The sequence below is a fragment of the Planococcus versutus genome (assembly GCF_001186155.3).
Classification (GTDB): Bacteria; Bacillota; Bacilli; order Bacillales_A; family Planococcaceae; genus Planococcus; species Planococcus versutus.
Genome location: NZ_CP016540.2, coordinates 1,889,782 through 1,947,452 on the forward strand (window position 1 = coordinate 1,889,782; position 57,671 = coordinate 1,947,452).

A 57,671-nucleotide genomic window follows, 5' to 3' on the forward strand; every position below is an offset into this window, starting at 1 on the left:
CCTTCTAACGGCTTACTCCCCGGATAAGATGCATAGGCACTGGCAGTCCATTCCCATACATCCCCGAACATTTTGGACAGCGATTCACTTTCTGAATCACTATTACTTGCTACAGGATGGTAAACTCCCTCATCCATCGTATTCCCATGAATAGCAACGCTTTGAGAAGCATATTCCCATTCAGCTTCAGTAGCCAACCTTTTGCCTTTCCATCTACTAAATGCATCTGCTTCGTAAAAACTAACATGGCTTACCGGTTCGTCTAGTTCTAAGTCTTGTATGCCCGCTAAGGTAAAGATTTCCCAGTTTTCTTCTTGACCTTTCAACCAATAAAGTGGCGCTTTCCAATTTTGTTCTTTAACAACACTCCAACCATCAGAAAGCCAATACTCAGGCTGCTCGTACCCATCCGCTTTAATAAATTCAAGATACTCTCTATTTGTCACAGGGCTTGTTGCTAATTTAAACGGTTCTATCCAAACTTTATGACGCGGACTTTCGTTATCAAACGCAAAGCCGTTCCCATCATGGCCGATTTCGACTAATCCTCCTTTAAATTCAACAAATTGCGTTTCGTCTCGTTTGCTTACTGAATGTTTTTCCATTTGTGCATACGTAGGAAAAAGAGGATTGACAAAAAAGTTATACTTTATATCCATTAAGATCAATTCTTGATGCTGTTGTTCGTGTTGAATGCCCATTCCTATCAAGTCTTTTACTTTTTTCTTCATATTGGAATCCGTTGTTTCAGAGAGCAATTCAAGTATTTGCTCATCTATATACTTACGGTACTCGATAACTTGACCCACAGTCGGTCTTGACAACACGCCTCGTTGGTGCCGCGGTTGATAAGGCCCTATCGTGTTGTAATACGAATTAAATAAAAAATCAAAAGCTGGATTGAATTCTTGATAGTCCGATTTGAATTCCTTTAAAATCATCCGCTCGAAAAACCATGTGGTATGAGCAATATGCCATTTAGCTGGACTCACATCTTCGTGGGATTGAATGATAAAATCTTCTATTTCTAGAGGTTCAATTAGCTTCATCGTAGCGTCTCTTACTTCTGCAAAGCGCTCTGCTAGAGATGTGTCTTTTGTTGCTTTCATCGAAAAACTCCTTTCACTTACTAAATTTTTTCTACTTACTATAATGCTAAAAGACATCTTTATTCTTCTATCAACTCTTTTTCGATAAGAAATTCTCGTGCCACGTCTTGCGGTTGTTCTTGATCGACATCTACTTTAGAGTTCATCGCCAACATGTCTTCTTCACTGATTTGTCCAGCAAGCTCGTTTAAGACATCCTTTAGCTCTGGATACGCTTCAAGTGTTTCTAATCTGACAACTGGAGCTGCATCGTATTTTGGAAAGAAGTTTAAATCATCTTTTGTCGTTGCTAGGTCGAACAACTCAATTCTGCTATCTGTTGTAAATGCCGGAATAACGTCTACATCTCCATTTTTAACCGCTTCGTACATAATAGAGGGATCAAAACTTTCTGTAGCCGAAAATTTAAAATCATAAGTAGCTTTTAAATCTTCGTAGCCATCACCTTGTCGTTCATAAATGGAATGTGGTCCGCCAAAAGTAACATCTTCAGAAGCAGAAATCGCAGCTAAATCAGAGTAAGTTTGAGCATCAAAACCGCTATCTTTAGAGTAAGCTAACGTATAGCCATTTTCAAAACCCAGCGGCTCTAACCATGTCGCTCCTAGTTCTTCTTCATACCCTTTTCTAACTGCCTCGAGCACTTCTTCAGATGACTGACCTGGTTCTGAATCACGTTTCAACACATCTTTTAATCCTGTACCGGTATACTCCACATACATATCAATATCACCTTTTTCCAAAGCAGGTGTTAAAATTGACACTTCTCCTAGGCCATCTTCATACTCAACCGTATACTCTGAGTTGGCCTCTATGTACTCACCTAAAATATATGGCAAAATATACTGCTCAGTCCAAGGCTTTCCTCCAATAATGATTGGCTCTTTTGCATCTTCTCCCGAACTGCACCCAACCAAAGCGATTGAAGCAATGATCGACATCCCGACTACTTTTTTATACATAATTATTCCCCCTATTTTTTAATAAAACTCAGCCACTTTTAAACAATCAAGCAAGTCAAATATCTATCTTTTTCTAACTTGCATTTATACCGTCTCTTTTCGAATACCCTTTTTCTAAATTTTCAATCTTACTTTTCCGCCCGTTTCTATTTATTGATACTGTGCATTGTAATTTGGAAAAATAAAAAAATTAGTGTAATCCAGCCGCCATCATATGATTTTCAGTTTGTACTGTATAATAAAAAATAAAGTTCTCTTACATTCAAGTTAGCATAGACGATTGCTAGTTGATTACATGTGACTTTCAACAAGGGATTACGGCATTAGAAAAACAGCAGCGGATACGCAATGAAACTTACCGAATTGAAAGGACGGATTCACATGATTACAAACCTCTCAGATATCCCTATCTTCTCAGGTATCTCAGAAAACGATTTGCAGCAGATTCTTCTACTGCTCAAAGAGCGTCAATTCAAGAAAAATCATATGCTCATGTTTGAAAATGATGAAAGTGAAGATATTTATATCATTCGTTCTGGAAAACTGAAAATTTTTCGTTTACATGAAGACAAAGAAATTGTGCTCAGCTTTGCATTACCTGGAGAAATTTTAGGTGAAGTTGAAGCTTTATCTCTTGTCAATTATCGAATTTCTTCTATTGAAGCACTTGAAAATGTTGCAGCTTGGCAAATTAAGAAGACAGATTTCCTGGAACTTGTGGAACAATACCCAGCGATTTTAAGAAATGCCTACAGGATCCTTGTAGAACGCACGCGTATTTTAAATCGCTTGATTCGTTATTTGAGTTTGTATGACGTTCGGACAAAAGTCGCGAATTTACTCGTCGATTTCTATTTCAATTTTGGCGATCAAAGTAATGATGGCTACAAAGTGGACTTAAAAATCAATCAATCCTTCCTCGCAACGATGCTTGGGATTACACGAGAATCCATGTCTAAAACTTTGAACGAATTTCAAGACGAAAAGATAATTGAGATTCGTGAAAAGAATATTTATATAGTAGATATGAAAAAACTTGAGTCCATTTGCAATCAAGCAGAAGAAATACAAATGCTTCGCAAGTGGAATAGTATGTAATCAAAAAAACAGCTACCTTATTATTGTGAACAAGTTCACAATAATAAGGTAGCTGTCTTCACAGCTCACTTCTTTCTGTCATGTTATGATGCTTTGTAAAGATGCAATTACATGCAAACGTACAACAACGACAATGGAGGTTTTTCTAATGAGTTTTCATATTGAAGCAAAAGCAGGAGAAATAGCAGAGTCAGTGTTACTTCCCGGAGATCCGTTACGCGCAACCTATATTGCAGAAACTTTTCTTGAAGATGTAAGTTGCTACAATAATGTGCGTGGCATGTTAGGGTATACGGGCACTTATAAAGGAAACCGCGTTTCTGTTCAAGGAACCGGAATGGGTATGCCCTCAGCATCCATTTACATTCATGAGTTAATCAATGACTATCAAGTGAAAAATCTTGTGAGAATCGGAACATGTGGTGCAATTCAGCAAGACGTGAACATTCGCGATGTGATTATTGCACAAGCTGCTGCAACGGATTCTGCGATGATCCGCAAAGATTTCCCAGGAATTGATCTTCCTCAAATTGGAAACTTTAATTTAATCAAAAATGCTTATGATATTGCTACAGATAAAGGACTTACGCTTCATGTAGGAAATGTATTTTCTTCTGATAGTTTCTACTCTGATGACCAAGCAACAACTAACAAACTCGGCCAGCACGGTGTATTAGCTGTTGAAATGGAAGCAGCTGCACTTTATTACTTGTCTGCTAAATTTGGTGTAAGAGGATTAACGTTGTTAACAGTTAGCGATCATATTCTTACTGGAGAACACACGACTTCACAAGAAAGACAAACGACGTTTAATGACATGATTGAAGTGGCGCTGGAAACGGTAGCAAAATAAAATTCTTATTTCAAAAAAGAGTGTTGACCCTTATCGGTCACACTCTTTTGTCATTCTGTCTTGTTTTAAAATTATTAAAAGTAATCAACAAACGAAATCACGCTAGTCGGATGCTGTGCGTTTATTATAAAGAAGTAAATTAAGATGGATGATAATTCCTATACAAAACAATTATGGAGGCATGAACTGTTATGAATAAAGTTATTAAAGGAACAGGATTTTCGAGTATTAACCGACAGGAAATCGAACTATTGGAAGATTATCTTTTCTGTATTAATGATGATGGCTTTATTGCTAAACGTCTTTCACCAAATGATCAAGATTATAACACAGTGTTGAAACAAGCTCGCAGTGAAGAAACGCTGTTGGAACTAACAGAAGGACAGTATTTACTTCCTGGATTTATCGATTTGCATATTCATGCTCCTCAATGGGCTCAAACTGGCACAGCACTTGATTTGCCACTTTATGAATGGCTTAATACATATACATTCCCACTAGAAGCTAAGTTTTCAGATATAGCATTTGCCGAAGAAACTTATAGCCATTTAGTCGAAACGCTTCTTGGAAACGGAACAACAACCGCTCTTTACTTTGCGACTATCCATGAAGAAGCAAGTTTTTTGCTAGCAAAAATCTGTGCCGAAAAAGGGCAACGCGGACTCATCGGAAAAGTCGTAATGGATGACCTTGCTGAAAATCCGGATTTCTACCGAGATGCTAGTCTAGAAGAAGCATTAATAGGCACAGAACGCTTTATTCAACGAGTAAAAGAGTTGAATAAAATAACAAAGCAAGGTGTCTATCCAGTGGTAACGCCTCGTTTTGTACCAAGTTGTACATCTGAAGCTTTAGAAGGGTTAGGGGAAATTGCGGCTAAACACGATGTTCATATCACTTCGCATTGTAGCGAGAGTGACTGGGCACACAGCCACGTGAAAGAACGTTTCGGCAAAAATGACGCTCAAGTATTAAATGATTTCGGCTTATTGACTGAAAAAGCGATTATGGCACATGCTAATTTTTGAGCGATGAAGATGCAAAAACGTATATCGAACAAGGAACCGCAATCGCTCATTATCCAATTTCCAATGCGTATTTCGCCAATAGCGTAATTCCAATCAAGCATTTTGCTGATATGGGTGTTGAAATTGGACTCGGTACGGATTTGTCAGCAGGCTCTGACCCTGGAATTTATTCCGCTATTCGCCAAGCCGTTATTTCTTCTCGCATGCTTGAAGATGGTGTAGATCCTTCTAAAAATGCTTCTTCTCGCGGTCGTGATCATTCGCGTATCACCGCCAACGAAGCGTTTTATTTCGCTACAGCGGGCGGCGGTGAAAGCATTAGTTTACCAGTTGGTCGACTTACGGAAAACTATGCTTTTGATGCACAAATTATTGACACACGAATTGAAGATGCATCGATGCCCATTTTCGAACGCATGAACTCTCTTGAAGATATTTTCCAGAAGCTCTTGTACATGACACAACGACGTAATATTATCTCCGTATTCGTCCAAGTCGAACGAGTAAAATAATCCGATAAAAAACCTTCAGGCATTTAGTTGCCTAAAGGTTTTTTGTCATTATATCTAGCTTATGAAATAAAATAATCACATGCATGTCTGTTATTAATTACTTAGAATTTAACGCAAGAATTTTATTAACTGCTTGTTCAGCTGACTGAAGCGCGCCTTCTAAATGGCCACTATACTGTGAATTTGTCTCAGTTCCTGCAAAAAACACTTTTTCTTCCCAGTCACCAGCTGATGGCGGTTGACCATAACTCGCATAATTTTTGAATGGGCTAGAGTCTTCTTCAACTGCAGTATTCAAATCACTGGACCAATCTTTGTAAAGAATTGCTCGAGGATTTTCAGCATCCTTGCCAAACAGTTTAACTAATTGATTTGCGACCAATTCTTTTACTTTTTCTGGTCCCATATGTTGACGTGCTTCTGACGGAATTCCAAAAAATCCAAATAACGCACCCGAACCATTAGTAGGTGAAGCATCGTAAATTTCTTGCAAGGGACCAGCCGAACTCAACACCAAACCTGACAATCCAGATTCTCTCCAGAATGGGCGGTCAAAAATCGCAACCGCTTTGGCTTGTGAGCCCATCCATGTTGGCTTTTCTTTAATATCAGTCAAAAGTTCTGTTGGAAGTGCTGGAGAAAATTTTATATGCCGTGCTACAAGACGTGGTGGCAGTGCGAGAATAACCGAAGCTGTTCTCATATTTTCTACCTTTCCACCTGCTCTTTCTACTGTAACCGTAATTTCTCCAGCCTTGTCCATGCAGATTTCTTTAACACGCGTTTCCAACTGGATCATTTCTGCAGGAATTTTCTCTGCTAATGCATCAATTAGCGACTGCATTCCCCCAGTCAACCGAACTCCTCTAGCGTCAATATGCTCTTCTATGACACAGCGCTCTGGAGGCTTTGTTTGAAACCGCTCCATCAACATGTCGCCTTGGTTTTGTTGGACAAAAGTTTCTAGTTTCAAACTTTTTACAAGCTCATCAATTACGGATTCATTCTGTGGCCAAAACCATGTTGGACCTAGATCAAATCTTCCTAAGTTTTTTTGATTTGGAACAGAAGCACTTAATACCCGACCACCGATTCTATCTCGAGCCTCGAGTACTTTGCAGCTTAATCCTTGTTCTGTGAAAAGTGAAGCGGCACGTAGACCGCTTAAACCTGCGCCTACAATAATCACTGGTTCATTCATGTTTTTCCTCCTATATTTTAACATTAACTATTTTGATTTTCACAAAATCTTTGTGCGTTTGCTATACCTTACATTTTATAATAATTTTTTCACTACGCTTACCATATCTTATTTGACTAAGTCATTGAAACTTATTTAACTTGAAGAAAAAGAAAGAGCTTTTTAAATGAGTAAGTTTATAAATTCAACATATTTTCTACTTAATACATAGTTAGCTAGTCGCCCATTAAAGGAATATATATAGTATAGTGGGAGTATCTAGATAATTTTTTAAGAAGGTGAATCCACATGACTCAAAAAAATTATAGCGCATTACTTTTAGAGCGAATGGAACAAGACTTTTCCAAATGGAATAAACAAAAAGAAGTTCAAGAACAAGAAGTTTACCGCTTTTTACATACGATGAAAGGCACTGCTGGAACAATTGGTTTAAAAGAACTAGCTGATTTCTGTGAAATACAATTATCCTTTTATACAGAAAACAAAGTTAACTTGATTGCTATCGACTCTCTTCAAAATTTTATGGAAAAAGCTCGTACTTTTTTTGCAGACAATAAATGCAATGCAGACCAAGAAATGTTAGTGGATAATATTAAAGATCCTCTTCCTTCTGAATCTTTTGTTTTGGTAATAGATTCTGATGTCGAAACAGCAGCTCACCTGAAAGAAACATTGATAAAAAACGGCATTCAAGTAGTAATTGCTTTAACAGGTAAAAAAGGCTTGGAGTTCTTTTATACACTTCAACCTCATATGGTTATTGTTGATTTAAACTTATCCGATATAGATGGCTTTGAATTAGTTGCTAGAATTCATGAAACAGCTAGAAGTAAATGCCTTCCTCTTGCTATAGTAAGCTCAGACAATCGAATTGAAAACCAAATTCGAGCAATGGAAATCGGAGCAACTGATTTTCTCTCTAAACCATTAAACATGTCTTATGTTGTTCCTTACGTATTAAATCGGTTGCAAAACCAAAAAATGTTTTCACAAGAAACACTTTATGACGACTTAACAGGAGCAGGTAATAGAAAATATTTCAGTGACGTGCTTACACAAATGAAAAATTCATCAGTCAATTCGAAAAAAAACTTTACATTAGTTTTATTTGATTTAGATTATTTCAAAAAAGTAAATGATACATACGGACATACTATTGGAGATGAAGTCTTAAGAAATTTCAGCCAACTTGTATTGAAAATGAAAAGAGATTCTGATATTTTTTTCCGTTATGGAGGAGAAGAATTTGCATTGATTCTTCCAAATACAAAAGCTCAAACAGCAAAACCGTTAATTGAAGAAATTCGTTTAGCATTTGCAAATACAGCATTTACAGACCATTCATTTACATCGTTTTATGTAAGTTTTTCTGCAGGAATAAGTGACTATCAACATCAGCAAGAACATTTAGTAAGTAACGCGGATCAAGCCTTATACAAGGCGAAGAAAAATGGACGAAATCAAACAATGTTGTATAAAACAGATGCAAAAGATTTAAGAAGACATCTCACAATTATTATTATTGATGATGATTCTCTAGTACGTAAGTTAGTTTCAAAACAATTTTCTACATGGCATCCTGATGATTTTGATATCTATATTGAAGAGTATACTGATGGAGTTACTTTTACCAAGTCTCAATGGTATAAAGAAGATGAAAATTACATGATTTTACTTGATGGCGTAATGCCAAAAATGGATGGATTAGAAGTCTTGCATCATATTCGGAGTCAATATCCTCATGAAAACATCATTATTTCTATGTTAACTTCTCGCACAAATGAATCCGATATTGTTTTAGCTTTGAAGAGCGGTGCAGATGATTATATCGTTAAACCTTTTTATGCGCAGGAAGTAGTAGCACGTGTACAGCGTTTAACAATGAGGATGTTCAATTGACTATTTCAAATTTCTCAATACTTATCATGGTTCTTTTTTTTAGCCAATTACTTCTTTTGTTCATTTTAGCTTGGCGAAAGCAAAAATTAAGTAAAAAAGAGCAAGAAATAAATCAGCAATATGACGCTTTAACCGATATCTTCAGTTCTTATATGACAGATCCTTCCGATGAGCATTTTCTCAAAGAAATACGTAATAGTTCCCATCAAGTAGTGATTCTTGAACGCTTATTAAATGGCTACGTATCTGTAACAAAAAACAGCACCATGTCGCCTCTTGTTGCAAAACTTTCTGAAGATTTTTTAACAGAGCACTATGCAAAGCAAATCAACCAAAGAAATTGGGCCATTCGAATGAATACCTTATATTTTATCGAAGATTTCCACATGAAGTCTTTTGCGCCACTAGTAAAAGAAAAGTTATGTAAGACACATAAACTAGATCAAGAAACACAGCAACTTATCAGGACTTTAACATCTTTAAACGATCCTATGACAATTTCTGTACTGGCACAGTATCCCGAAGCATCCGTTCGATTATATATTGATGTCTTAAAAAGGCTTTCGCCTATTACTCGTTTGCAAGAATTAAATACTGCTCTCTTAAATCAAGAAAATAATAAACCTTTAAAATATGCTTCTATTTCTTTTATTGGTACGTCAGGATTAACTAATTTTCTTCCTCAAATCGAAGAAGAATTTCAAAATCAAGATGAAGAAATACGAATTCAAGCATTAAAAACTGTTTGGCATTTGCAACATTTGTCAGATCCAAGCTTATTAATTCCTTTTCTGCATTCTACTTCTTGGCAAGAACGAATGTTTGCTACACGAATTGTCGGGAAACTTCAATTATCGCGTTACAAAGAAGTGCTTAGTGAACTTCTTGGGGATTCTGTTTGGTGGGTTCGTTATTCATCTGCCGAAGCTTTAACACAGTTTTCAGATGGCGATGTTTTACTTCACCATTTAGCAGTTCATCATCCAGATCGTTATGCACGAGATATGGCCAGTCAATGGGAAATATCTCTAATAGGAAGTGAAAAGCAATGAACAACTTTTTCTCACTTATGTCTTATGTCATTATTATGTATATGCTCTTTTCGAGTTTTAGTTATTTAGGTCTTTTTGCGCTCGCATTTCAAAAAGTAAAAAGAGAACACAAACTCGATCGTAGAGAATCTACAGAAGATCTCTTAAGAAATCAAAACACTTATCCTGTCTCTATTTTAGTACCTGCATATAATGAAGAAGTTGGGGTTGTTAGTACCGTTCGATCTTTACTTGCATTAGAATATCCTGAAAAAGAAATTATCGTTATTGATGACGGTTCAAAAGATACAACATCAGAACGCATGATCAACGAGTTCAAGATGATGAAAATCCCTTTTGTGGTTCGAATGCACTTACAAACTGCTGAAATTATAGCGATTTATCAGTCTTCCATATTCCCTTATATTCGTTTGATTCAAAAAACTAATGGGGGAAAAGCAGATGCATTAAACTCGGGTATTAACTTATCCACTTATCCATATTTTTGTGCAATTGATGGCGATTCTATTTTGGAAAATGACGGACTTCTTAAAACGATGAAACCTATTATTGAATCTGATGGTCAAGTTATTGTTACAGGCGGCTCTGTACGGATTGCTAATGGTTCAACCATTTCTAGAAGCAAAGTAGAAGCTATCAATCTTCCTAAGCATCCTGTTGTACTTATGCAAATCATCGAGTATTTCCGTGCATTTTTGATTGGTCGATTGGCTTTAAGTCATTTGAATATTTTACTTATTGTGTCAGGTGCATTTGGTGTATTTAACAAACAACGTGTCATACAAGCTGGAGGCTACAATAAAAATACAGTTGGGGAAGACATGGAATTGGTTGTCCGATTACACCGTTTGCTTAAAGAAGAAAAATCTAAGCAACGAATTGAATACGTCCCTGATCCTGTTTGCTGGACAGAAGCGCCTGAATCATTAGAAGTATTAAAGTCTCAGCGGATCCGCTGGCAGCGCGGATTATTTGAAACGTTGTGGACCCATAAAAAAATGATGTTAAATCCAAAATACGGAGCTGTTGGTTTAGTTTCGATGCCTTACTTTCTTTTTGTCGAACTGCTTGGTGCAGTATTTGAGTTTTTTGGCTATTTCATTATTTTTGGTGGACTTTTCTTTTCGCTAGTAGATCCACAAATTGCAGGCGTGCTCTTTTTAGTAACAGTGTTATACGGTTCACTCATTTCATCACTTGCTGTGTTGTTAGAAGAGTTGACACTTCACAAATATCCAAAAGTATCTCATTTAATGCGCCTTTACTTCTGGGCATTAACAGAAGCTTTTTGGTATCGCCCGCTAATGGTTGTTTGGAGAATTCAAGGAATTTTTTCTGCTTTTTTCAAAAAAGCACAATGGGGCGATATGAAACGTAAAGGAATTTCATCTTAGCTTTTTAATTTCAGGAGGTTAGTACGTGTGAAAAAAATACTTATAGCAGATGACGAAGATATTTTGAGAATGCTAATTGTTGATACACTTGAAGATGATTTTGAAGTGGAAGAAGCTGAAGATGGCAAAGAAGCACTTAAAAAAATTAGAAACACAGACTACGATCTTATCGTTCTTGATTACATGATGCCTTACTACACGGGTCTTGAAGTATTAGAAAAAATAAGAAAAGATCAAAACTCAACAAAAGTTTTAATGCTAACTGCCAAAGCCCAAGATTCGGATCGGCAAATAGCCATTCAAAAAGGTGCAGACTATTTTATGCCTAAACCTTTTAGTCCAATGGAGCTTTTAACACTTGTCGAAAATATATTGATTTCATAAGAAAAAGCGAACACGTTTTTAAAGACGTGTTCGCTTTTTTGATATTCACTTTTTTTACTCATCTTCATTTTCATCATAATTATTAGATGCGTAAAATATAACACCGTTATGGTTTTGCTTATCCAATAATTTTTTCATTACTTTTGACAAATTTATTGGAGCATAAGGCTTGGTTAAATAATGGCTAATTTTATTTATTTTTTGAGCATCTGATGTAGGATCTAAAGCAGATGAAATTACGATGGGAATATTTTTTGTCAAAGAATTTTCTTTCATCATATCAACCAAATCCCACCCACTCAACTCTTCTCCAAGCATAATATCAATAACTGCCCCGACAAGTGGAGTACGCTTTGCTTCTTTAAACGCTTCACTCGGATTTGTATGGTAAATCACTTTAAAGCCATTTACTTTCAATTCTTCAGAAAGTAAAAGCGCGAGACTCAAATCATCTTCGACAATCATGACAGGTGGATTTTCTTCTATATCTTCGTGACTAGTAAATGGTTGTGGCTCTGTTATGAGTGGTAACTCAAAATGTATTTGAGTACCTTGCTCTTCTTGTGACTCTATCCAAATTTTTCCGTCGTGTTGAAGAATAATTTCTTGGCTTATTGCAAGTCCTAAACCAGTTCCACCGATTTTACGACGTGAGCTATTATCAATACGTTGAAATTTAGAAAATAACTTTGGAATATCTTCAACAGGAATTCCAATCCCCTCATCTTGTATAGTTACTCGAAGACTGCCCAAATCATTTTTTAATGAAATGGTAATATTCCCTCCTAATGGTGAAAATTTAATTGCATTTCCGATTAAGTTCATTAGCACTTGTGCGATACGATCATGATCTCCTAGTACTACTACATCAGAAGCATCATCTACTAAAATAATTGGATGCGTGCTTTGAGTTCGAAATTTTTCAACCGTTTCTATAATAATTTCATTTAATGATAATTTTTCCATTCGATAAACTTGATCTCCGGATTCCATGCGCTGCAAATCTAAAAAGTCATTAATTAAATTTGTTAAACGCATAGCTTCTTTATAAATTGTTTTTAAATAGCGTTCTTGTTTCTCAGGCTTGAGTTGCTTGTTTAATAATAGTTCAGTAAATCCAAGAACGCTTGATAACGGCGTTCGAAGCTCATGACTAACAGTGCTAACAAGTTCAGATTTCATTTTATCCACTTCATGTTCTCTTGTGATGTCTCGGTGCACAAAAATTGTTCCGGTTTTTTCTTTATCTACAACGACTGCTGCACTATAAACGTCGATCACGCGCTCATAAGGTGCTTTAACAGTATATTGAAATGAGTTTGCTTCGATGTTCTTTTCGTTAATACAACTATTCAAAAACTTAAACATTGATTCAGGATCTGTTGTTTGATCAGCCATTTTGTCGAGCCATGTTTTTTTGTCAATAGAAGCATCTAACGGAAAGTCTCCACAATCTAACATAGAACACATCGTATCGTTCCGTTGAACCATGTCTCCATCTTTTGATATAAATTGAATGCCTTCGTTGATATTATTTATAATCCGTTCATTTAATGTTCGCTCATGTATTGCTGCATCGTACAATTCGATTCGATCAATTGCTAAGTGAATTCGCTTTAGCAATCCACTGATATCCAATTCTTCTTCTTTTAAAAAAATTCTACCTACGCGAGATAAACCAATTAACGCAATATTGACTCCTTGCTCATTTTTCACTGCAGCATACAAATCGTGAATACATACACTGTTTATCGCAAATCCTTTTTCCAATTGTGCTTCTCTTTTTACCGTAAATGATTCACTTTTTTCCAATCTTGTTAAAAGATATTGAACTCTTTCTTCTTGAAACTGCTTAAACATTGAGGCTGTAATGCCTATTAATGCATATTCATCTGATTTGGGTAACCACAGCACACCTGTATCAATTTCATACCTGTCATTAAAATACTGGAGTGTGGCGTTTATTAGTTTTTGTTTATCTAACGTGAAAGATAAAATATGATTTAATTCATTAAATCGAATTAAACGCTCTCTCGATTTTTCAGTTTCTTCTAATGACTCTTCTAACTTAATTTTCTTTTCTTGTAAGCTCTCTTTATTTGTTAGTAACTCTTGATTTTGCGAAGTTAGCTTTTCTTGATTTTTTTGAATTGTATTGACCATATTGTGAAAGGTCATCGATAAAACACCAAGTTCATCAGAGCGTTGCAACGGTTCGTAAGATACTTCTTCCTCATTTACAAAACGCTCGATTGAAGTGCGCATACCTTCTAAAGGCTTCACAATGTCATTTAAAGCTCGTAAAATAATTAACACAGTGACAATAAATAATGCAACAAACAAAATGATTAAGACTAAAGAAAAACCTTTTGCTTTCCCAACAATATCTTCGTTCATTTGTTGCAATACGCTTTCTGTTGCTGCATGATATTCTTCTGCATACACAACAAACTCATTAACCGCTGTATTGGTCCCGTTTTGAGATAGTGACTGTAAGCCTTCATAATCATTAGCGCGTACAATTGCAATTGCGGTAGGAAATATGTCTTCTTCAAAAATCGTAACAAAATTACTCAAATCGATAATTCGTTCTTTTTCTTGTCTCGTTAATGTTAAGTTGTTCATTTTTTCGATAGATTTTTTTAAATTTTCCAATTCCAAATAAGCCTGATCTAACTCTTTTTCAATTTGAAAAGCATAAAAACCTCTTGTTCGGAAAAACAGCTGATTTAACGATCGAGAAAGTTCTTGCAAAGTTTCTTGTTTTTCTAACAGCTCCGAATACTCATCTTCTTGTTTTTGCTGTTCCATATTCATGTAGAAATAAATTCCAATAATTAATAAAGTACAGATAATAACAGAAGAAAAAGTTAATCTTAAATATTTATGTCTGATTCCTTTATCTATTGACTGCCGCATGTAGTTCCTCCTGAACTTTACTCCGTTATCTTTCATATATAAAATTATCTTTAGATTATAGTATACGACATTCACATTTCAAATAATTACTTTATCATTAAATATTTTGTAACTTTTTACTAATAAGCAAGCGTGTTTTACTTATTGAAACCTATTTTAATTTTCTTATAGTCCTTGATTAAGTAATTTTATTGCTTCTTCCTTTTTCCGATAACTCCATTTTCTTTCGAAAGCATTCTTTCAGCTATCATTCTTTGCGCAGCTGGTCTAGCAAGTTTATAATCGTTTACACTACAGTGGTACGTCAACACTAAATCAAACAACTTTTTTAAGGGCTGCGTTTCGATAAGTGACAGGGCTGGTATAGCCCAGACTGCTGTGTAGACGGACATGGTTGTACCAATTCACGTAATCAAACAGTTCAAGCGCTAGCTGGTTAAGCGTGTCAAAGCACATTCCGTTGATGAGTTCCGTCTTCAAAATCTTGAACGTGGCTTCCGCCACCGCATTATCGTAAGGGGTTCCTTTTTGGCTCAGCGACCGTTCGATTTGGTGCGTCTTTAATAGCGCATCGATGCCGGTGTTCTTGAATTCAGATCCGCGGTCCGTATGGAACAGCTTCACGGCTCCCAAGTCGCCTTTGACCGATGCGAAGGCACGTTGAACCAGGGCAGCGTCTTTACGCTCGCCCAGACTGTACCCCACAATTTCACGGTTGTATAAATCGAGAAGGAAACAAATATAGTTCCAGCGGCCGCCAACCTTTACATACGTCAGGTCGCTGACCAACACGGCGTTTTTCGCTGCCGGATTGAATTGGCGGTTCAGCACATTCCGGTATGTCGCTTCATTGGGAGGCGTGACCATCGGTTTGTAGGATGGCAGCGCGTATTTCGATTGGATGCCAAGTGACGCCATGAGGCGTCCAATACGGCGTCTCGAGATCACCCATTTCTTTCTGTTCGCCAACTCTTTTTTCAGCTTGCGTGTGCCATAGACGCGGCGATTCTCGTGAAAGATCGCCCAGATTTCGTCTTTCAACTCCTGTTCTGCTTGGGCTTTTTGGTGTGCTTTTTCTACCGAAACGGAAGTCTCATAGTAAAAGGTGCTGCGGGCAATTTGGAGGACAGTGCACATTGCTGATACTGAATAGAGGTGTTGATTCTGTTGGATAATCTCTATTTTCGTCCCATGATCAGCGCCGCTTGCTTTAAAATATCCACTTCCATCTCCAACTGCTTATTTCGTTTTTTGTAGGCAAGCAATTCCGTTTCCAAAGGGCTTCGGTTATCTTTTTCCTCGAACGAGCCAGTTTGATTGGATTGGGCAATCCACCGATCGAGGGCGGAAGCCGTCAGGTCGTATTCCCGGACAATATCCGGTCGGCTTTTTCCGCCTGCGTGCAGCGCGACGACCTGTTTTTTGAATTCTGGGGAAAATGTTCGTCTTTTTTGTGGCATGGTAGATTCTCCTCACGTATAGTGGACTATTCTACGCCCCCTTATTTTTTCTGTCCAACTAAGTGTAGACTATCCACAGTACTTGTAAGACTTTAAGTTATGAACAAATAGTTTGATTTCCCAGTTAAAATCGATCATTGATTCTCTATAGGATAACTATAAAAGCTTATTAAAAATTATGATGGTTAGGTCCACACGTTTCTGTCGCTTGTCTCCGCACAACACTCCCCGATAATAAAGCATCATCATATTAAGGTAAATATTTTTTAATGAATTGTTATGCTACTGTTTCTAGTAGTGGTGTTTTCTTACTCTACTTCATTAAACTTTCTCACTCATTACAACTTAAGTTTAGATCTTTATGAAGAGCTTTAAAATCAAGTTGTTCATACAACTTAAGGCTTATTAGCTGTGCTTAATATATACCGTTCTAGATACTATGAAGATATTACTAAACGGAAATTAAAAGACCAATCGCTTGGATTGGCCTCATCTCTCACTTATTTCGACTTCTCGAAAAAATAAATAATTTTTTCTTTAGCATATATTTGCGTATTTACCATTTTTTTAAGTACCCTTCTTACAAACTCTTTATGCAAATACACTTTGATATATTCTTTCCTAAAGGCTTTCTTTAGCCGATGCTGCCTCAGTAATAGATAAAAGTGCTGCTTTTTTTTAGTCAGCTGAATCGAGCTATCATATTGGAAATTTGTATGGATATTTATTTGATCTAATAATTCTGCTGTCTTTTTATCCTGTTCTACAGCTTTCTCTGCAGTGGCTATGGTTTGTTGAGACCACGCTCCTTTTACATCCACACGGTAAATAGACATCGCTTTATCGATGTAATACACACGACCTTTGTGTGCTAAATGAATCGTAAGCGGATAATCTCCTATTCCTGCATCAAAATAAAATGACGGGACATCATCTGCTAGCTTACGTCGATAAACCATTGAATTAGTTGGAAAAAGCTCCCCACCACCTTCAATTGACTCTTCTGCAGAAAAAGCTCTATTTTTCCGACTTGGTCTTACTTTACCTATAGTTTTCCCATAAGCTTCAGAAAATTTATAAGCTCCATGAACACACAAACTATATTTCTCATTCCCCTCTAAAAAATCTATTTGCTTTTGAAGTTTATAAGGATCTAGCCAAAAATCATCACCTTCGCAAACAGCTATATACTTTCCTTTTGCACGTTGCTGATTGTTTTGTTGCATTTTCACACCTTGAGAAAACTGGTTTTCTATTTGATACAGAGGCTTTATCAACTCGGGAAACCGTTTTTCGTAGTGTTTTATGATGTTAACAGTACCATCAGTAGATGCATCATCATGAATAAGGATTTCAACACTAAAATTTGTTTTTTGCATTAAAAACCCTTCAATTGCTTGTGTGATATATGCTTCATGATTATAGGCTAAACAATCAATGCTCACCAAAATATCTTTGTTCATAACTCCTCCTCCATCATACAATACGGGCATGTGGTAACTTCGCTATCATTTTCAGAATAAGCATGAGTTTTAGTTAACATAATATTTTTATTTAACTTCGTGATTTGCAAATACTAATGCGGGGAAATCTTCAAGCACTGTAAATTCATCAAGCATAGCGTTTACTTTTTCCTTGCTATTAAACATTAAGACATCAATGATTGATAAGTTAGAGACAAAATTCTCATGATTTTTTTGCTGATACGTTATGTCAGCTGGTTTGATAAAGGTCAAATCAATATTCTGCAATTGAAAGTCTCTAAACGAATACAAAGACGTTCCACCTACAGCATTAAAATACTGATCCGCTGAAAGTAATTTACAAATTTCTAGTATTCTTTCTTGGCCTTTTAAATCTTCTCTTATTTTCAACTCGGACGATTTGATTATTTCAGTTTGAATGTTTAAATATCTAGCTATTTCAACGATTGAATTCATCAAATAGTTAGCTAGATTTATCTCTTTATAGTTGATAATTTTTTCGGTCAACGCAAAAATTTCTGAAAAATAAGGAGCTTTGCTATAGGCTTCTTTAATGGTTTTAAGCAACTTTTCATTGTGGATAATATCACTATCAAGTGTGATTTCATTTATTAGCTTATTTTGACTTACTTTAACGGTACGTAAGGTAATTGGCTTGGCTACATCATTTATTAAAATATAGTTTTTATTAATCCAACTTCTTTTTTTGTAGTTAACATCGTCATAAACCACATAGATATCTACAGCTTTAATTAATTGCCAATAACCGATATACGGAAAGAAATATGGTTGCATAATACCTAGTTTCATAACCTCATCTCCTTTTATACCTCTTGCGGAAGCGTTAATTTATTGCAATTTCAGAAAATTACTTTAGCGCGCTCCCATTCCTCCATCTATTCGGTATTGACTGCCTGTTATATATTCAGAATCATCACTTGCCAAAAAAAGCATTAACTTGGCTACTTCAGACATAGTTCCATACCTTCCCAAAGGAATGCGGGAAGAAATTCTTTTGCGAACTTCTTCTGGATTTTTACTGTTGATTCCTTCTTCATTTTTCTTCATCATAGCTGAGTCTAGTGGTGCAGGGTGTATTGAATTTACTCTGACTGAATAGCTGCCAACTTCTAAAGCTGCAGTTTTTGTTAAACCAACTACTGCATGTTTTGTAGCTGCATAAAGAGCGTTCCCTCCACTCCCCATTAGTCCTGAAATAGAAGAAGTGTTTATAACACTCCCTGCATTTTGCTGAATCATAACAGGCAGCACTTTTTTTAATCCAAGAAATACGCCTTTAACGTTAACATTCATAATTAAATCGAAATCTTCGACAGTTTGATCAATTAAAGACGCAACCGTCCCAATAATACCTGCATTGTTGATAAAAATATCAATTCTATTCCACTTACTTAATACTTCTTGGACATATGTGGATACATCTTTTTCAGAAGTCACATCAGCTACTAAACTAATGACTTCACCGTATTGAGAAAGGTTTGCTTCGCAATACATTAATGCTTGAAGATCTCGGTCGACTAGCGCAACTTTTGCGCCTTCTTTTAAAAAAACTTTAGCCACTGCTTTTCCAAGGTCACCAGCTGCTCCTGTAATAATTGCTACTTTTCCTTGTAGTCGATTCATCATTTTTCCTTGCTCCAATATCCTGATTCCTGACAAACTTTCTCATATTCGTCTTTTAAAATACTCACGATCACTTGATCATAATAACGGTTATTGCGAAAAGCAAAATCTCGTTTTCTGCCTTCTTCCATCCATCCACATTTTTTTATAAACAAATTATAAGATGGAATATTGTGTTCTAAAATATCTCCTTCTAAACGATGCAACTGAAGCTCTTCAAAAGCATACTTCATTGTCGTCATAACCGTATCGCGTCCATAGCCGTGACCTTGCATATTTTTTTTACCGATTAAAATACCATGATGAGCTGAACGGTTTCTATAGTCAATATTTAAAATATTTGAGATGCCTATAAATCCGTCTTGCTCTGTTTCAATCGCTAAACGCAAATTCCGATTATCAAATTCCAGTCGATCAAACCATCTATTTTGTTGTTCAGATGAAATTGGAATTGTCCATCCCCCGAGAAGTGGAGCAATATCTGGATTGTTATAAAAACTTCTTAGCTCCTCCATATCACTTCTCTCTAGTGCCCTCAATGTCACTTTTTTTCCTTTACTATTCATACTATCATCCCTTTCTTGGGTCTATACTTATGACTCTTTTGTTTCAAACTATGTCATTTTGCTTTTAAAAACAGGAAGTTCATGCGTAAAATTTGCGACTAGTTTCTTTATACAGTTCAATTATACCATGTTTTCTGAAAATTTAGACATATATTTCGGTTTTTTAAAAAGAGATTATTTTTTCTATTTGTAAAAAATGTATGATCTTGCATAACAAATTGTCCAATGGAAAACTCCTCTTAAAATAGAACAAGTTATTTAGTAGCATGAATATGTTGTTTACAATTTGCTAATTTTATTTATAATTAATGGCGATTTATTTATTACGGTAACCGCACAAAAAACCTATCGATTCACTTTCGAATCAATAGGTTTTTTGCTCTACCTTAGGTATCATATTAAATTTTCAGACCTTTTCATAGCTAGTTATTAGTCCAATAATTATTGGCAGCTGCAACCGTTTGAAAATTAAGTGCAACAACTTGAGAAGCCATGGTTAAGCTATCCGCGTTATTTGCATAATCTACACGCAATTTTTTTCGCACGTCTTCGTCTGGTTGTGTCATTCCTACAGCTTTTCTTGCTAATTTAACAGCTAGTTCATATCCTTCTTCAGGCGTATCTGTTTTCAATGTAGGTAACCACGATTCTCGATTCATTTCATGTCCCTCCTAAAATTATTTGATTTGTTCATAGTGAAAATCTATAATTCAATTTCTTATTCAATATAAATTGGACATGTACATATTATCACACTTTTCAGATATTTTCAAAACCGTTTTAAGTTAAAATTTTTATTCCTGATGAGTTTGACTATGTTGCTACTAGACTACATCCATATTGCTGACATTTCTAATTTTGCTTTCACAGAAGACGTCGTAATCAATTTCGCTAAAATTTTAAGACCGGTAATAATTGAGGATAATCCAATAGATTGATACATGAAACTATACCGCTTTACTGTTACGTCAGTGCAACCAATGATCAAAGTAAAAAATAACCTGTTATTCTTCTTTATATATATACACATTTAAAGGAAAATCAGTGTAAACAATTACACACTGGGTATAGAGAAAAAAAGGAGGACTATCAATGACAACAAATCGACAGGACAATACAAGCTTGTTTACAGATGAGTTTATACAGAATCCCTATCCGTCTTATCACAAATTACGCGAAACAGATCCTATTCACGCTGTTCTTTTTCCTGATGGTCAACGCGGCTGGATGGTCACGCGTTATGAAGATGCAGAAAGTGTATTAAAAGATTCACGTTTCATTAAAGATATGTCTAAAATATACGGAGGTAGCATGGATCAAATGAGCGTATTTACACAAAATATGCTGTTTTCTGATCCACCTGACCATAAACGACTGCGTGGTCTCGCTCAAAAAGCATTTACCCCAAAAATGATTGCAAGTATGCGTGACAGAATTCAAGAAATAACAGATGATTTATTAACCAAACTAGAAGGTCAAAACCAAGTTGATATCATTGATGAGTTTGCTTTTCCATTACCGATTATTGTTATTTGTGAAATTTTAGGTGTTCCTTCGACTGACCGTGACAAATTTAGAATGTGGTCGAATTCGTTAATCGAAGGAACTAGTGGAGATTCCAATACTACAGTTTATGAACATATGAACGAATTCATTCAATATTTAGGTCAGTGGTTCGCTACTGTTCGTGAGCAGCCTGGTGATGATTTAATTAGTAGCTTGATCGAAGCAGAAGAACAAGGCGAACGTTTAAGTGAATCGGAACTATATGGGGTCGTAACTCTTCTGATTATTGCAGGTCACGAAACAACTGTTAATTTAATCGGAAATACCGTTTTGACTTTGCTTGAACATCCTGAGCAACGCCAACTTTTATCTCAGCAACCTGACTTAATCAATCAAGCCATTGAAGAATCTTTACGTTTTAACGGTCCCGTAGAGTTTAGTACGACTCGTTGGGCAGGCGAAGATTTTGAGTTTCAAGAAAAGAAATTTAAAAAAGGAGAATTGGTTATTGTTGCGTTAAACTCTGCTAATCATGATCCTGAGAAATTTTCTAATTCGGAAGTATTCGATATTCAGCGCGAGAAAAGCCAACATTTGGCATTCGGCAAAGGCATTCATATGTGCTTAGGAGCACCTCTTGCACGATTAGAAGGAGAAATTGCCATCACTAGTTTGTTTAATCGTTTTCCAAAAATAGAGCTAGCAGTAGACAGTGCTGACTTAGAATGGCGACCAGGTATGATTGTTCGTGGTGTTAAAACATTGTCAATAAAACTAGATTAATTATTGAAAAAGCTGGATTTTCCCAGCTTTTTTTTTACTTAAAATACAGTAAAGATAGTCAAACAACTCGTTTTTTATAAGATTGTAATTTTATGGTCGAAACCAGTTGGCCAGAACCACACCAAACGTCACTACAATAAAAAGACTTTACTTCCACACAAGAAAGCCAGTTGGAATTTTTTGAAACCTTTAATACTTGTAAGCGTATAACTCTATCAAGAAAGAAAACTAATACTTCTTTCAACTAGTTTATACTGGAGGTATGCATAGATGAAAAATATAGCGATTATCTGTTTGACAATTTTTGTCCTCACACTCGGAAACTTGAGTGCTGCTTTTGCTTTGCAACTTGCTTTTTTTGATATCGCCATCCCATTTGCTATTTTAGCTTTGAGCATCGTTTATTTTTTCAAATCCAAAGGAGGCATGACAAGTCGGTATTTGGATATGTCGATACAAGGACAAACTGGAATTCGAATGGAACAGCAGGCCTATGTCTCAGGAAGATCCTATATACTGATAGGCTCTATTTTATACTTTGTATTTATTTTAGGTTTGACATTAGTTGTTTACCGAGAATATATTTTCACTTAAATGGCTCGGTGTAAATTCAGTCGAAAATAGAATACTATTTCTCATTTCTTATAAAAAAAGTATTTAACTTGAAGTGAATAGTAGTTGCTAGTATTGGTTTGATAAGCTTTATTGTATGGAGGAGCAGTCTCTATAAATACTAGCGATCAGCTTTAAAGAGATTATAAAATTATTTACCAAAATATGTACTCTTTTTGTAAAAAAACCGCTTTTATGGCTGTTAACCAGAAAAGCGATCATCATCTACGTTCCCTCTTTTAAATTCCTTTTCTTCATACATCGCTTTGTCTGCTTCTTTTAGAACTGAAGACGTTGTTGAATTCTCATCTGGCATCGTCATTCCGATGCTGGTTGAAACAGTAAAAGTAACGTCTCCGAATCTCCAAGTACGCACCATGGCCTGTCTGATGTTGTCGATAATTCGCAAAGCAGACTCCTCATGATTTATACCTGTTAATAAAACAACAAATTCATCGCCCCCTAAACGAGCCGCCAAATCAGTGCTTCGAATTTGTGTCTTTAAACGCTCTCCAAATTCACATATCACTGCATCACCCGTCTCATGCCCCATTGATCATTGATACTCTTGAACTTATCAATATCCAGAAGAAGAACTGCAAAGTTGGTTTCTTTTACCTGATAATCATTTAATGCTTGTTCAAGCGACTTTTGAAAAAATCGACGGTTTGGCAAAGAAGTCAATGTATCATGAAAGGCTAGGAATTCCAATTGAGTTTCATAACCTTTCTGAAGTGAAACATCACGAACGATAATCACCATATGACTATAGACGTTCTGGTCATCAAAGACCGGTGTTCCATGTAATTCAGACCAAATCCAATATTCGTCTTTATGTTTAAGGCGAATACGCATTTTAGAAATTTCTTTATTTTTTATCGAATTTTTTAGATTTTCACAAAAATTATGCTCATCCTCTGGATGTACATTATAAAAAGGCTCTTTAAGACGATAGTCTTCTGAACTAAATCCATATACGTCCTCTAATGATGGTGAAACGAACAAATACTCATTTTGACGATTGATTAAAATAATAATATCATGAGCATTTTCTGCAATAATCCGAAAATTCTTTTCACTTTCTATATACAGTTCAACCATGTGATCAAGTTCTCGCGTATCTTTTAAAATCACATAAAAGCCAGTCGTTATTTCCCGAATCTTAATAGGTATAAATTTTCCCAACACATTTAGTTGCTTGTTTTCTTTTTGTCTAATGTTAATACGAAAATTGATGTATTCTCCTTGTTTTGCTTTTTGAAAATTGGTTAATGCTATCTGTTGATCTTCAGGTGCTACAAAATCCAAAATTCGTTTCCTATACAACTCTTCCTTCGATAACTGACTGAGCTTTAAACCAACTGGATTCGCACCTTTTATTTGACCGTCCAAATCTATTGTCAAAACGGCATCTGCATTTTGCTCAAATAATGAATGATAATAAGCGCGACTTTCTTCCAGGCTTTTTAAAAACTCCATACTTTTTTGCTTTGCTTCAACTTCTCCTGTTACATCTTGCACAATACTTACTACATGTGTGCACTTATCTAAAGAATTAAACATCGGCGTGAGGCAGGTTTTTGAATAACGTTGTTTACCTTTAGGATCTTTATAACTGTCCTCGTATACTACGGGGCTACCACTTTCTAGCACTTTCATGTATTGAGAATGGATCATTGTAGCTAATTCGGAAGCTTGCGTTTCAAAAAACGTTTTGCCAACTGAATTTTGATCTAAATCAGTATTATTTAATGCAGCTTGATTTATAAATTCATAAAACAACCCATTATCATCAACACGTACGATAAAAACCATTTCTTTTATGCCATCCATTAATGCCCTCTCGATAGATAATGATGCCATTTCTTGAATCATAAATCCGCCTCCATACTTCCCCTTATGTTTCCAATTAAAGTCTATTTATACAATTTAGTTTAACAGATTATTTAAACTAATTATACCTTTAGTCCTTTTGTTTTAACTTATCAAAAATTCTTTTTCATAATTTTATGAATTTCGATACATTAATCGAAAAATCGAAGAAGCAGAGCTATTATTCTCTAAATAAATAAGTTGTTGAAAGTCATTCATTGTTGACCAGTGAAACTTACCGATTATTAAAATGTTTCAATATCAAGTACATTACCATCAACTAACGCAGCAGTTTAGTCGGAGAGAAAAGGTTTACGAGACTCTTAACACTTCTATTTGGGAGATATTTCATGGGAACAAAATTTAACCTTTGGTCTTTTATTTTAATTTTAGTAATAACAGCTCTTTCGTTCCAAGCTCTAGTTGCTTCTTACATGCATTCATGGTCACTAGCACCTCCTGCTTTAGCTTTGTGGTTGCTTACTGTTATTACTTTTTTTATGAGTGTTTTTGAATTTAGAGATAAAAGTAGCAAGAGAGCAGGATGGAGAAGTTGGTTGACTGTCTTAATTGCATTTCTACTTTCCGCAATTTTTCTATTAGGGACAGTTATGAATATATTTGCAAGAGAACCTATTGTGACAACTCAATCACCTAATTCCAAAACAACAATTGACTTCTACACATTAAATGGTGGTGCCGCTACCTCTATTAGTGTAGTGGGGATAATAAATGGTCCTCTTTGGTTTAAAAAAATATCTATTTTGAAGAACCTATGCATGAAACAAATGTAATTTGGACAAATGACCATATTATTACAATCAATAATCATATGTTGAATCTAGACAAAGAGGAAACTTTTTTCGATTAAAAACCAACTGTCACCATCAAGCAGAGTTTCACACTCGCTTAGAATTTTATAGATTAAATGGAGAAGAGATTTAAGTTAAATAAGCAAAAGAGAATACTGCATTGTATGCAGTATTCTCTTTTTTATAAGTCTTTGATATAAAGACATTTTGTAACGCTATCTATGATCTTTTCTTATCTTCATCAATCTTTAGTTTTTACAAAAGCTTCAGCAACAGCCAAAAAGCATTAATAGGCGCTTATAAGTGTGAAAAAACGCTTTATAAACGGTTCTTATTACTATTAATTTGTTTGTTCGTTCATTTCTTTGACTGATTTATTGTATTGATCGAAATCAAATTCAACACTGTTGGGTTTGTAAAAAAAGAGAATAGACTCTTTTTCACCTTGGCTTAGTAAAAAGGTAATAACAGCTTTGGGGCTAGTCATGTCAATACCTGCTCGGTTCGCGTTTGTGAGTTTGGTCAAAATGTTTTCTGGTGTCTTGCTCAACTAGATCTCTCCTTTTCTGATTACGGTAAGTTGCGAATATCCAGTATGGTAGGCAACTCGTTAAAATCTACTCGTTGTGTCATTTTTGTTAATAAATGCGCTGTTTCTTCTGGACTGCTAAGCAACCCATTTTTTTTGTAGTCCATAAATTTTTCAATGAGTGGAAAATCTGCTACATCGCTTTGACGAATAATTTCTTGCATGCCTGTGTCGATGATTCCAGGAGCTACAGAAACGACTTTAACATCTTTATTTTCAGCGTCTATACACAAACTAAAATGATCGAGTCCTGCTTTTCCAGCACAGTATGCACTCCAGCCTTCGTATGGATTACGACCCGCTCCTGAAGAGATATTAACGATTTTCTTTTTAACCGAGTTATTTTTTAATTGATTGATAAATGCGCCACATAATAACATTGGTGCTGTCAAATTGAGAACAATACTTTGACTAACTTTGTCGGCGCTATTAGTGTGGGCAAACCCAATAGGCTCGACCGTTCCTGCGTTATTCACTAATACAATTCCATCGATATCTTTGGTAACTAATGCTAATGCTTTCTCAATTACCGTTTCGATTTGGTCTAATTGCGTTAAGTCAGTAGATAGAAAATAGTTGCTTGGGAAATATTCAGGTTGCGTTCGCGCGATTCCAATAACAAGATGACCTTGTTCAGTTAGCTGTTTGCTCCATTCCAAACCAATCCCTTTAGAAGCACCAGTAATAATATATGCTTCTTTTGCCATTAGTATTGTCCACCTTTTTGATACATGATTTCGCCTGCCACTACTGTCATGATAGGTACAGCTTCTAGAAGCTGTTCTTCATTCCCTAAAAATAAATCTCGATCAAAAACAGTGAAATCTGCATCAAAGCCTTGATAAATCAAACCACGTTGTTTTTCTTTACCAATTGCTGCAGCGCTACCAATTGTATACAACTGAATCGCCTCAAAACGTGTTAGCTTTTCTTCTGATAGAAAGCCTTCATGCGTATCATAAGGTTTTCTGCGTGTAACCGCGGCGTATATACCTAAACGAGGGTCGGCTTCTTCAATCGGTGCATCCGATCCACCTGCGCAAATAAGGCCATGATTTAAAAGCTTTTGCCATGCATAAGACCATTCCAGACGATTTTCACCAAGTCGCTCTACTACCCATGGAAAGTCTGATGTGACAAAACTTGGCTGAAGATCTAGCGCAACATCGATTTGTTGCATGCGTTTCACTAAATCTTCACGGACCACCATGACATGAATTAAGCGATCTCGTTTACCTTTGGGTACGGGATGAGCTTCAATCGCATCTAAAGCCATTTCTAAACCAAGGTCACCGATAACATGAATTGCAACTGCCTCGCCATGCTTACGAGCGATAGAAACTAATCGTTTTAGTTCTTCATCTGATTGAATTGCTACTCCAATAGTAGACGGATCATCGTTATACGGCTTGCTCAGTAAAGCAGTACGTCCACCAATGGAGCCATCCGCAAAAATTTTCATCGGACCTGGATCGATGAACGGTTCCCCATAGGAGGCGTTTTCCATCATTTCTTCAAAAGCACTGTGAGCTCTTAGTAAATGAGCACGAAACTTCATCTCACCACAAATAACGTTTTTAAACGCATCAAGTGGACGTGAATAATGACCGTAATAGCCCATATCTTCTGTATGTGCTCCCGTTAAACCAAGTGATAACAAATGATCGACTGATTTTTTTAATGCACGTGTTAAATAGCTAACGCTCACTTCTGGAACTTGATTGGCCACTAAATCTTGTGCTGCATCCAACAAATAGCCAGTTGGCTCTCCTTCTGCATCTCGCACGATTACACCGCCTTCGGGATCTGGGCTATCTTTTGTTATACCTGCTAGCGCTAACGCACTCGAATTCGCTAAAATGGCGTGACGGCAAACTCGTTTCAGCAACATTGGCGATAAACTAATTTCATCTAGCTCATCGCGATGAAAAATTTTGCGATCTGCGAAATTATTTTCATTCCAGCCTTCCCCAATAAACCATTCGTCTTTTTTCAGATCTTTTGTTGATTCGATTAATTGTTCTCGCATTTCTTCTGAGCTTTCGATAATTGACAAGTCAACACGCATTAACTTTTCACCGTGACCAATCATATGCATATGACTATCAACAAACCCTGGATACATACTCGCACCTTGCAAATTTATTTCTTTATCAGCAAATTGCTTTAATTGATCGTACGTACCCGTTTTTTCTATGTGATCATCCGAAACTAACACTGCATTTACGGTCGCACCTTCAGTTTCCATTGTATAAATTGATCCTCCATGCCATAACACTTTCATTTAACCACTCCTTTTCTCTCTTATCATCATATGTTTATTCGCTTCGGCATTCAATACGTTTAAACTGAATTTTTCATTGATTCGTCGTGAAGCAAAAGCCCTTTCATTTGTGTTATACTATTTTTACTTATAGAAAGCAGAGGTGAACCCTCCTAGTCGGAGGGACGAATTGGACAGTATACTCATTCTCAATTTGTTTATGGTCGCTCTCTTGATTGGGCTGACCGCTTTATTTGTAGGATCGGAGTTTTCAATTATCCGTGTGCGAAAGTCCCGTATTGATCAACTTGTTTCCGAAGGCAATAAAAATGCCTTTTTAACGAAAAAAATCATTAGCAATTTAGATTATTATTTATCTGCTTGCCAATTAGGGATTACCGTAACGGCACTTGGCCTTGGTTGGCTTGGTGAACCGACTGTCGAACGGCTATTGCGTCCGATTTTCGAGAACTTTGGAATAGAAGAAACGACTGCGTCTATTCTTTCTTTTGTCATTGCATTTACCGTTATTACTTTTTTACATGTCGTGGTCGGTGAATTAGCGCCCAAAACGCTAGCTATTCAATATGCAGAGAAAATGGCTTTTATCTTTGCTCGCCCCCTTTACCTGTTTGGTGTAATTTTTGCTCCGTTCATTTGGTTGATGAATGGTTCGGCGCGATTACTTTTACGTGCTTTTGGTATCGAACTTTCCGATCATGAACAAGCCCATTCAGAAGAAGAACTGAAAATTATCATGACAAAAAGCTATAATAGTGGTGAAATCAATCAAACGGAATTATCGTATATGCAGAACATTTTTTCTTTCGATGAGCGGTTAGCAAAAGACATTATGCTACCGCGTACACAAATGGAGACCATTTCACTTGAGATGAGTCATAGCGATTTGATGGAGATAGTGCGTGAACATCAATATACTCGTTATCCAGTTACGGAAAAAGGTGACAAAGATGACATTCTCGGTTTTATCAACGTCAAGGAAATGCTGACTAATTATACATACCAGCAAGATTTGCATGATAGTATTGTTGTTCATGACATTCCTTTTGTTCACGATATGGCACCGATTCAAGATGTCTTGCTAAAAATGCAAAAAGAACATGTTCACATGGCCATTGTTGTAGACGAATACGGTGGAACAGCTGGTGTGATTACAATGGAAGATATTTTAGAAGAAATTGTTGGAGAAATCCGAGACGAGTTTGATGAAGACGAGCGCGATGAAATTAAGGCAGTCGATATCAACAATTATTTATTAAATGGTCGGGTCCTCTTGTCAGATTTAGAAGATCGATTTGCTATTGACTTTGATGACAGTGAAGATGTTGATACAATCGGTGGTTGGATTCAATTAAAAAATACCGATATTGGTGAAGATGAATCAGTTGAATTGCCGAACCATACCATCACTGTTCGTGAAATGGAAAATCATCAAATTATTCGTGTGTTGTTATCACGTAAAGTATAACGAAAAAATCTCCAACAGCATCTAGCTGTTGGAGGTTTTTTATTTTTCTTCTAATAATGACTTTTCGTATTCGAATTTTTTCATAAGCATTTCGCCTGAAAAGCCTTCTTCAATCAATTTTGCAAGTAGAGCTTTTGTTTGATCATCTGCTGCTTCTGGATGTTCTCCACGATCAAATTCCACAACGTTTTCAGCATCTGTAATCCAATCTGAAAAACTGCCCATATACAGTTTTAATTGGTCATATCCTTTTTCAGACATAATCGCATAAAGAGCAGCTGCCGTTACACCACTGCCGCAATAAACAACAGTGGGCTCGTGTTGTTGGACAATATGGCTAAAATCTTCACTTAGTTGAAATTCGCTACCGGAAACAAATTGGGCCCAATCAAGATTGCGTGCTCCTGGAATACGTCCAGCAACAGGATCAATCGGCTCGTTTAATCCTGCATAACGTTCAGCTGAACGTGCATCAACTAACACACCTAACTCATCGCCGTTGATGACCTTTTTTACGTATGCTTGATCTGCAAAAATTTCGTAGTTAAATTCAAGCACTGTTTCTGTTACTTGAATAGCAGGCAGTTCAGTAGAAACTAAAATGCCTTGCTGTTTTAATGCATCAAATCCTTTATTACTAATAGAAATTTGTTCGAATCCTGCATATTTTAATAGCCACCAAGCACGTGCAGCGTATGGTGCACCTCCTTGGTCGTATATCACAATGGAATCACTTTGTTTTAATCCACTTTTTTGAATCAGCTGTGTTACTTGTTCGTCTGTTGGCATGGGATGTCGTCCTTCATGTGCAGTCATATTCGACATGTCTTTTTCAAGATCCCAAAAAACAGCACCTGCTACATGCTCTTTTTCGTACATTTTTCTTCCAGCAGCTGCATCTTTTAAATCGAATCGCGCATCAATCCATTTATTGTTTTTAGTATCTGTTGTTTCTCTAAATACTGACATCTTCTACACCCTTCCATCTATTAAATTCGCGTACAATTTTTTCCATTGAACTAATTTTTCAGATTGCTGAAGTAACGTTCGTTCAGAATCAATTTGGTCTACAGCTTGACGTAAAACGTGTTGTCGTAAACCCTCCGCTTCTTGCTCAATCCAAAAAGTTGCCCAATTAATCAATTCTTTTTTCTGATGATCCAAGTAACGTAGTGCATCGGGCTCCATTAATGCTTGTAAGGCATCGCGCAACTTTTCTTTTTCATTTTTTTCAAAAAAGCTTTTGTTGTTTTTGTAATATGATTTTACCGATGAATAATTAGCTGATGTGAATGGTTTGGATATGTCTATAGAACTGGCTTCTTGTACTTCGTATGGTGTAAACGAAAAATCAGAATTTCGTTCTTTTAATTTGACTGTATCTTCTTTAAATCGTGATTCTAGTTTCTTTTCGATAAACTGGGCAAGTCGAAAATTTGTAACCCGCAATTCTTGTTGAAAATCAAATCCTGTCATTTCATTTATATCCTGCAGCGCTATATCTAATGCTTGTTGTGCTGACTTATTGGAAAAAACTGAAGGATTAAATGCTTCTTTAAAAAAGTCATTAAACCGATAAAAAACTCGTTGGTTTACATAATAGAGCAATTCATCCAACTCTTGAAGCGCTTCACGTTCTACTAATTTAGCGATAGATGTACCAAAAAGAATACGCAGTTGCTGTTCCATATGCTTCAACTCTTCTAACCGCTCATCTTTTCTCAATAAATTGGTTTCTGTATGTTCAATCAAGCTACCAAAACGATCTACTGCTTTTTGCTCTTCTTCTGCGAGTGACTGAACAGCCATTCCTTTTAGTTCTTCTTGTAAGAAATGGTGAAATGCATCTTCAAACGGCGTCATACCCGAATGTTCTGGATCGCGCAGTGCAAGTAAGCTTGATATGCCAAACAAGCGTGGGAAACGAATACCAAAACGCTGTAATTCTTCTCTTACATAAGTCACTACCTCATCTTTTTCTTTTTCATCATTCGCAAGATCGATTGCATTAACGACAAAAAACATTTTATCCATTTCAAACGCGTCTTTTACTCTTCCTAGTTGAATCAAAAATTCTCTGTCCGCTCGTGCAAATGCGTGGTTGTAATACGTGATAAACAAAATGGCATCTGCGTTGCGAATATACTCAAAAGCCACATTGGTATGACGGGCATTGATTGAATCCGCTCCCGGTGTATCAACAAGCGTAACACCATTACGTGTGAGTTCACAATCATAATAAAAATCAATTTCGTTAACAAAACAACTTTTTTCTTCTTTAGCTACGTATAAGCCAAAATCTTCACGATTGGTTCGAATTGTTTCACCTAAACGCTCTTTAAAGTTTGGGTATCCTTTATTAAAGGCTGTGATAAAGGATTTATGAACTTGCTGCTCTGTTGGTGTATTTTCTGGAAGTTTCTTTGATTTATCGAAAGCATCTTCTAGTGAAAAAACTTGAATACCTAGCGCTTGAAAAGAATTTTGTACATCTTCAGTCATTTGCGACTGCGTTTTTAAACGCACATCGGCAGTTTCGTGCGGATGCTGTTCTGAGACAGGACGGATTCGGTTAATCGTTGCAGTAGTGGGATTAGGAGATACGGGTAACACAGATTCTCCCATTAGAGCATTAGCAAATGAGGATTTCCCAGCACTAAATGCCCCGAATAATGCAATGGTGAATTCTTGTCCTTCTAGCCGACTTGCTTTTCGTTTTAAGTAAGCCGCAGTTTCCGCAAAACCTTTAATCGGATCGATCACTTTAGCCGTCCGGTTGGCTCGTTCGATTACAGCTTCCTCATCAAAAGAACCTATTTCTATTACCTCGGTTTGTTGATCTTGTTGATCTTGTGTTTGTTCATCTTTTTGAAGCATCGATGGATCGAATTCGGTCATTTCCTCAAGTGAAATTTGAAATTCTTCTAGCCATTGATCGACTCGTTTCTCTGCTGCTATTTTTTGATTTGGCAGTATGGCCGAATAAGATTTTTTTACTTTTTCAATTTTATTGTCCATTTCTTCAAGTGTTTGAATGGCCAGCATTTTTTGGGACAAGGCTTGTGCTTTCATGTCAATTTCTGTACTAGCATCATCTGTCATACTTTCAAATTTTTCTTCTTGTGCTTTTTTCCAGCCGTCTGTTTCACGAATAAACCAGCGCTGTACAGCCACTGAAATACTCGTAGCAAAATTCAATACAGCATCTCCTGTTACAGAAGCACCTGTTGGCGTTTGATCTTCAACAACTGAAAATGGCACATCAAATACTTTATCATCAATCGCCAAAGATTCATTATCCGTTAATAGTCCAGCATCTTTTAATGATGATTTCATTAATTTTTTGATGTGATTTGTTATTTGAGAAGAAACGGTTGTCGCTAAGCGTTCTTCTACTTCTAGTTTTCTAATTTGGCGCTCTTCTTCTGTTTTTTTACCACTAAATAGCATGCCAACTTTAAAATTTGATTGAACAGATTCTAAATAATTTGTTAACGCATTGCGTAATTCATAAGGCATTATATTGGCATTTTCAAGTAATTCTTTGCGACTTTTCTCAAACTTTGCTTGCCAGTTTCCAAAATCTTGAACAGATATTCTACGTGACACTAATGCATTCTCTTTTTTCAGATCTTCACGCATTTCCCATTCTTCTGGATCCAAAACAGATGCAAATGCTTGCAAACGTTCTTCTTTTTCATCTTCAAGAAATTTAATATGCTCATCTTTTAATTGACTTAACGCTAGATCTGAAGCTGCGCCAATATGTCCTTTCCAGCCTTCCATAGTAGATGCTACTAAAGTTTTCACTTGTTCATAATCGTTTCCTGGAAAATCAAAGTCCTTTAAAGATGTAAAGAAAATACCTTTTGGTATGACGCCCCATACCGCAAACGAATCATGAACAGATTGTTGGAAATCCTCAAAACTCATTTCGCTATTTTGATGCTTGTCGATTTGATTAACAATCAAGTACAACTCTGTATACTTTTGTAATTCTTTTGTAAAATTAAAATTCAGTTCTGATTGAACATGATTGTAGTCCATAACATAAAACACCATATCTGCAATATGCAATGCCGATTCTGTCGATAAACGATGGGCGTCATCTGTCGAATCAACTCCTGGTGTATCCATTACTGTTATGCCTTTTGGCAAAACTGAAGCTTGGTGACCAATGTCGATTTGAGTAACATCACCACTTTTACAAAATTCCTTTACAGCATTAAAATCGTAATTCTCTGGAAAATAAACAGGTTTTTTGTTGCGCATATTTACAATTGCAAAATCTGTATCTGCTTTTTGAACGTTGACAATGTTAGCACTTGTGGGTATTGGGCTAGATGGCAATAAAGTCTCGCCTGTCAATGCGTTGATCATAGATGACTTCCCCGATGAAAAATGTCCGGCAAAGCCAATAATAAAATTGTTTTTCAATATTTTTTTTGCGAATAAATGGGCTTTTGCTTTTCTTTCGGTATCTTCGTTTTCTTCAAAAATTTTATAAAGATGCGCTGTTTCAAGCAATTCTTGTTTATGATCAACTACTGTCATTTAGAAATCTCCTTCTCCGCATACTGTTCTCTATCATATCATTTTTATCAGAGAACGAAAAACATCCTTCCTAATTTTAAGAAGGATGTTAGTATTATTATGAAAATCCATGAATCGACATACCACCATCAACAAAAAGTGTTTGGCCGGTAATGTAACTTGCTGCATCTGAAGCTAAAAATACCACGGGTGATGCTACTTCTGGTAATTCTCCGACACGTTTCATTGGAGTTACGGCCAATATGGAATCCAAATAAGCAGGGTCGCTTAAAATTTTTTCGGTTAAAGGCGTTTTGAAATACCACGGACCAATTGCATTGACACGAATATTTTTTGGTCCCCATTCCATAGCCATAACTTTTGTCATTTGAATAATGGCTGCTTTAGAAGCTGCATAAATCACACCGGTTTTCAATGCACGATCTCCCCCGACAGAACTAATATTAATAATGGAGCTGCCACTCGTCATTTTTTTCACAGCTTCTTGTGAAAACATAAAGACACTTTGTGCATTAGTGTCCATAATTTGGTGCCACTCCGTATCAGTTGCATTTGATAACGACGAACGAATATTCATTCCTGCATTGTTGACCAAAATATCAAGTGCCCCAAAATGGTCTACTGTTTTTTTAACTGCCGCTTGGATATCGTTGCGTTTAGTGATATCAGCTTGTATGTAAATGGTTCGGTTATTATTAATTTGTTGCTGTGTTTCTTGTAAGTCTGACACTGTTCGTGACACCAACATGACATTCGCACCAGCTTCTGCGAGCGCTACCGCAATTGCTTTGCCAATTCCTTTACCTGCTCCTGTTACGATTGCTGTTTTGTTTTCCAAACTAAATGATTTTAACATGATCCATCGCCTCCGCTTTTAGTATAATCACAACATTCACTATTTGTCTTCTTCGATCCACTAAAGAAAAACCACCGTGAAGTTCACGGCGGTTGATACTTACTCTTTTAGTTGATAAATTTTAGTATATTTTTCTTCAAGATAATTTGCTAAATAGTCTGGGTTCAAGCCTTCACCGGTCACATCTTTCAAAATGTCCATCGGCTTTTTGAAAGCACCGTAGTGATGAATGTTGGTTGTTAACCAATCGCGGACCGGCTGTATATTCCGTTTTACCAACAGCTCATCGTAATTCGGCACATCTTTAAGCATCGCTTGCTTAAACTGGGCTGCATACATATAGCCAAGTGCATAAGAAGGGAAGTAGCCAAAACTTGCTCCAGCCCAGTGAACATCTTGCAACACGCCTTCTGCGTCATTTGTAGGACGTATACCTAAATATTCTTCGTACTTATCATTCCATAGCTGAGGCAAATCACTTACTTGTAGTTCTCCATTAAACAAGCCTTTTTCAAGTTCATACCGTACCATAATGTGAAGTGCATAAGACAATTCATCGGCTTCGATACGAATTAACGATGGCTTTGACTCATTGATTGCTCTTACATAGTCAAGCAATTGCACGTTTTTAAATTGATCAGGCGCATATTGCTTTAACAGATCAAAGTTTTCTTGCCAAAAATATTCACTACGCCCGATGAAATTTTCACAAAATAGAGACTGTGATTCATGCATGCCCATAGAAGCGCCTGTTTCAATCGGCAAACCGGCTAAAGCATTTCCGAGGTTTTGTTCATACATGGCATGACCACCTTCGTGGATTGTACCAAATACAGCCGTTCGAAAATCGCTTTCGTCATACTTTGTAGTCACACGAATGTCTTGTCGATTGATTGAAATCATGAAAGGATGAACAGTTTCGTCTAGTCGTCCTGCGTTAAAATCATATCCAAGTTGTGCTAACATTTCACGACTAAAATCTCGTTGTGCTTGTTTCGGAAAATGCTCGTACAAAAATGCCGTTTCTGGTTTATTCGGAGATGCTGCGATTTTTTGTACCAATGGCACAATGCGTTCGCGCAACTTGCCGAATACGCTATCAAGAATTTCTGTAGTCATACCCGGCTCGTATTGATCGAGTAGCGTATTGTATACACTACCGTTTTTCTCACCCCAATAGTCAACCATTTTTTTAGTTGCGCTAACCAAGTCTTCTAGATAAGGAAGAAACAGCGGAAAATCCGAATTCTCTTTTGCTGTTTCCCATACCGACTCCGCTTTAGATTTTAAAACAACAAACTTTTTGTATTCTTCAGGTGGAACTTTTTTACTCAAATTGTATTCTTTTCGCGCTTCTTCTACTGAACGACAAATAAACGGATCCAAATTTGCTGTTTCTGCTTCTAGAGAAGAAAGCAATTCACCAAATTCGTCCGAAGTCGACAAACTAAAAACTTCTGCAGACAATGTACCAATTGTTTCAGAGCGTAGTTCTACTCCTTTTTTTGGTGCACCTGTTCGCAAATCCCAGTACAATAATGCAATTGCTTCTTCGTAGCCTTTAATTTTGCTAAAGTGTTCGGTAAAGCGTTTTTCAAGTGACAAAAAAATCCCCCCTATACTTAATGTGCTTATTGTATCATAGCTTTACTTATAGCTTAAAAATTTTTAGCAGGAACTGGTAAAATCGTTTCCCATAAATGTTCGACACGCAGTTCATCTTCGTTTAGCAATAAATGAATTTCACCGTGATCTTTTGAAGTACGAATCAAACGACCAATTCCTTGCTGAATGCGAAGTTGCATAAAAGGTAGATCGATTTCTTCTAATGGATTGTTGCTGAATTTACGTTTTGCATCAAAGACGGGATCTTTTGGTGGAAATGGCAAATCGACGATGATGACTTTTGTTAAAGCTTCGCCTGGTAAATCCAATCCTTCCCATAAATGATACGAACACAAAATTTGGAATTTGCCTTCTTGGAACTCTTTAACAACGGTCGATAATTCACGGTCTCCTTCAAACTCAATGGTATATTGATGATCGAGTGGAAGAGATTTTTTGAAATTTTCCATGTCTACTTTAGAAGTAAATAGTGCAAGTGTCTGATCTCCTGAACTAAATAAGTCATACACCCGTGCGAATTTCTGCTGTTGTTCTAATGGATGTTTGAAAATTTTCATCACTTCTTCGTAATCAAACGGAGATGACACAGAAAATGACTGAAATTCGTCAATCCCTAAACTGTCAGATAAATACGTAAAGTCTTTTTGAATAGATAAAGTAGCCGAAGAAAATACTATTGGGATTTTTCCGTCAAATAATTTTTCATCTAAAATATCGGTTACAAGACGAGGCATAATAACCAGTGTCTCGATTTCATCTTTAATTTCTAACCATGTGACAGCATCCCCTTCTTCTACGAACAAACGCATCGAGAAGATATATTGTTCAAAATACTCTTCTGCTAAACGTAATTCATATTCAGGAATGGTGAATAGTTCACCGTCAAAAACAAATTCTTCCAACATTAAGTCAATGTGGCGCACAAGTAAATTACCCACTTTTACTAACTCTGGATCTTTTGTAATTGCTTTGCGATCTTCATCACTTTTTACTGTATAAAGGCGTAGTAAACGGAAAAAGTCATTGTGAAGATCGATTGTTTGTTCGATCATATTTAATGTTTTTTCTCGCATCCCATCTGAAAGAACACTTTCTGTAACATCTTGGAGTGTACTTTCCTGTACTTCATACGTTAAAGCACGTTGCGCTGAAAATTCTAAAAGATGGCCTTCATCTAGCACTATTTGTGAAAATTCAGGAAGCAAAGGCGTTTGTCCTTCTCTTTTCCGCGTTTCTTTCGTCCAAATATGCTCCATTAAAAAATCATGCGAACAAATCACTAAATCTGTTGCTTGACGATAGTGATTGCGGTGAATCGTTTGACCACATTTGTTCCGTAATTCACACGCGTTGCAGTTTTGAATAGGGTGATAATTGACTTGTTGCCATTCTTCATCGGTAACTTCTGGATAGCTTGAACGTTCACCGTAAGGATAAGTGTTTTGCATAGAGTAGGTTTTATTAACAAACTCGGGTAAGCTGTCTTCGATATCGTACAAAAAATCTTCATCACTACGTTTTTTTGCACCTTCAAGTCGCTGTAGGCATAAGTATTGATCGCGTGACTTTGCTAATCGTACATCCAAATTTAAATCGAGCAAATCATTCAACCGATCTACGTCTCCTCCTTTTTTGACTAATTGCTCAATTAAGGTTTCATCAGCACATGAAATAAGTGCGGGTTTGCCTGTATAACGTGCATAGGCGATGGCTGGCAATAAATAAGCCATCGTTTTTCCTGTACCAACTCCTGCTTCTGCAAACAGTACAGACTTTTCTTTTAGCGCTTGTTCGATTTGAAAAGACATAAAAATTTGTTCATCTCGTAAATCATAGCCTTTTTCAGGCAACTCATCGTAAAATATATCACCGATCCAGTCATTTAGTGATTCAAAGAATGTTTTATCTTTTGATAATGAAAATGGTAGTGGTTGTCTCATAAATTCTCCTCACAGAGAAACGGAAGAGCTGCTGCTCTTCCGTTTCGTCTCATTTATTTTTAGAACGTTCTCCCCAGAATTGGAAAAGATCCGTACGGATAAATCCGTTAAATAGTTTTCGTTTTTTAGTGGCTGGTTGGCCATATAAGTTTTCAAAACGCCCCATTGATGACAGCATATAAATAGACCACGTTGGGTGTTTAGCAAAAACACGACCCATGTCCGTAATCATTTCTTCAATTACTTCAATTTCTCCAAGACGTTCTCCGTAAGGTGGGTTACCTACCACAACACCGTTTTCTTCTGTCGCAACAAAATCTTTTACTTGTCGTTGTTCAAAGTAGATCAAATCCGCAAAACCTGCTTCACGAGCATTTTCTTCTGCAACTTTTAACATACGGTGATCAATGTCTGTTCCCATAATATTCAAAGGCTGATCATAATTTGCTAATCCTTCGGCTTCTTCGCGAACTTCATCCCAGATTTCTTGTCCCATCCACGGCCATTCTTCACTATCAAAATCGCGGTTATATCCAGGTGCTAGATTTTGTCCAATCATCGCAGCTTCAATAGCAATCGTTCCTGATCCACAGAAAGGATCGACAAACGGACGATCTGGAGTCCATCTTGACAGTTTTACAAGTGCAGCTGCAAGGGTTTCTTTTAGTGGTGCTTCCCCTTGGTCTAAGCGATAGCCACGTTTGTGCAAACCTGCACCACTCGTATCGATAGAAAGTTGAACTTTGTCTTTTAAAATCGATACTTCAATTTTAAAACGCGGTCCCGTTTCGTCTAAAAACGAGTTGCGATGATAGGCTTTTTTTAGACGTTCTACAATAGCTTTTTTTACAATAGACTGACAGTTAGGTACACTGTGCAATGTAGATTTTACTGATTTTCCTTGAACTGGAAATTCAGCATCTACCGGTAAGAATTTTTCCCACTCGATTTCCTTTGTACGTTCAAATAATTCATCGAATGTGTACGCATTAAATTCACCAGCAATGATTTTTACACGGTCTGCTGTACGAAGCCACAAGTTGGCTTTAGCAATATCTCGCTCATTTCCTTCAAAAAATACTTTGCCATTTTCAGTTTCAGTTTCGTATCCTAATTCTTTTACTTCGTTAGCTACAATCGATTCAAGTCCCATTGCGGCTGTTGCGAGCAATTTAAATGTTGTCATAATGACTCCCTCTCTAGTTGTTCACTATTTCAGTAATTATTTTTTTAAATAAATAGCTAAGCGCTTATATAAATTTACTGTTATCCTACTGTCGATATTCCGCACACCACTTTCGCTTTTCTGAAGGCTGGCAGCGAATCAACTCGGACTCATCGTCCGAATAGATTTCATTACAGTAAAACTTTATTATACATTTGTCTTGTAATATGAATAAAAGCTCCCCTAACAGGAGAGCCTTTGATAAGCATTTGAAGACCATGTGAAATTCTATAAGCCATGTTTTGTTTCCACGTACTCAAACGGCTTGCACCTCGTACTAGTGGACAGCAACCATCTATCTGCAAACTTGCGTCTGCCTCTTCATCCGTTCATTTCCTTCAGAAAAGTGCCCCTACCATAATTTGGGTTTCTCGCTCACGGGGTTTACCTCGTTCCACCTGTATAATTTCTTATACAGCTCCGTCACTGTGGCACCTTCAGGGTATTTAGGCCATATCCAAAGACTTAGGCGTTCTACCCGCCGTCAGCTATTACTAGCTGCCTCAACTTATTGTTTCACTGAGCGCGAACACTACGGTCATCTCAGAACCGTGCGAGCATGGACTTTCCTCTCCGGCGAAGTGCCGGAGCGATTGCCAGAATTTCAAATGGCTTTACTAGTATACGTTATTTAATACTATAAAACAATTTTTTTAGTTATTGTCTAGCTTATTGCCAAAGACATGGTTTTCTAGATGAGACAAACGACGTAAAATATCGAAATTCGTTGTTCCAGGAGCTGGAGTCGCTTGTTTTCTTGGTGAATTTTCTAGTTCTGTTCGCAAGCGTTGAGTTTCGTTTTGAAGTTGCTCGATGCGTTTTGAAAATGCTTCATAATCCTGAATTACTTCATCAAGGAAATGATCGACTTCGTCTTGGTTATAACCGCGCATTGCTGTTTTAAAGTCTTTTTCTAGTATGTCTTTAGCTGTGAATTTATTATCCATTTTAATCGCCCTTCCATAAAAAAACTACCTTACACTAAGTATAGCATAAGGTAGTTTTTTCGTGTTTAGTCTTCTACAACTTGAGGACGTTTTTTTATCTTTTTTTCTTCTATTCGAGCTAATCTCTTCTGAATATCAACAATGATCGATTGGCGTATGATCGTATGTTCGCTTGCTTCTTTTGCAAATCCAGCCATAATCGCTGCTTGATCTAAATCACGTAATTGATGTTCGTATAATTTGGCAGCATGAATCCAAGCTTCTACTTCAACACTGCCACGTAAATGTGGCGCCGCTTCTTTAAATAATTGAACAGCTATCTCGTATTGACCGGCTCTTTTCTTTTGAATCGCCAGATAATAACGTGCATGTGCAGAAGATGCGCCTCTTTCTATAGTCACGTGTTCTAAATAAGCTGTACTTTGGTCAAATTGTTTCAAGTCTGCATACCATTTCCCGATATTTGTATATGCCCCACTCGTTTCTGATTCCATATCTTCCATTAATAGATTAGAAGATACAACATATAATGATACGAGCGACAAAATATCTAGTTCATTATGGTAAAGAACTTTTGCTAGTCCTTCTGGATAACCACTTTTCACCGCATCCAAATAAATAGCCGGAATCAAATATCCCGGAACATCTCCTTGTCTTTTAAATCCAAGTTTTTCTTCCTCAATTGTGCTGAGTTTCATCCGAGCGAGTTCGTTTTTCCAAATACGTTTTGTTCCATGGAACAAATCGATTTGTTGAGGAACTGGTAACTTCGGCAACTCTTGTCGGTGCATTGTCCATCGAGAAGTTAGTTGTGGCCAATCAAAACTTTTTCCATTATATGAAAAAATAATGACTTCTTGTGATTTCCATAACCCCGTCTCATAAAGAAAAGCCGCCTCATGGGAAGGATCAGGCATAATGTATTGCGTCATTTCAAAGTGGTCTTTTCGTTTCACTAATAATCCAATTAAAAAAATATATGCACCTGTTCCGCTGAGTCCGGTTGTTTCAGTATCAAAAAAAATCAACGAATCTTGTTCTTTCAATTTGAAGGGATGATCAAATTCTGTTTTTTCCCAAGCCTTTAATACAGAATCTAGTCTATTTAACACGATCGAACCGTGTCGGGTATCGAACGGATAAACAATTTTCTTTTGAAAAACAAATCCGAACTTATTTTCAATGAGTTCGAGTCCAATCTCTTTCCATCTTTCCTCGTGGAGCGGTCGATCTGCGGTTTTGGGTGTTTGCTTTATAGTTGATTTATTTTTAAGCATGCCTTTCATTTGCAGCAGTTTACTTTCAAACGACATGTTTCTTCACTCCTCTTTGCGAAGATCCTCTAAAAGTCGGATGACATGACTTTTCATACTAATTGCAGCATCTTGCGCACCAATACATGACGGACACCCATCAAGACATGGACATTCGGTTACATGCTGTTGTGCTTTATCAAGTAGCGGTTGCCACAAATCATAAATACGCTCACTTATGCCAATGCCTCCAGGATAGGAATCATGAATGAAAAATGAAGGCATATCGTTATGCGGCGATTTCACTTGAGGCACCACATGAACATCACGTCTATCGCATTGAACGAATATCGGAATAAACGACTCGATTGCATATGCTGCACCCGTCATGGTATCTGATAATTCTGCTTCGGAAAAATCTTTTGGTTTTGTAAAACTCAACCATGTTGATGACGTATGAAGTTCTTCTGGTGGCAAAGAAATTGGTCCAGAACCAATATTATCATGAGAATCAAATCGAATTTTTTTAAAGATAGTTGGCATCGCTAGCACGGCAATGTCTCCATAAAAAACTTCTGAACTGTTCATTTTCTTCTCTTTGTCTTCACTCATTACTTTTAACTCAACTGCCAAATTAGCATCCGTAAAATAATCCACGTCAACTTCCCTAACATATGCCTTTTTCTCTTCCCAATCTAAAATTTCTACTTGAAATTGAGTGCCTTGATGCAAGTAAATCGCTTCTTCATGCAGTAAAGTCATGGCACTAAAGCGATCCATTTCACCAATTACACGGGTATCTGCCGGAACTGACTGATCAATAATCACGACATTTTCTTGTGAAGCTGAACGCAACGATATATCGTGAGCCGGAAAACGATCGCTCATCCAGTGCCAGCGATCTGAACTGCGAACTAGAACGCCTTCTTCTTGTAAGTACTGCAGCAGTTCTTGTACTTCAAATTCTCCGTACTGGTCATCAATGCGGAATGGCAATTCAAAAGAAGCACATTTCAAATGATCCATTAAGATAATAATATTTTCAGGATGAATGCGCACTTCTTCAGGAGATTGATCTAATAAGTACTCAGGATGATTGATAATGTATTGATCAAGCGCTGTTGATTGCGCAACATAAATAACGAGCGACTCCTCTTGACGCCTACCTGCGCGACCTGCTTGTTGCCAAGCACTCGCAATATTACCAGGATAGCCTGTCATGATACATGCTTGCAACTGACCAATATCAACGCCGAGTTCCAACGCATTAGTAGACACGACACATTGAATCGAGCCATCACGTAGTCCTTTCTCAATAGCCCGTCGTTCTGTTGGCAAATAGCCTCCTCGATATCCTTTGATCGAATCGTCTTGTAGCTTCATTTTTGTAACGGCTTGCAAATATGTTACGAGCATTTCCACTCGCACACGGCTTTTGGCAAAGACAATTGTTTGAATGCCATTTTTGATTAAGTGAGTAGCCAAGTCACGAACTTCAAGAATCGCGCTTCTGCGCACACCAAACGTTGGATGGATAATAGGTGGGTTGTAAAACACGATATGCTTTTTGCCAGATGGTGCACCGTTTTGGTCAATCAACTGATGTGGACTATTTGTTAAACTCTCAGCTAGTTCTTTTGGGTTGGCGATGGTCGCTGAAGTACAAATAAAGACTGGATTGCTGCCATAAAATGCACAAATTCGTTTTAGTCTGCGAATAACATGCGCTACATGCGTTCCGAAAATCCCTTTATACGTATGCAATTCGTCAATGACTATGTAATGAAGGTTCTCAAATAATGATACCCATTTTGTATGGTGTGGCAAAATAGCTGAGTGCAACATATCCGGATTGGTCATGACAATTTGACCCGCTTTTCGCACTTTTGTCCGAATAGCAGGTGAAGTATCGCCATCATATGTGTAAGACAAAATTTCTTCTTCTGTTTTTTCAATCAAATCGTGCAAATCACTTTTTTGATCTTGTGCTAATGCTTTTGTTGGAAACAAATAAAGTGCTCGTGCTCCAGGATCGTTCAAAATTTTATGCAATACAGGCAAGTGATAACAATACGATTTTCCTGATGCAGTGGGCGTTACCGCCGTAAACGATTTTCCTGCAGTTGCTAAATCAAAAGCTTGACGTTGATGCGTATAAAGTTGTTCAATGCCTTTTTTACGAAGAGCCGACTTTAAACTACTATGCATTTCAAGCGGAAAATCACTATAATGAGCCGGCTTTTCTTGTCTTGTGTGCCAATGGACAATCCGTTCCATCATATCCGGTTCTGTTTTCCACTCTTCCATTAATACCGGTAAGGTTTTTCGTTTAATCATGTAATTTGCTCAATTCATCTATGGCCAAGATCAATGTTTGCAATGTATATTGTGCTGCTTGAATCGTTTGGATAAACCGTTTTTTACTCGTCTCTTTATAAAAACTTTGGACAAAAAACTGCGTCATGCCTTCTGCCGCTGTATCAATTTGCGGTTTGTGCACATATTTTGGGCGTTCTTGTTGAATATAGAGCAATGATTCCGTTTGCCATTCATTTATTTTACCATGCCAAATATCTGCATATGGTTTAACATCTTCATAGAAATCAGGAACCGCGTCTAGTTCACGCATTTCGTAAAAGCGATCCAAGCATTTTCCACATTCATCATATAATGTAGAAGAGAGTTCTCTAACTGTCATTTTGCAATCCCTCCATTGCCTTTAGTTTATCATATCCATTAAATTGACACGACTTTTATCGAACAGACATTCCTGCAAGTTGGATCTCATAAAAACTTCCGCTATTATTAATATATCTTCACATGACTACTTTTTTACTAGATAAGATTGTTATAACAGGTTTAAACGAGTGGAAACCTTTCATCTTATCAGTCGTCTAAAAGCTTGTGATATGATAGAGTAAGCGAGGTGTATCACAATGGCAATCAATTATCCGAACGGGAAAAAATTCATTCCGCCGAAAGATTTGTCTACAAAAGAAACGGTGACTAAAAAAAAGAAGAAAGACTTTTCTTTCAGTAACCGCGGCAAAACGTTAGAAGATGAATTGAATGAAACAAATGATTACTATCTTCAACTTGGATTAGCTGTTATTCATAAAAAGCCTGTACCGCTTCAAATTGTTAAAGTCGAATATCCATCGAGAAGTGCCGCTGTAATTCGAGAAGCTTATTTTCAAGCTCCTTCTACAACAGATTATAATGGTGTGTGGAAAGGTCGATACATTGACTTTGAGGCAAAAGAAACGGAAAATAAAACTTCCTTTCCGTTAAAAAACATTCATGACCACCAAATTCAACACATGTCCCAAGTCGTCAAACAAAACGGTACGGCGTTTATGATTATCCGCTTTTCATCTTGGCAACGTTATTTTATTATGCCTTTTAACGAACTTGAAGTTTTTTGGAATCGCATGATAAGAGGCGGTAGAAAATCGATCACTTTGCAGGAAATAGAAGAAACTTCATTTGAAATAACACCTGGAGCTTTTCCACGTATTCACTACTTGCCTCTTTTAGAGAATTTATAAGCACCATTATTACGACGAAAGTGAGGAACTAATTTTGAACGATAAAAAAGTATCGCGTGAAGAACGCCGAAAAGCAATCGAGCGCCAAAAGAAAACTGAAAATAAAAATAAGAAAAAGTCTCCTTTGTTTGTGTGGATGAAACGTATCATTCTTGCATTTGTTATTATCGGATTGGCAGGCATTGTATTTGGTGCTTCTCTCTTTGTATATTATGCAAGCAGCGCACCAGAACTAGATGAGGAACTTTTGCGCGATCCAATCAGTCCAACGATTTATGCAGCAGATGGTGAAACAGAAATTCCTTATATCACTCCTGAAAATCGTGAATATGTGAACTATAAAGATATTCCAAAATCGATGGAAAATGCGATTTTAGCAACAGAAGATAACCGCTTTTATGAGCATTCTGGAATCGACTTTATTCGTCTCGGCGGTGCTGTTATTGCCAACATAACCGGCGGTTTTGGTTCTCAAGGAGCTAGCACAATTACTCAACAAGTCATTAAAAACTCATTTTTAAAAAATGACAAAAACTTAAAACGCAAAGCACAAGAAGCTTATCTCGCTTATAAATTAGAAAAAAAATACGATAAAAAAGAAATCTTCGAAATGTATTTCAACAAAATTTTAATGTCAGGCAATATATACGGCTTTGGTACAGCAGCAGAGTATTTTTATGGGAAACCACTTACCGAGTTAACACTTGCAGAGTCAGCACTGCTTGCAGGTATGCCTCAAAGTCCAAATGGCTACAATCCATTTACAAATCCAGAACGAGCTGAAGAACGCCGCAATGTGGTGTTAAGTTTGATGGAGCAGCACAAGAAAATCACTACAGAAGAAAAAGAACAAGCACAATCAGCAGTACTTGCAGATTCGTTAGTTCCTGAAGATCAGCGTCAACCTCAAACAGCAAGTGCTGAACATACAGCGTTTATGGAGATGATGGTAGAAGAACTTGAAGCACTCGAAGGTGATTATTCGCTTGATGAAGGCTTAACTATTTATACGACATTAGAACCTTATGTTCAAACAAAAGTAAACGAAACAATGGCTTCTGATTTATTTTTTGATGAAAAAGTAGAATCTGCGATGACAGTCGTAAATACAAAAACTGGTGGTATCAGTGCCGTTGGCGCAGCACGTGAATACACGGGTGATGTTCGCCATAACTACGCAATTACTAAGGATCGAGTAGTAGGCTCAACAGTCAAACCAATTCTAGGCTATGGTCCAGCAATTGAATATTTAGACTGGTCAACAGGTAATACCGTTGTCGATGAACCTTATTCTTACGACAGTGGACAAGAAATTCGTAACGTTGATGGCAAATTCCTTGGCACAATGACAATTCGTGAAGCACTTTATCGCTCGCGAAATATTCCAGCGGTTAAAACCCTACAAGAAGTAGGTACTGAAAATGCTGAAGATTTTAGTAAAAAATTAGGATTGGATTTTGGAGATGTTTTTGAATCAAGTGTTCTTGGATCTCCTGATAAAAACATTTCCACAGTGGAAATGGCAGGCGCTTTTGCCGCTTTTGGCAATAAAGGCTCTTTTATAGAGCCACACACTATTAAGAAAATTGTTTTTCGTGATGGTTCAACTGAACAAGTTGTTGCCCCAGAACCAGTGCAAGCTATGAAAGACAGCACGGCATATATGGTAACGGATATGCTTAGAGACGTTGTAGATGTCAACTTACCTGGATCTACAGGTAAAGAAGCCTCCATTAGTGGATTGGATATGGCGGGTAAAACCGGTACTTCTAACTATACTGAAAATGAATTTTCAGAGTACAACTTGGATTCGAGTTCAGCACCGGATGTTTGGTTTGCAGGATACACAACCGATTATTCTATTTCTGTTTGGAGTGGTTACCCTACACGAAAGACACCCATTGACACAGCTTCAAATGAACGACTTCTTGCACAGCGCTTGTTTAAAGATGTGATGTCGGAGATTTCATCTCCAGAAACAGCTCAGTTTGAACAACCCGATTCGGTAACTGAACAAGTTATTGAAGTTGGTTCAGACCCATTAAAATTAGCAAGCGCATTTACACCGTATAGCATGAGAAAATCTGAACTATTCGCTCGTGGTACAGAACCAAATTCAGTCTCACAACGCTATATTGTTGAAGACTTAGCAACGCCTACTGGCTTAAGAGCAAATGTTTCAGGCAATTCAGCTCAATTGTCTTGGAATTCAAGTGAGAGCGATGTTTCATTTGAAGTATCCGTTGAAGTGAATGGCTCTAGACAAGTTCTTACTACTTCTTCAAGCAAGTCTTATACTTTCAATGGACTTGAAGATGGAAATAGTTATACTTTCCGTGTTGTAGCGGTTAATAGCACACAACGAAGTGATCCCGCTTCAACTGTAGTAAGAGTTGCGGCTGCTCCTGAAGAACCCGAAGAAGAACCGGTTGAAGAGCCAGTCGAAGAACCGGTTGAAGAGCCGGTCGAAGAACCGGTTGAAGAACCAGTCGAAGAACCGGTTGAAGAACCGGTCGAAGAAGAATCGGTTGAAGAACCTACTGAAGAAGAACCGGCTGATGAGCCTTTAGTGGAAGAAGAGCCGGCAGTTGAAAAAGATCCGATTGATGTACCTGAAGATCCAACTGAAGAAGAAGAAAGCGAAAACCCGCCTGCCAACAGCAGTAGTAATTCCGGAAATGAAAATGGCAATGCTAATGACGATGGTGATGGCGGTAAAGATGAAGATACTGGAAATGGTAAAGATAGCAAAGATGACAATAACAATTAACCAAAAACCCTCGAATGCTAATGCATTCGAGGGGTTTTTCGTTTTATTCGCTCTGTTGGTTGAATTCAATGCGCTTTCTCGCAAGAATTTTTTTCAACTCAGAAAACAATTCATCTAATTGACGATAAGCGGCATATGTTCTAGCCGAGGATTTTATAAAAGACAATCGTTCTGAACCGTTTAATGGTTCAAATTCATCATCTTGTAAAGCCGAGCGACAATGTAACAACAGCTGCTCAAACATTTTAATACTTGACTGCATAGCTTGTCCTGTCGCTTTATCACGTCGTTCATGCAAATAGGCTAGTTCAGCTGAGAGTCGAGCCCATTCTAAAAAATAAGGATCTGTCTGCTCTTTAGTTAATTTCTGTGACAATTTCACGTTTAACAAGTCCTTTTTTCTCACGTTTTTGACCTTCACGGCATCGATCGAAAAGTGGACAAATGTGACACCCTGGATTTTGGGATTTACAGTGATAACGACCAAAGAAAATGATTTGATGATGTGTTTTTGACCAATCGTCTGCAGGGGTTTTTTTCATGATGGTTTCTTCCACTTGAAGCGGATTATCTTTCCAACGATTCAAGCCCAAACGTTTAGCAACACGTTCAACATGTGTGTCTACCGCTAGAGCTGGAATGCCAAAAGCTACAGAAACGACCACATTGGCTGTTTTGCGTCCGACACCTGGAAGCGTCATTAATAAATCTCTGTCAGCTGGTACGATGCTATTGTGTTCGTTTATCAAAATCCAGCTGAGCGCTTGAATGTTTTTTGCTTTATTTCGAAACAAACCAATAGAGCGAATATCCAATTGCAATTCTTCTAACGATACCGCTACATAATCTTTTGGTTCACGGTATTTTTGAAACAAATCAGCCGTCACACGATTCACTAGTTTATCAGTACATTGTGCAGACAACAGTGTCGCAATCAATAAATCAAATGGATTACGGTGAACCAATTCACAATGCGCATCGGGAAACATACGGTCCATTTCCTCGAGGCACGCCAACCACTCTTTTTTTGACATCATTTTTACTTCACCTTCTAATTGCGGTCTTCCAGCCAATTGTAAAATTGAACTTTTTTCACTACGTTTTCAGTCGGCTGAACCCGAATATTTTTATCTCTAAAAAGACTAGCGTGCTTGTTGACTTGCGTTGAAGTGGTAATGTTTTTCTTTTTCCACTCAAATAAAATGCGGTCCACATAACGCAAACTAATTTTTTGTGAAATGACTGCTTCTTTTAAAGCCATTCGAATAACTTCTGGCGTATGACCATCTTGGTCCATCCACATCGAAATCATTTCAATTTCCATCGGAGATAAGAAGCGTCCGAATTCCTGTTCAAACATTTGGAATATTTCTCCTTCTATCTCTTTTTGGTTGTTTTCTTTTGTTTCAATTTGCTCTTCGTAGACACAGTCCAGTAGGCGATCCCATAAAGGTTGTAAAGAAATGATTTCAGTCAAGATATCATTTTCAGTTGTTTGTTCAATAGCTAAATAACCTTGTTGCATCAGTTTTTGAAGCATGGTGGTGACACTTTTTTGAGATGTCATCATGCGTGCACCCACTTCATCAGGTGTTGGAAATTGATTTCCTGCTTGTTGAAAGGATTGAATGTGCATGAGCAACATCGCTTCTTCATCTGTAATCTTCAGTTCTTTATAAAACTGAAAAAAAAGCTGGGAAATGGTAACATTCCCCTGCTCAATCCACGTTTGTAATCGATTAGGTTGTTTCATATCCCAACCACCTTTCGTATTATTCGATTTTAAGGATAGAGACGGTTTAATAGACGTGGGAATGGAATTGATTCTCTAATGTGCTCCACGCCACTAATCCAAGCTACCGTGCGTTCTAGACCTAATCCAAATCCAGAATGCGGAACGGCTCCGTATTTACTTAAGTCTAAATACCAAGCATATGCATCTTCATCCAAATTGTGTTCTTGAATGCGTTGTTTCATCAATTCATAATTGTGAATACGTTCAGAACCACCGATAATTTCTCCATAACCTTCTGGTGCAATCATGTCTGCGCACAACACAACATCATCACGCTCTGGATGTGGCTGCATGTAAAATGGCTTTATACCAATTGGATAATTGGTGATAAATATTGGCATATCATAGCTTTCAGCTAATGCCGTTTCATGTGGCGCACCAAAATCTTCGCCCCATTTAATATCGTCAAAGCCATTAGCGTTCAACCATGTAATCGCATCATCATAAGAAACCCGTGGAAATGGTGCTTTTATTTTTTCAAGTTTCGATACATCTCTTTCAAGACGCTCCAATTCCAGTTTGCAGTTTTTCAAAACAGACTGAACGATATGAGAAACGTATTGCTCTTGTACTTCAAGACTTTCTGCATGCTCAATAAAGGCCATTTCCGGTTCAATCATCCAAAATTCGATTAAGTGACGACGAGTTTTTGATTTTTCTGCACGGAATGTCGGTCCAAATGAAAATACTTTTCCGAGTGCCATTGCAGCAGCTTCCATGTATAACTGACCAGACTGAGACAAGTAAGCATCTTCATCAAAATACTTTGTGGCAAATAATTCTGATGTGCCTTCTGGAGAAGAGCCTGTCAAAATTGGTGGATCTACTTTAACAAAGCCATTATCATTGAAAAACTCATAAGTTGATCGAATAATTTCATTGCGAATTTTCATAATGGCATGCTGTCTGCGTGAACGTAACCAAAGATGCCGATTGTCCATTAAGAATTCAGTTCCATGTTCTTTTGGTGTAATTGGGAAATCCTTTGCTTCGTGAATCACTTCAATGCCTGTTACAGCTAACTCATAGCCAAAAGCAGAGCGTTCGTCTTCTTTTACTTCTCCAGTTACATAAACAGAAGTTTCTTGTGTTAAGCCTTTTGCTGTAGCGAATAGTTCGTCGCCAACTTCTGCTTTGACAACTACGCCTTGCACAAATCCTGAACCGTCACGCAACTGTAAAAATGCAATTTTCCCGCTTGAACGTTTGTTAGCAATCCAAGCTCCTAGTTTAACTGTTTGTCCGTTATGTTTAGCCATTTCGGCAATGGTAATTTTTTTCATCCAGCAATAGCCTCCAAAGAATAATGTTGTATTAGTCTTGCCATTTCGATGTTACAAATTGGTGAATACGTTTTACAGCTTCTGTCAACGTGTCTAAAGACGTTGCATAAGATAAACGAATCGTCGAAGGTGCACCAAAACCTGAACCTGGGATAACTGCAACGTTCGCTTCTGTCAATAGCGCTGTTGCAAAATCATCAACGGACGAATAACCTGTTTTTTCTGCTGCTTCTGAAACATCTGGCAGTAAATAAAATGCACCTTGTGGTCGCAGCACTGTAAAGCCTGGAATCCCTTGGACTTTTGGAAAAATCACATTCAAACGCTCTTCAAATGCTTGACGCATTTCTTTTACTGCATCCTGTGGTCCATTATAAGCTTCTATGGCTGCATATTGTGAAGTTGTTACCGGATTTGATGTGGAATGACTAGCTAAATCTGTCATAGCTTTTATTAAACTAGCCTCACCCGCTGCATAACCAATACGCCATCCCGTCATTGAATGCGATTTCGATACACCATTAACTAAAATAGTACGATTTCTTGCATCTTCTGAAAGAGTTGCTATAGAGGTATGTTTGACATCTCCATATATTAACTTTTCATAAATTTCATCCGAAACAATTAAAATGTCAAATTCACGACAGATTTCTGCCAGTGCTTCTAATTCTTTTTTTGAATAAATCATGCCCGTTGGGTTACTCGGTGTGTTGAGAATGATTGCTCTTGTCCGGTCTGTAATAGATTCTCTTAACTGCTGAGGAGAAATCTTGTATTCCTGGCTGGCAGTCGTTTCTATGTATACTGGAACACCTTGTGCCAATTTTACTTGTTCAGGGTAGCTAACCCAATATGGAATCGGAATGATGACTTCATCACCTTCATTAAGTAAAACCTGAAACAAAGTGTAGAGCACGTGCTTTGCGCCAATACCCACCATTACTTCTTTTGGCGAATAGTTCAACTGTTGGTCTCTTTGTAATTTATTGATGATAGCTTCTTTTAATGCTGGGAGGCCGCCTGCTGGTGTATATTTTGTTTTGCCTTCTAGCATTGATTGATAAGCAGCTTCTAAAATATTCGCCGGTGTATTATAATCTGGTTCGCCAGCACCCAGACCGATCACATCGATTCCTTGAGCTTTTAATTCATTTGCTTTTGCAGTGATTGCTAGAGTTGTAGAAGGTGTTAACGTTTGCACACGATTTGCTAAATTAATCAAATTTTCTCCACCCTTTCACAAGTTCAAAATACGTTTTCGCCATTGACCGTCATTTGCTGATAAATAGACATAATTTAAAGTGTCTTTTTCATCAACAAAAGCAACTTCCCAAACAGGTTCTTCGCTTTCCATACCCAGTTTCGTATGCAGTATTTTTTGAACATCCATTTCTTCAAGAACAAGTTCACGTGCTTGTTGGGCTGTGATTTTGTCGACTAAAGAAAGCGTCTGCATCTTTTCATCACCTACTGGAACAAACACAGCTGTTAACTCGCCCTTACTTGTTGTTCCCAAAACTGTCACGGATGCTTTTGCGTTTGTATATACATATGCTCGTTCTACTTCCTCAATTAACTGTTCACTTTTTGCGCGATCGATTGCGTATTCTTCTATTTCAGAATAAGGCTTATTGCCAAGAAATAAAACCAAAATAATGATAACTACTGCTAAAAAGGACAAAAATCCGAGTATGAACGTAATCCATTGTCTCATATCATCACCTATGTTTTATAAATTGTAAAAATCGCTTTTTCAGCATTTTCTTTATCGAGCGCTAGTCCAAACATTAAATTCTTGTCTTTTAACGTGCGGTTCAAGGCGTCTACTACTTTATATAAATCAGATTGATACGCAAGCTCTACTGTAGAAATCACTTCAATTTTCGACTCCATGGATGCGCCCTCCTTTTCGTTCTATCAATGCTTATTATACCAAGCTTCAATATCGGTTACCATCTTTTCTAAAGACACTTTAGATACTTCGACCTTTGGCAAAGCATTAATAAATTCTTTACCGTAGGATTTGGTCTCGATTCTTCGGTCCAATACAATAAATAACCCTTTATCATTTTTTGATCGAATCAGACGACCGAATCCTTGTCGTAAGCGAAGCACTGCTTCTGGCAATGCATAATGCAAAAATGGATTAACACCTTCTCGTGTAATAATTTCAGATCGCGCTTTGAAGATTGGTTCTTCTGGAGAAGTAAATGGCAATCGTACGACAATAACCGCACGAAGTGCGTCTCCTGGAACATCAACACCTTCCCAAAAGCTATTCGTACCAAACAGAACAGACTTTTGGAAGCGCTGAAAAGATTTTAATAACTTCATTCGACTACCGGATGAAATACCTTGTGCGAACAACATATAGTCATCTAGCAAACCAGTTTCTTGGATTAAATCGACTGTTTTCCGCAACATATCTTGTGATGTAAATAGCACAAAACAGCGTCCTTCCGTCACAATAACCGTTTGAACGACAGCATCCGCAACCGATTCAATATACTCATGCTGAGAAACATGTTGGATATCTGGCATATCTTCTACGATATAAACATGAGCACCTTGATAAAAATCTTTTGGTGGTTCAAATTTCAAAATTGGAACATTCTCGGGAATCCCAATTTGATTAACAATAAAACGCTCATTTGCAGGAACGGTCATTGTTCCGGACAACCAAATAATGGATTTTTCATGCCGTGCAGAAGCCATAACTTTATCTACTAAAGAAGCAACAGCAAACGGTCGTTTGTACAATGACAAACTTGTAGGCAAACTTCTTAAGTCTCCTTCAACCCAGCTAACTTCATCTGATAATGGAAAGACGAAAATTTCACTAAATTCAACTGCTTTTACCATCAACTCTTCTGTCCAATAACGCCAATCGGCAATCATTAACTGATCTTTTATCGTTTTTTCGATTAGTTTGTCCGCTTTTTGTAAAATCAGTTGTGACAAATCAATCCACTCATTTAAATAATGCAACATCTCTGTAAATCGGCTGTCATCAAGTGACAATTCACTTAAAAGTACAGAATTTTTTTTGTGACGACTTGCAGCAAATTTAGCATCGAATTGCGCTGAAATCAGAGTTGCTATTTCATCAAAAAGAGTTCTAAACTTTAAAAACAACGATTCAAGTCTCAATTGTTCTAGCACACTTGAAAATCCAGTGCGCTCTGCTGCTTCAAAAAGCATTGTCGCTAATTGCTGATCGTCTAAACTGCCAATTTGACCAAAAATGTATTTCCACTGCGTATAAACAAATGTTTTTTCATGTTGTGACACCGCAGCTTGAACAACTTGATGTGCTTCATCCCATATATACGCATCAACATTTGCAAGTATTGTTTTTTTACTTAAATGTTGATTTAATAAAAATGCGTGATTTGTAACAATGACATGCGCATGTGCCGCTTGATATAATGCAAACTCATAAAAATCGACTTTTTTCTCTTGTACTGTGAGTCTACGTATATGTGAACGTCGAATTTTATCTAACACAAATTGACCTCCACTAGAAGCATTAATTTCATTTAAATCACCTGTTTTTGTAACAGTTAACCAAACCAATACTTGCATAATTGTGAACGTCTCATCGTACGATTCATCGTCACCTTGAAGCAATTCGACAAATCTTGCTAAATCAATATAATGCGATAAGCCTTTGATCAACGTAATTCGTACTGGAGAACCAATGAAACGTTCAATCATTGCCCCTTCTTTTAAGACAAGCTGATCTTGTAGATGAGTGGTATACGTACTAATCAACACTTGTTTTCCAGTATCAAGGGCGTAGTTAACAGCAGGCAATAAATAACCGATTGTTTTACCTGTACCCGTCGATGCTTCAATCACAATTTCTTTTTTCTCTACCAATGCCTGTTCAATAGATGCCATCATTTCGTATTGACTTGGTCTTTTCTCAAAGTTTGAAAAAACCGTTTCGAGTCCTTCTCGCCAATCTCGTGATTGAGAAACTGGTTTACTCACGTCTGCTGTAAAAGATTCTTTCGACTTAAGTGGAACACCCTTAAAACGCTCAAAATCATCTGCTAGTGAATTTCTTTTTTTCTGTGTTAACTCAAAAAACAAACGAGACAAATCTGATTTCAAGTAGAATGATCGTTTATGAAGAAACGTCAATGTATCGTATGGCAAAGCTTCTAAATCATTTTTCGCACGTAAAAACAACAAAGCTGTTGCCATTGCATCATCATCTGCACGGTGAGCACTTTCCAGCGGGATTCCAAGTTCTGATGTTATGTCTTGAAGCTTAAAACTAAACGCTGTTGGATACATAAGTCTAACCAATTCAACTGTATCCATTGTAAGTCCTTGCCATGTTGGCAATCCACTTCGTTTGAGCTCGGCTTGTAAAAAAGGCAAATCGAAATTTGTATTATGTGCTACAAAAATAGCATCTTGCATTTTGTCATAAACCGTTTCAGCGTAGTATTCAAAAGCTCTAGCTTTCGCTACATGTTCATCAGTAATATTGGTTAAATCCTGTATAAATAATGGAATCGTACGTCCTGGATTAATAAATTCTGTATATGTATCGATGATTTCACCGTTTTCAATTGTCACCATCGCGAGTTGAATAATCCGGTCACCTTTTGCAGGGGAATGGCCCGTTGTTTCAATATCGACAACGACATACTTTTGCGTATTCATCTTAGCCCCTCTTTCTTAGGTGATTACCTAAAAAAATTGTAACATATCCTATCGCTTTAAGCTTTCAAGATGAAAATTCAATCTTCTTTTTAATTTCTTATTTACTCAGAAAAACAGCTCCCATTTTAGGGAGCTGCTCATTTACATAATAGTTGCTTCAGGTTCATAATGAATGATTTCTTTAATTTGATTGTCTGCGTTCATAATTGCGACTGTTGGTTTATGGTCACGTGCATTCTCATTCATCACATAAGCATACGACAATATAATGACAATATCTCCACGTTGAACAAGTCGTGCTGCTGCACCATTCACACAAATCACACCACTGCCACGTTCTCCTGAAATGATGTATGTTTCAAAACGGGCACCGTTGTTGTTGTTTACAATGTGTACTTTCTCATTTGCTAACATGCCAACAGCGTCTAGTAAATTTTGGTCGATCGTAATACTTCCTACGTAGTTTAAATCTGCTTCCGTTACCGTTGCACGATGAATTTTTGAATGTAACATCATTCTAAGCATGAGTCAGTTCTCCTTTGGATTAAAAATAAGATTATCAATCAAACGTGCTTTTTCAAATTGAACAGCTAACGCAAGAATTACGTCATTTTGAATAGTTTTTGTCAAAGATGGATATCCAAGCAGTTCGATATAATCGATTTTTCCAGATGTGTGTTCCGTTAAGTAAGAAATCATAGGCTCGACCGGATCTTGTTTTTTTAAAAACAAAGTTTTCCCTATTTCCAGTGCCTTTTTTAAATGAAGTGCTTCATTTCGCTCAACATCACTCAAGTAAACATTTCGAGAGCTTTTAGCAAGTCCATCTTGTTCGCGTACTGTTTGTCCTCTTCGTATCGATATTGAAAAATTAAAGTCTGCTACTAAAGATTCGATAATCGCTAATTGCTGCGCGTCTTTCTGACCAAAGTATGCCCGATTGGCTTCTGTTAAATGAAACAACTTGGTAACTACTTTTAATACACCATCAAAATGTCCTGGTCTTTTGGCACCACACAGTACATGTGCGAGTGTTCCTGCAGTTAGTTTAATTGAACTGTCCCGAGGATACATTTCGTCCACACTCGGTGCAAAAATCACATCAGTTCCCACTTTTTTAGCAAGTTGTTGATCGCGTACTAAATTTCTTGGGTACCGATCAAAATCTTCATTTGGCCCAAATTGAGCGGGATTAACAAAAATACTCATGACTACTTTGTCATTTTCCTCTTTTGCTTTTTCTACCAATGACAAATGTCCTTCGTGTAAAAACCCCATCGTTGGAACAATCCCAATCGTCTGACCTGCTTTTTTGGTTTCATGAACCCATTCTTTAAGTTCTTCCACCGTTTGTAAAATCAACATTTTTTCTCTCCTTTCGGGAAGAAAACCATATAAAAAGCCCTTCTATCGAAAAAAAGACAGAAGGACAGTAAATGTGAATTAGGTTTCCTCCGTCCCTGTCGTGAATCTGATCAAGGCAGAACTTTTTTTATTCATTTTTAAGGAATCGCGGTTGTTTGGTACAGTTCGCAAGCGATACTGCCCATTAAAAATACTATAACAGAAATTAAAAGTTAAATATATTTTTCTTAATTGGTCATTTCAATATCTGCTGAGTAAATGCCATGAAGTTTCCCGTCAAGTGTCCGCAATTGAAGTACGCCATCATCGCTAATCCCTTCAGCAATACCTTCTAATGT

General features: G+C 37.2%; 47 protein-coding genes, 1 other RNA gene and 2 pseudogenes (2 of these 50 only partly in view). 14 read left to right on the plus strand and 36 right to left on the minus strand.

What is annotated here, in order from left to right; translation table 11 throughout:
* Both egtB and I858_RS09795 read right to left on the minus strand, forming a co-directional pair.
* A protein-coding gene (gene egtB, locus I858_RS09790) for an ergothioneine biosynthesis protein EgtB (RefSeq protein ID WP_065524531.1) crosses the window boundary here: on the minus strand, positions 1-1,109 show its 5' portion. It extends 166 nt beyond the left edge of the window; 1,109 of the gene's 1,275 nt are visible here — the first part of the coding sequence; the start codon lies at positions 1,107-1,109; the stop codon falls past the left edge of the window.
* 59 nt (positions 1,110-1,168) lie between these two features.
* On the minus strand, positions 1,169-2,071 hold the full coding sequence (locus I858_RS09795) for a glycine betaine ABC transporter substrate-binding protein (RefSeq protein WP_065524530.1): 903 nt from the start codon (positions 2,069-2,071) through the stop codon (positions 1,169-1,171).
* 348 nt (positions 2,072-2,419) lie between these two features.
* Between I858_RS09795 and I858_RS09800 the strand changes: the two genes are divergently transcribed.
* The 3 genes and pseudogenes from I858_RS09800 to guaD all read left to right on the plus strand — a co-directional run bounded on the left by I858_RS09800 (position 2,420) and on the right by guaD (position 5,562).
* Positions 2,420-3,169 (plus strand): Crp/Fnr family transcriptional regulator, encoded by a 750-nt coding sequence (locus I858_RS09800; RefSeq protein ID WP_239457126.1) that lies wholly within the window; start codon positions 2,420-2,422, stop codon positions 3,167-3,169.
* A 148-nt stretch (positions 3,170-3,317) separates the two neighbouring features.
* Positions 3,318-4,022 (plus strand): purine-nucleoside phosphorylase, encoded by a 705-nt coding sequence (deoD, locus tag I858_RS09805; RefSeq protein WP_065524529.1) that lies wholly within the window; start codon positions 3,318-3,320, stop codon positions 4,020-4,022.
* A gap of 191 nt (positions 4,023-4,213) precedes the next feature.
* Positions 4,214-5,562, plus strand: a pseudogene (gene guaD, locus I858_RS09810) (guanine deaminase).
* Between the two features lie 97 nt (positions 5,563-5,659).
* Here the strand turns inward: guaD and I858_RS09815 are convergent.
* Positions 5,660-6,763, minus strand: a complete 1,104-nt coding sequence (locus tag I858_RS09815; RefSeq protein WP_065524528.1) for a flavin monoamine oxidase family protein — start codon at positions 6,761-6,763, stop codon at positions 5,660-5,662.
* 288 nt (positions 6,764-7,051) lie between these two features.
* On the opposite strand from I858_RS09815, the gene I858_RS09820 reads away from it, so the two are divergent.
* Genes I858_RS09820 through I858_RS09835 form a run of 4 tightly spaced genes read left to right on the plus strand, consistent with a single transcriptional unit; the run spans position 7,052 to position 11,492 of the window.
* Positions 7,052-8,662, plus strand: coding sequence for a diguanylate cyclase (locus tag I858_RS09820; RefSeq protein WP_065524527.1), 1,611 nt, complete (start codon positions 7,052-7,054; stop codon positions 8,660-8,662).
* Positions 8,659-9,714: a HEAT repeat domain-containing protein gene (locus I858_RS09825; protein ID WP_239457128.1), complete on the plus strand. Its 1,056-nt coding sequence runs from the start codon at positions 8,659-8,661 to the stop codon at positions 9,712-9,714. Before I858_RS09820 ends, I858_RS09825 begins: the two co-directional genes overlap by 4 nt.
* Complete coding sequence (locus tag I858_RS09830) at positions 9,711-11,108, plus strand: glycosyltransferase family 2 protein (RefSeq protein ID WP_065524526.1); 1,398 nt, start codon at positions 9,711-9,713, stop codon at positions 11,106-11,108. Before I858_RS09825 ends, I858_RS09830 begins: the two co-directional genes overlap by 4 nt.
* Before the next feature lie 27 nt (positions 11,109-11,135).
* Positions 11,136-11,492 carry a response regulator transcription factor gene (locus I858_RS09835; RefSeq protein WP_065524525.1) on the plus strand — a complete coding sequence of 119 codons (357 nt, stop codon included), beginning with the start codon at positions 11,136-11,138 and terminating at the stop codon, positions 11,490-11,492.
* A 54-nt stretch (positions 11,493-11,546) separates the two neighbouring features.
* Here the strand turns inward: I858_RS09835 and I858_RS09840 are convergent, their stop codons facing one another.
* From I858_RS09840 to I858_RS09875, 7 genes are all read right to left on the minus strand, one after another.
* Positions 11,547-14,411 carry an ATP-binding protein gene (locus tag I858_RS09840; protein WP_065524524.1) on the minus strand — a complete coding sequence of 955 codons (2,865 nt, stop codon included), beginning with the start codon at positions 14,409-14,411 and terminating at the stop codon, positions 11,547-11,549.
* Positions 14,412-14,726: 315 nt separating this feature from the next.
* Positions 14,727-15,871, minus strand: a protein-coding gene (locus tag I858_RS09845; RefSeq protein WP_157886468.1) for an IS3 family transposase whose coding sequence is annotated in 2 segments (ribosomal slippage) — positions 14,727-15,625 and positions 15,625-15,871 — 1,146 coding nt in all. Because the reading frame shifts where the segments join, the coding sequence is not laid out codon by codon here.
* 500 nt (positions 15,872-16,371) lie between these two features.
* Complete coding sequence (locus I858_RS09855) at positions 16,372-17,334, minus strand: glycosyltransferase family 2 protein (protein WP_065524523.1); 963 nt, start codon at positions 17,332-17,334, stop codon at positions 16,372-16,374.
* An 87-nt stretch (positions 17,335-17,421) separates the two neighbouring features.
* Complete coding sequence (locus I858_RS09860; RefSeq protein ID WP_065524522.1) at positions 17,422-18,165, minus strand: WbqC family protein; 744 nt, start codon at positions 18,163-18,165, stop codon at positions 17,422-17,424.
* 63 nt (positions 18,166-18,228) lie between these two features.
* Positions 18,229-19,002, minus strand: a complete 774-nt coding sequence (locus I858_RS09865) for an SDR family NAD(P)-dependent oxidoreductase (RefSeq protein ID WP_204249421.1) — start codon at positions 19,000-19,002, stop codon at positions 18,229-18,231.
* Positions 18,999-19,565 carry a GNAT family N-acetyltransferase gene (locus I858_RS09870; protein WP_065524521.1) on the minus strand — a complete coding sequence of 189 codons (567 nt, stop codon included), beginning with the start codon at positions 19,563-19,565 and terminating at the stop codon, positions 18,999-19,001. Before I858_RS09870 ends, I858_RS09865 begins: the two co-directional genes overlap by 4 nt.
* A 422-nt stretch (positions 19,566-19,987) precedes the next feature.
* Positions 19,988-20,224, minus strand: coding sequence for a hexameric tyrosine-coordinated heme protein (locus I858_RS09875; RefSeq protein ID WP_065524520.1), 237 nt, complete (start codon positions 20,222-20,224; stop codon positions 19,988-19,990).
* 433 nt (positions 20,225-20,657) lie between these two features.
* Here I858_RS09875 and I858_RS09880 point away from each other — a divergent pair, with 433 nt between their 5' ends.
* The gene (locus I858_RS09880; RefSeq protein ID WP_065524519.1) at positions 20,658-21,854 is read left to right on the plus strand and encodes a cytochrome P450 family protein; all 1,197 of its coding nucleotides are present in this window, start codon (positions 20,658-20,660) and stop codon (positions 21,852-21,854) included.
* 270 nt (positions 21,855-22,124) lie between these two features.
* Complete coding sequence (locus I858_RS09885; RefSeq protein WP_065524518.1) at positions 22,125-22,448, plus strand: hypothetical protein; 324 nt, start codon at positions 22,125-22,127, stop codon at positions 22,446-22,448.
* Positions 22,449-22,668: 220 nt separating this feature from the next.
* Here I858_RS09885 and I858_RS09890 read toward each other — a convergent pair.
* A pseudogene (locus I858_RS09890) lies at positions 22,669-24,341 on the minus strand (PAS domain-containing protein).
* Positions 24,342-24,688: 347 nt separating this feature from the next.
* Here I858_RS09890 and I858_RS09895 point away from each other — a divergent pair.
* On the plus strand, positions 24,689-25,132 hold the full coding sequence (locus tag I858_RS09895; RefSeq protein WP_065524517.1) for a DUF5412 family protein: 444 nt from the start codon (positions 24,689-24,691) through the stop codon (positions 25,130-25,132).
* Positions 25,114-25,209, plus strand: a complete 96-nt coding sequence (locus I858_RS17690) for a hypothetical protein (RefSeq protein WP_157886516.1) — start codon at positions 25,114-25,116, stop codon at positions 25,207-25,209. The genes I858_RS09895 and I858_RS17690 overlap by 19 nt, the downstream gene beginning before the upstream one ends.
* 281 nt (positions 25,210-25,490) lie before the next feature.
* Here the strand turns inward: I858_RS17690 and I858_RS09900 are convergent, their stop codons facing one another.
* From I858_RS09900 to I858_RS09910, 3 genes are read right to left on the minus strand one after another with little or no spacing between them, the layout of a single operon-like run.
* The gene (locus tag I858_RS09900; RefSeq protein WP_065524516.1) at positions 25,491-25,700 is read right to left on the minus strand and encodes a hypothetical protein; all 210 of its coding nucleotides are present in this window, start codon (positions 25,698-25,700) and stop codon (positions 25,491-25,493) included.
* A 20-nt stretch (positions 25,701-25,720) separates the two neighbouring features.
* The gene (locus tag I858_RS09905) at positions 25,721-26,446 is read right to left on the minus strand and encodes an SDR family NAD(P)-dependent oxidoreductase (RefSeq protein WP_065524515.1); all 726 of its coding nucleotides are present in this window, start codon (positions 26,444-26,446) and stop codon (positions 25,721-25,723) included.
* On the minus strand, positions 26,446-28,023 hold the full coding sequence (locus I858_RS09910; RefSeq protein WP_065524514.1) for an amidohydrolase: 1,578 nt from the start codon (positions 28,021-28,023) through the stop codon (positions 26,446-26,448). The genes I858_RS09905 and I858_RS09910 overlap by 1 nt, the downstream gene beginning before the upstream one ends.
* Positions 28,024-28,192: 169 nt before the next feature.
* Between I858_RS09910 and I858_RS09915 the strand changes: the two genes are divergently transcribed.
* A complete protein-coding gene (locus I858_RS09915; protein WP_065524513.1) occupies positions 28,193-29,491 on the plus strand; it encodes a hemolysin family protein in 1,299 nt (432 codons plus the stop codon).
* A 39-nt stretch (positions 29,492-29,530) separates the two neighbouring features.
* Here I858_RS09915 and I858_RS09920 read toward each other — a convergent pair whose 3' ends face one another.
* The 11 genes from I858_RS09920 to I858_RS09970 form a co-directional block, all read right to left on the minus strand.
* Positions 29,531-30,460: a sulfurtransferase gene (locus I858_RS09920; protein WP_065524512.1), complete on the minus strand. Its 930-nt coding sequence runs from the start codon at positions 30,458-30,460 to the stop codon at positions 29,531-29,533.
* A gap of 3 nt (positions 30,461-30,463) precedes the next feature.
* The gene (locus I858_RS09925; protein ID WP_065524511.1) at positions 30,464-34,045 is read right to left on the minus strand and encodes a dynamin family protein; all 3,582 of its coding nucleotides are present in this window, start codon (positions 34,043-34,045) and stop codon (positions 30,464-30,466) included.
* A gap of 97 nt (positions 34,046-34,142) precedes the next feature.
* Entirely contained in the window at positions 34,143-34,901 is a 759-nt protein-coding gene (locus I858_RS09930; RefSeq protein WP_065524510.1) for an SDR family NAD(P)-dependent oxidoreductase, read from the minus strand.
* 99 nt (positions 34,902-35,000) lie between these two features.
* Positions 35,001-36,506: a carboxypeptidase M32 gene (locus tag I858_RS09935; protein WP_065524509.1), complete on the minus strand. Its 1,506-nt coding sequence runs from the start codon at positions 36,504-36,506 to the stop codon at positions 35,001-35,003.
* A 53-nt stretch (positions 36,507-36,559) separates the two neighbouring features.
* The gene (locus tag I858_RS09940) at positions 36,560-38,467 is read right to left on the minus strand and encodes an ATP-dependent DNA helicase (RefSeq protein ID WP_065524508.1); all 1,908 of its coding nucleotides are present in this window, start codon (positions 38,465-38,467) and stop codon (positions 36,560-36,562) included.
* A gap of 49 nt (positions 38,468-38,516) precedes the next feature.
* Complete coding sequence (locus I858_RS09945) at positions 38,517-39,653, minus strand: THUMP domain-containing class I SAM-dependent RNA methyltransferase (protein ID WP_065524507.1); 1,137 nt, start codon at positions 39,651-39,653, stop codon at positions 38,517-38,519.
* 265 nt (positions 39,654-39,918) lie between these two features.
* An RNA gene (gene rnpB, locus I858_RS09950) (RNase P RNA component class B) lies at positions 39,919-40,297 on the minus strand.
* 48 nt (positions 40,298-40,345) lie between these two features.
* Positions 40,346-40,639 carry a cell division regulator GpsB gene (gene gpsB / locus I858_RS09955; RefSeq protein ID WP_065524506.1) on the minus strand — a complete coding sequence of 98 codons (294 nt, stop codon included), beginning with the start codon at positions 40,637-40,639 and terminating at the stop codon, positions 40,346-40,348.
* A gap of 65 nt (positions 40,640-40,704) precedes the next feature.
* The gene (locus I858_RS09960) at positions 40,705-41,952 is read right to left on the minus strand and encodes a ribonuclease H-like domain-containing protein (RefSeq protein ID WP_065524505.1); all 1,248 of its coding nucleotides are present in this window, start codon (positions 41,950-41,952) and stop codon (positions 40,705-40,707) included.
* Positions 41,953-41,958: 6 nt separating this feature from the next.
* Positions 41,959-44,229, minus strand: a complete 2,271-nt coding sequence (locus tag I858_RS09965; RefSeq protein ID WP_065524504.1) for a DEAD/DEAH box helicase — start codon at positions 44,227-44,229, stop codon at positions 41,959-41,961.
* Positions 44,222-44,590, minus strand: coding sequence for a YppE family protein (locus I858_RS09970; RefSeq protein ID WP_065524503.1), 369 nt, complete (start codon positions 44,588-44,590; stop codon positions 44,222-44,224). The genes I858_RS09965 and I858_RS09970 overlap by 8 nt, the downstream gene beginning before the upstream one ends.
* Before the next feature lie 238 nt (positions 44,591-44,828).
* Here I858_RS09970 and recU point away from each other — a divergent pair, with 238 nt between their 5' ends.
* Together recU and I858_RS09980 are read left to right on the plus strand one after the other, a co-directional pair.
* On the plus strand, positions 44,829-45,440 hold the full coding sequence (gene recU / locus I858_RS09975) for a Holliday junction resolvase RecU (protein ID WP_065524502.1): 612 nt from the start codon (positions 44,829-44,831) through the stop codon (positions 45,438-45,440).
* 34 nt (positions 45,441-45,474) lie between these two features.
* On the plus strand, positions 45,475-48,210 hold the full coding sequence (locus I858_RS09980) for a penicillin-binding protein 1A (RefSeq protein WP_065524501.1): 2,736 nt from the start codon (positions 45,475-45,477) through the stop codon (positions 48,208-48,210).
* A 43-nt stretch (positions 48,211-48,253) separates the two neighbouring features.
* On the opposite strand, the gene I858_RS09985 is transcribed toward I858_RS09980, so the two are convergent.
* The 11 genes from I858_RS09985 to I858_RS10035 form a co-directional block, all read right to left on the minus strand.
* On the minus strand, positions 48,254-48,592 hold the full coding sequence (locus I858_RS09985; RefSeq protein ID WP_065524500.1) for a YpoC family protein: 339 nt from the start codon (positions 48,590-48,592) through the stop codon (positions 48,254-48,256).
* Positions 48,567-49,247, minus strand: a complete 681-nt coding sequence (nth, locus tag I858_RS09990) for an endonuclease III (RefSeq protein ID WP_065524499.1) — start codon at positions 49,245-49,247, stop codon at positions 48,567-48,569. Before nth ends, I858_RS09985 begins: the two co-directional genes overlap by 26 nt.
* A 14-nt stretch (positions 49,248-49,261) precedes the next feature.
* Positions 49,262-49,963, minus strand: a complete 702-nt coding sequence (locus I858_RS09995; RefSeq protein ID WP_065524498.1) for a DnaD domain-containing protein — start codon at positions 49,961-49,963, stop codon at positions 49,262-49,264.
* Positions 49,964-49,992: 29 nt separating this feature from the next.
* Positions 49,993-51,288 carry an asparagine--tRNA ligase gene (asnS, locus tag I858_RS10000; protein ID WP_065524497.1) on the minus strand — a complete coding sequence of 432 codons (1,296 nt, stop codon included), beginning with the start codon at positions 51,286-51,288 and terminating at the stop codon, positions 49,993-49,995.
* A gap of 31 nt (positions 51,289-51,319) precedes the next feature.
* A complete protein-coding gene (locus I858_RS10005) occupies positions 51,320-52,510 on the minus strand; it encodes a pyridoxal phosphate-dependent aminotransferase (protein ID WP_065524496.1) in 1,191 nt (396 codons plus the stop codon).
* 15 nt (positions 52,511-52,525) lie between these two features.
* Positions 52,526-53,002, minus strand: coding sequence for a cell wall elongation regulator TseB-like domain-containing protein (locus I858_RS10010; RefSeq protein ID WP_065524495.1), 477 nt, complete (start codon positions 53,000-53,002; stop codon positions 52,526-52,528).
* Positions 53,003-53,010: 8 nt separating this feature from the next.
* The gene (locus I858_RS10015; RefSeq protein WP_065524494.1) at positions 53,011-53,181 is read right to left on the minus strand and encodes a YpmA family protein; all 171 of its coding nucleotides are present in this window, start codon (positions 53,179-53,181) and stop codon (positions 53,011-53,013) included.
* A gap of 24 nt (positions 53,182-53,205) precedes the next feature.
* On the minus strand, positions 53,206-55,968 hold the full coding sequence (dinG, locus tag I858_RS10020; RefSeq protein WP_065524493.1) for an ATP-dependent DNA helicase DinG: 2,763 nt from the start codon (positions 55,966-55,968) through the stop codon (positions 53,206-53,208).
* Positions 55,969-56,109: 141 nt separating this feature from the next.
* Entirely contained in the window at positions 56,110-56,493 is a 384-nt protein-coding gene (gene panD / locus I858_RS10025; RefSeq protein ID WP_065524492.1) for an aspartate 1-decarboxylase, read from the minus strand.
* Between the two features lie 3 nt (positions 56,494-56,496).
* Positions 56,497-57,333, minus strand: a complete 837-nt coding sequence (gene panC / locus I858_RS10030) for a pantoate--beta-alanine ligase (RefSeq protein WP_065524491.1) — start codon at positions 57,331-57,333, stop codon at positions 56,497-56,499.
* A gap of 227 nt (positions 57,334-57,560) precedes the next feature.
* Positions 57,561-57,671 carry the end of a biotin--[acetyl-CoA-carboxylase] ligase gene (locus tag I858_RS10035; RefSeq protein ID WP_065524490.1) on the minus strand. Its footprint extends 873 nt past the window's final position, so only the last 111 of its 984 coding nucleotides appear in the window; the start codon falls outside the window, past its right edge; its stop codon occupies positions 57,561-57,563.

Excerpts from the sequence above, each read along its gene's own strand:
- I858_RS09795 (WP_065524530.1), bottom strand. The coding sequence starts at position 2,071 with ATGTATAAAAAAGTAGTCGGGATGTCGATCATTGCTTCAATCGCTTTG.
- I858_RS09800 (WP_239457126.1), top strand. The coding sequence starts at position 2,420 with ATGAAACTTACCGAATTGAAAGGACGGATTCACATGATTACAAACCTC.
- deoD (WP_065524529.1), top strand. The coding sequence starts at position 3,318 with ATGAGTTTTCATATTGAAGCAAAAGCAGGAGAAATAGCAGAGTCAGTG.
- I858_RS09815 (WP_065524528.1), bottom strand. The coding sequence starts at position 6,763 with ATGAATGAACCAGTGATTATTGTAGGCGCAGGTTTAAGCGGTCTACGT.
- I858_RS09820 (WP_065524527.1), top strand. The coding sequence starts at position 7,052 with ATGACTCAAAAAAATTATAGCGCATTACTTTTAGAGCGAATGGAACAA.
- I858_RS09830 (WP_065524526.1), top strand. The coding sequence starts at position 9,711 with ATGAACAACTTTTTCTCACTTATGTCTTATGTCATTATTATGTATATG.
- I858_RS09840 (WP_065524524.1), bottom strand. The coding sequence starts at position 14,411 with ATGCGGCAGTCAATAGATAAAGGAATCAGACATAAATATTTAAGATTA.
- I858_RS09855 (WP_065524523.1), bottom strand. The coding sequence starts at position 17,334 with ATGAACAAAGATATTTTGGTGAGCATTGATTGTTTAGCCTATAATCAT.
- I858_RS09860 (WP_065524522.1), bottom strand. The coding sequence starts at position 18,165 with ATGAAACTAGGTATTATGCAACCATATTTCTTTCCGTATATCGGTTAT.
- I858_RS09865 (WP_204249421.1), bottom strand. The coding sequence starts at position 19,002 with ATGATGAATCGACTACAAGGAAAAGTAGCAATTATTACAGGAGCAGCT.
- I858_RS09870 (WP_065524521.1), bottom strand. The coding sequence starts at position 19,565 with ATGAATAGTAAAGGAAAAAAAGTGACATTGAGGGCACTAGAGAGAAGT.
- I858_RS09875 (WP_065524520.1), bottom strand. The coding sequence starts at position 20,224 with ATGAATCGAGAATCGTGGTTACCTACATTGAAAACAGATACGCCTGAA.
- I858_RS09880 (WP_065524519.1), top strand. The coding sequence starts at position 20,658 with ATGACAACAAATCGACAGGACAATACAAGCTTGTTTACAGATGAGTTT.
- I858_RS09885 (WP_065524518.1), top strand. The coding sequence starts at position 22,125 with ATGAAAAATATAGCGATTATCTGTTTGACAATTTTTGTCCTCACACTC.
- I858_RS09895 (WP_065524517.1), top strand. The coding sequence starts at position 24,689 with ATGGGAACAAAATTTAACCTTTGGTCTTTTATTTTAATTTTAGTAATA.
- I858_RS17690 (WP_157886516.1), top strand. The coding sequence starts at position 25,114 with ATGCATGAAACAAATGTAATTTGGACAAATGACCATATTATTACAATC.
- I858_RS09905 (WP_065524515.1), bottom strand. The coding sequence starts at position 26,446 with ATGGCAAAAGAAGCATATATTATTACTGGTGCTTCTAAAGGGATTGGT.
- I858_RS09910 (WP_065524514.1), bottom strand. The coding sequence starts at position 28,023 with ATGAAAGTGTTATGGCATGGAGGATCAATTTATACAATGGAAACTGAA.
- I858_RS09920 (WP_065524512.1), bottom strand. The coding sequence starts at position 30,460 with ATGTCAGTATTTAGAGAAACAACAGATACTAAAAACAATAAATGGATT.
- I858_RS09925 (WP_065524511.1), bottom strand. The coding sequence starts at position 34,045 with ATGACAGTAGTTGATCATAAACAAGAATTGCTTGAAACAGCGCATCTT.
- I858_RS09930 (WP_065524510.1), bottom strand. The coding sequence starts at position 34,901 with ATGTTAAAATCATTTAGTTTGGAAAACAAAACAGCAATCGTAACAGGA.
- I858_RS09940 (WP_065524508.1), bottom strand. The coding sequence starts at position 38,467 with ATGAGACAACCACTACCATTTTCATTATCAAAAGATAAAACATTCTTT.
- I858_RS09945 (WP_065524507.1), bottom strand. The coding sequence starts at position 39,653 with ATGACAACATTTAAATTGCTCGCAACAGCCGCAATGGGACTTGAATCG.
- gpsB (WP_065524506.1), bottom strand. The coding sequence starts at position 40,639 with ATGGATAATAAATTCACAGCTAAAGACATACTAGAAAAAGACTTTAAA.
- I858_RS09960 (WP_065524505.1), bottom strand. The coding sequence starts at position 41,952 with ATGTCGTTTGAAAGTAAACTGCTGCAAATGAAAGGCATGCTTAAAAAT.
- I858_RS09965 (WP_065524504.1), bottom strand. The coding sequence starts at position 44,229 with ATGATTAAACGAAAAACCTTACCGGTATTAATGGAAGAGTGGAAAACA.
- I858_RS09970 (WP_065524503.1), bottom strand. The coding sequence starts at position 44,590 with ATGACAGTTAGAGAACTCTCTTCTACATTATATGATGAATGTGGAAAA.
- recU (WP_065524502.1), top strand. The coding sequence starts at position 44,829 with ATGGCAATCAATTATCCGAACGGGAAAAAATTCATTCCGCCGAAAGAT.
- nth (WP_065524499.1), bottom strand. The coding sequence starts at position 49,247 with ATGATGTCAAAAAAAGAGTGGTTGGCGTGCCTCGAGGAAATGGACCGT.
- I858_RS09995 (WP_065524498.1), bottom strand. The coding sequence starts at position 49,963 with ATGAAACAACCTAATCGATTACAAACGTGGATTGAGCAGGGGAATGTT.
- asnS (WP_065524497.1), bottom strand. The coding sequence starts at position 51,288 with ATGAAAAAAATTACCATTGCCGAAATGGCTAAACATAACGGACAAACA.
- I858_RS10010 (WP_065524495.1), bottom strand. The coding sequence starts at position 53,002 with ATGAGACAATGGATTACGTTCATACTCGGATTTTTGTCCTTTTTAGCA.
- I858_RS10015 (WP_065524494.1), bottom strand. The coding sequence starts at position 53,181 with ATGGAGTCGAAAATTGAAGTGATTTCTACAGTAGAGCTTGCGTATCAA.
- dinG (WP_065524493.1), bottom strand. The coding sequence starts at position 55,968 with ATGAATACGCAAAAGTATGTCGTTGTCGATATTGAAACAACGGGCCAT.
- panD (WP_065524492.1), bottom strand. The coding sequence starts at position 56,493 with ATGCTTAGAATGATGTTACATTCAAAAATTCATCGTGCAACGGTAACG.
- panC (WP_065524491.1), bottom strand. The coding sequence starts at position 57,333 with ATGTTGATTTTACAAACGGTGGAAGAACTTAAAGAATGGGTTCATGAA.